The following is a 41,416-nucleotide window of genomic DNA, read 5'->3' on the forward strand; positions in this document are numbered from 1 at the left end:
CATCTTCTCGTCGAGCGGCGGGCTACGGTTCCACGATCTTCAACGGCGCGAAGCGTTCAATAGGAACGCGTGCTGCGGCCGCGCTGACGCGCAAAGGCATAGTGTGGATTGATGCCGCAAGTGGCGAACGTGCCGGAGGCGCTCGCCATACATTGAGCACGGGTATGGAAAGCACAGTTCCCGGGAAAGCCCCAATGTCTTCCCTGCAGACAATATTTGGCGGCGGAGGCGGCATCGGTGCTGACGGCGAAGGCTGTGACAGACAGCATGAAAGCCAGAGCGAGGGGGGCGAGGCGGCGCATGAAAACGATCCTCCTTGAGAAGAGGTGGCATGTACGCGCATCATGCAAGCCGCCAACTTCGAATTTGTTCCTTCGCGAAACATGGATTTGAGAACCCGTGCGATGATGCAGACCTTTGCGGGCGCTCCGGGTCCACATCGCCTCTCTGTGCGAAAGCATGTAAAATTAAACGCTAAATGACGAATGGCAAATATCTTCAAAGGGCGGTCGCCCCGGCGCAAACGCGGGATGTACGGCACGCCCTCGCATGGTACGCCATCAGCATCGTCCCTATCAGGAGTTGATGCCTCATGTCAGTTGCGACCGCCGCCAGCCGGCAGCCTCAGACCGCCGCCGAGACCGATCCGCAAACGCTTGGCTGGATGCAGGGCTTTCCGCCGCCGCAAGACAAGACCATCACCTTCCAGGACGGCTCGTTCCGCAGCTTCCCCGAGCTGCGCTGGGCGTGGAGCAATGTACGGCAGCTGGTGCCGACGGTGAACGTCTGGCGCGGGCCGGGACCTGCGTCGGTGCTGCCGCGCGAAGACCATGATATCGGCGCCTCTGCGTCGGTCACCATGGACGGCCGTCCGATAACCTTTGCGCGCATGCTCGAGGAAACCTATGCTGACGGCATCGCCGTGCTGCACCGTGGCAGGCTGATCTACGAGCGCTATTTCGGCGCGCTGAAGCCGCACAAGCCGCATATCGCGATGTCCGTGACGAAATCCTTCACCGGCACGCTCGCCGGCATTCTGGTCGCGGAAGGCAAGATCGATCCGCAGGCGCCGATCATCGAGTATGTGCCCGAGCTGAAGGCCAGCGCGTTCGGCGATGCGCGCGTGCATGAGGCCATGGATATGACCACGGGTCTCCAATACACCGAGGTCTATACCGACAAGAACTCCGACGTCTGGGGGCTTCGGCGCGCCAACGGCATGGCGCCGATCCCGGAGGGCTACCAGGGCGCCACCACGATTTTCGATTTCCTGTGCGCGCAGAAGAAGCAGGGCGAACACGGCAAGGCCTTCGCCTACAAGACCGTCAATTCCGACGTGCTGGCCTGGATCTGCCGGCGCGCCAGCGGCATGACGTTGTCCGATCTGCTCTCCGAGCGCATCTGGACGCCGATGGGCGCGGAAGAGGATGCGCATTATCACGTTGACCGCGTCGGCACCGAGAGCGGCGGTGGCGGACTGTCGACGACGCTGCGCGATCTGGCGCGCTTCGGCGAGACCATCCGCAATCACGGCCGCTTCAACGGACGCCAGATCGCGCCGGCTGCCGTTGTCGAGGACATCGCGCGCGGCGGCGATGTCGAGAAATTCAAGCCGGCCGGCTACACCACATTGCCCGGCGCCTCCTACCGGAACCAGTGGTGGGTGTCGCACAATGCGCACGGCGCCTATATGGCGCGCGGCGTTCACGGCCAGGGCATCTACATCGATCCGAAGGCCGAGCTGGTGATCGCGCGGTACGCCTCGCACCCGATGGCGGGCAATGCCGCCAACGATCCCGTGACGCTGCCGGCCTACATGGCGCTGGCGAAGGATCTGATCGCGGGTGGCTAGGGCCGTAGGGCAGCTCGCAGCCAAGTGAGTTCCTTGGAGGGCGTCGTGATGTGGGGTGATCTCAAATGGTCTGCGTCTGAAAAGAAGGCCGCGCGTCGTGCTTACGACGCGGCGCTGGATGTTGCGCTCGCCAGCGTGCTGGCCGAATTCAAGCGACTTGCTGCAGCCGCGGCGGCGCCGGAGGACTTGTGGAAGATCGAAGACTACCTCCGTCGGCAACGCCGGGAAATCGACGAGATGTTCGACTATCGCTATTCGCAGCTTCCGCTGGTCTTTGCACGCCTCATTCGAGAGGGTTATCTGGATGAAAGCCTGCTTGCCGGCTTGTCAGACGAAAAGCGCGAAATCATCCGCTCGTTCCTCACACAAGCCGCGAGGAGATAAGGGCGCGGCAACGAGTCGACGAAATGGCGCATCTGCTGTTCGGGCGGGCTCAACCTAGCCGGGTCGAACAGCGTTTGTCGCGTCACGAATTTCGCGACAGCTTCTCGAAGCGCTTGATCAGCCGCTCGCGCTTCAGGCGCGACAGCCGCGTGATCCAGAACATGCCGTCGAGCTGGTCGATCTCGTGTTGGTGGCAGACCGCGCGCAAGCCCTCGGACTCCTCGGTCTGCATGTTGCCGTCGACGTCCTGATAGCGGATGCGGACGCGCGCATGGCGCTCGACCTCGTCGACGACACCGGGCATCGAGACGCTGCCTTCCTTGTGCAGGATCATCTCGGGCGAGGCCCGGATGATCTCCGGGTTGACGTAGGTTCGCGGACCTTCGGCGGCGTCGAGGTCGAGCACCACGACGCGCAATGCGACGCCGATATGCGGCGCGGTGATGCCGATGCCGGGCGCGTCGTGCATGGTCTCGAGCAGGTCGGCTGCCAGCTCGCGCAGTGCGTCGTCGAACACGCTCACCGGTTCAGCGGGCAGCGCCAGCCTGACATCGGGATAGCGGACGATGGGGCGGATGGTCATGCGATCGAATTAGGGTGCGTACTCATGAATTCAGGCCATGTCCGCTTCGCTCCGCTAACCGCGCGTCGCGCACGGCCTGAGCGACCTTCGTCGCCTGCGACACGCGTCCGATTCTCGCGCCGGCAACGATCTTTCTCCGGCGTTCGCTCGGCTTCGGCACCATGCCTTCGCTCGCGGTCACGCCGGCCGGGGGATGAGTCGTGAAGTTCGCGGCCCGATGCAACGCGAGGGCCTTTCGAGCGGCTTCGACATGCGCGGTCCGGGTTGCCAGATTGTGCAGACGCCTGAGCTCCGTGTTCACCCGCTTCAGCGCCGCGGCGAAGACCTGCTTCCGTTCTGAAGCATGCTTGGCGGTTCCCGGGAAGCTTGCCCCGCGCGGCTCGGCCTTTCCGCGTCCCTCGCGCTGCTTTTGTCGGCCCAGTGTTCGCTCCTTGTCTCGCATCTTGCGCAAGCGGGGGCGCATGGCCTCGAGCTCAGCCACCTCGACGTTGTAGATGGCGGGATGATGCGTCAGGCTGATCGTCTCATGCTCTTCGTGGCTGAGAATGCTGCGTTCGAACTTGCAAGCGACCGACATTATCATTCCTCCGTTTGATTTTCTTGAATCCCGCGTCGAAGGAGACGTGCGGCTTATCATAGCTCTGATGCCGCTGGATGGCCAATCGGCCATCGCAGTCGCCGCTCAGAGACGTTTTTCGAAGAACAGATCGGGGTAGGGGTCGTCGTTGAAGCGCGGGATCTCCGTCCAGCCGCTCCGGCGGTAGAGCTGACCAGCTTCCGCCAGCGCGCTGTTGGTGTCGAGCCGCAACACCGCGATGCCGAGTTCGCGCGCGGTGCTCTCGGCGGCCTCCATCAGGCGTCGGCCAAGGCCGAGTCCACGCGCTGATGGCGCGACCCAGAGTCGCTTGATCTCCGCCACTTCACCGCCGCTGCCTTTCAATCCGACGCAGCCGAGCGGCAGGCCGTCCGACATCGCCACGATGAAGGAGCCGCGCGGACGCACCATGTCCTTCGCGTCGGGATCGCGCGACAGCTTGACGTCGAACCCCTGCTTGAATCGTCGCGCGAGCTCGGCGTAGTAAGCGCCGAGGCAGTAGCGCGCCTCGTCGCTGCGCGGGTCCGTGTCTTGCAAGATCGTGCCGTCGCGTCCGAGCGCCGAGGCGATCAGGTCCATCGCCGCCAGCAGTGCCTCGCGTTGGGTGTGGCGGGNCCTCGGCCTGCCGATCGCCGCCCGGCCGCCGTCAGCCGGGCGATGCGACGGCGCGCGTCACTCTCATGCACCGTCGTTTCGATCACCCCTTCGTCTTCGAGGCTGCGCAACAGGCGGCTCATCAGGCCGGAATCGAGGCCGAGATAATCCCTGATGTCGCCGACATCTGTGCGTCCATGCCCTATCGCGTTCAGCACGCGCGCCGCCCCAAGCGGCCGGCCGCGCCCGAGAAACGAGGTGTCGAGCGCGCCGACGGCTGATGTCACCGCGCGGTTGAAGCGACGGACGCGAGAAACCGGATCGAGCATATATCTGACTTTAGTCAGATATTACGTCCTCGTCAATTGGCGGACCCAGACCAAATCGGCACCCGGCTTTCCCCGCGCCATCTGTTCGAGGGAGGGCGGAAAGTGATGCAGAGCTCGGGCGGGTTCGTGTCTCTTAGAATGCAAAGCTCCGTCCCCACCAACATCTGTCATCGCCCGGCTCGCCGCCTCCGCTAAAGCTTCGCCGCGCCAAGGATTCATAGCCTCGTCGAAGCCTTGGCGTAGACGGGACCGGGCGACCCAGTACGCCGCGGCCTCTCGCTCAAGCACAAACGTCTCTGGAATACTGGACCATCCGCGAATCCGCGGGTGATGACACCGAACGGGCTGTTTGACAGTTGGAAGCTCGCGCCGGGCATCGCGAGGGGCATCACTCCCGGAAATATCGGCGTGCCCACCACACCGACGGCGCCGCGATCACGGCGCAGGACACAACTGCAAGGGCTGTTGCCTGAATGCTGAACTGGCACGCCATCACGATGACGGAGAGCAGGGTGACCCAGGCGCGCCAGGCATTGCCGAGCTGCAGCGTGCGGCGCTTCTGCTGCAGCTCGGCCGGCTCGGTGCTGCCGGTATCCCTGATCCAGTTGTAGACGGGCAGGTTGGTGATCTTGGTGATGCTGCTGCCGATCATCCAGAGCACGATGCCCGCGGTGAACCACCAATGATGAAAGCCGTACATCGCGAAGTAGAAGATGACAGCGAGGATCGGAATCGTCCCGATCGTGACGGTGAACGGGTCGCTCGTCGCGGTGCGCAGGAACGTCTGGGCGAAATCCTTGAAGGCGAGCTCGTCCATGCCGTTCATCACCTTCTGGACGACGCCCGACACGAACAACAGGATGCCGGCGCCGAGCGCGTTCATTGCGAGGATGGCGGCTTCAACACCAGTTTGAGTCATGGTGGTTCCTCCTCGAGCTCAGTGGGAGGCTCTCACGCGGCCAGACCTGCGTTCAGAGTTGATATTTACAATACAGTATCGTAAAGTAATGTCAATGAAGCGACCCCGGCGCGTTGCTCGAAGTCCTGGACGGCCACGCAACGTCGACGTCGACGCGGCGATCCTCGGTGCGGCCGTCGACCTGTTGATCGAACGCGGGGTCGAGGGGACGACCATCGAACAGGTCGCCAAGCGCGCCGGCGTCACCAGGCCGACAGTCTATCGGCGGTTTCCCGACAAGAGTCAGATGCTGGTTGCCGCGATCCACATGGCGCATGTCGGGCAGCAAACCCTGCCGGACTTGCCGCAGTGCCGGGACGTGGAGCAGATGCTCGCACTCTGGGCCCAGGCGATCGCCGAGCCGCGCGCGCGCAAGCTCATCCGCCGCCTGATGACCGCGCTGCCGCATTATCCCGATCTGCGCGAGGCGTACTGGAATGCGAGCTTGAAGCATCGCGAAGCGTGGATCGAGGCGGTGCTCGCGCAAGCCCGTGACCGCGGCGACTTCCCGCTCGATGCGGATCTCGGCATCGTCAAGCAGATTCTCACCGGCGCGGTCGCAACGCATGTCACGGCCTGTCCGGACTCGAGCACGAAGGCGGAGGTCGAGGCCTATCTCGTCGCGGTCCTGCGGCAGACCTGCTACGAGAGGGGACCGGCGACGACGCGATCGCGCCGGCGCTAGTTCGCCAGGAACCCGACGATCTCGCGCAGCAGCTGTTCTCGCCCATGCTGCGGCCGATCCAGATGCACAAAATGCGTGGCGCCGGGCAGCGTGACCACGCGCAGCGCCCTGGCTCGCACCGCATCATGCGCGAAAGCCTCTGCATCCTCGGGTCGGCTCCAGAAATCGAGCTCGCCGCGGATCACGAGCGCATTGGCCGTGATCGACGACGCGTCGAACAGGCGTCGTCCGCTCGCCTGGTAGAAGCTGTCTTCGATCGCACCCAGGGGCGCGCGGAATGCCGGCGGTTTTTGCGTACCCGACGCTGGATCGCTGTCCAGCGCGGCCTTTTGGTATGCCGCGACGAGAGCAGGATCGCGCCAGGCCGCCTTGTCGGAAATTGGAATCGACTTGTCCCAGCCCGACACCAGCGAGTTCGCGTCGTTGCGTGCATAGGCGCCGATCGTCGGACTGATGCGGTCGGGATGCACCGGGTCGCTCACTGGCGACCCTGGCCCGAACTGCGCGTGGCGATCCGAGCCGCCGTACAGTGCGTTGAGCGTGACGAGGTGTGCGACCTGCTCGGGATGCTGGGCCGTGTAGTAGGCCGCCCACATCCCGCCGGTGGCCCAGCCGAGCAGGGCGACCTTCGTGCTGTGCGACCGTTGTCGGACTGCCGCGACCACCGCGGCGATGTCGCGCGCGACTTCGTAGGCGTGCACGACCGGACGGTTTGCCTCCGCCGGCTGATCCAGCTCGGGTGGACGTTGCGAGCAACCGTAGCCCCTGGCGTCCATGACGTAGATGGGCCGTGCCGTGCGCAAGGCGAGGTCCGCGGCAAGCGAGCCGTCGGGCACCGTGAGGTCGAAGCTCGCGATGCCGGGTACGCGCGCGCCGTGGATCAGGATCAAGGGCTGGCCGCGCTCGCCACTGCCGGGAGACTGCAACTCGCGGACGCACAGACGCAAGCCGTCATCCGTCGTGACTTGAAAATCTTGTCGCAAAACAGCGCCGCTGATCGCGCCGGCCGCATTGACGGTTCCGGATGCCAGAGCCGCCAGGGTCAGGAAGAAATGTTTCATGAAGTCCGCAACCATCCCGTTCGTATGGGGCGATCGGAGATTAGGGTGGCTACGAGATGCGATCCAATACCGTTTGCCGCAACACGCGATACAAGGGACGTATCGCGGCAGCGTCGCCATGGCGACGCGTCAACGAGCACTGTTCGATGCGAGCAAGGCCGCAAGCGCCGGGGAGCTGTCGTTCCGGCGCCAGGCAAGCGCGACCTCATAAGGCACGGCAGCGTCGCCGATCGTGCGGAAGACGACGTTGTCCCAGCCCGTGGTCCTGAACAACTCCGGCACCAGCGCCACGCCGAGCCCTGCCGCGACCAGTCCGACGATCGTCTCCATCTGCACGGCGCGCTGCGCAACTTGCGGCACAAAGCCGGCGGACGCGCAGGCGCGCATGACGCGGTCGTGAAGCCCGGGTCCTTCGCTTGCAGGAAACAGGATCCACGGTTCGTTCGCCAACGCTGCCAGCTGCAGTGGCGCATCCGGCTCCGCCGCGAGGGCGTGTAGCGATGGCAGTGCCATGACAAGTTCGCTGCGCAGGATCGTGCGCGTCGCGATGTGTTGCTCGGTGCCTTCTGGAAGCGGCAGCGCGACGATGGCGAGATCGAGCCGATCCTCCAGCAGCGCCGTGATCTGGCGCGCGGTCGGTGCTTCCATCAACTCCAGCGCCACGTCCGGATGGGTTTCGTGAAAATCCGCGATCAGCCCCGGGACGATGTGGCGGACGGCGGTGGCGACAAAGCCGATGCGCAGCGAGCCTACGAGACCCGCGCCGGCACGGCGTGTCAGAGTGACGGTCCGCTCCGCCTGGGCGATGGTCCGTCGGGCCTCGTCCCGCAGCACTTCGCCGGCGGCCGTCAGGCGAGTGATCCGGTTGGTGCGCTCGAAGAGACGGACGCCAAGCTGCTCCTCCATCTGCCGGATCGCGGCGGTGAGCGGCGGCTGCGCCATGTTGAGGCGGTCGGCGGCCTGCCGGAAGCTCATGGTATCTGCCACGGCGAGGAATTGCTGAAGCTGGCGCAGGTTGAGCATCGCGATCACATTGGCGGCATCGCGACGCAAGATCAATCGTCTTCGACGGGTCGTGTCGGTGTGGTCGCCGCCGGTATTTGCGATCTAGTGCAAATGCCGCAGCTTGTCGGGGTTCCTTACCACATAGATGGCCGCGACCTTGCCGTCCTCGATGTCGAGCGCCGTGGTCGTCAGCTCGCCATCGGCCTCGCGGGTGATGAAGCCGGGCAATCCATTGACGAAGCAGATGCGAACAAGCTGCGAGCCACCCGTTCGAAATTGCGGGACCAGGGACGCATGGACCTGCATCACGGCGTCGAATCCGAAGATCGGTGCCGCCGCGGCCGGACGCTTGCCGCCGCCGTCGGCATGAACGCTGACATCGGCCGCGAGCATCGCGCCGAGCGCCTTCATGTCGCCGCTGCGCGACGCCGTGAAGAACGCTTCGGCGAGCGCAAGGCCGCGCTGCCTCTCCACCTGGAAACGCGGGCGCGTCTCGCGGACATGGCCACGCGCGCGGCCGGCAAGTTGCCGGCAGGTCGCGGGCGTGCGCTGGATGGTCGCCGCGACTTCCTCGAAGCCGAGACCGAACACATCGTGCAGCAGGAAGGCCGCACGTTCCAGCGGCGAGAGCCGTTCCAGCGCCAGCATCAGCGGCAGGGTGACGTCGTCCTCGGCCTGCTCTTCGACAACAGGATCAGGAAGCCAAGGACCGACATAGGTCTCGCGCTGGCGGCGCGCGGATTTGAGCTGATCGAGGCAGAGTCGCGTGATCATGCGACGCAGGAACGCTTCGGGCTCGCGCACCCCGCTGCGCTCGGCCTTCATCCAGCGGATGAAGGCTTCCTGCACCATGTCCTCGGCATCGGCCACCGAGCCGAGCATGCGATAGGCAACGCGCATCAGCGTCGGGNGCGCAGCGGCGCGAATTCCGCCGCTGCGTCCTCGGATGGTGCGCGCGTCGTCAAGCGGCCGCCATCCTGGCCTTGACGGCCGCCGGATCGATGAACCCGCCGAAACCGACCGCGATCCGGTTCCAGCCGTTGATGATGTTGATCAGCAACGTCACCTTGACCTGCTCCTCAGGCGTGAAATGCGCCTTGAGGGCTTCGTAGGCCGTCACATGCGTGTGCGCTTCGCAAATTCGCGTCAACGCCTCGGTCCAGCCGAGGGCTGCGCGTTCGCGATCGGTGTAGCAGGGCGCCTCTTGCCAGGCCGACAGCAGGTAGATGCGTTGCTCGGTCTCACCCTTTTCACGGGCATACACCGTATGCATGTTGATGCAGTTGGCGCAGCCGTTGATCTGGGAGGCGCGGATCTTCACGAGCTCGGCGAGCTTCGGGTCAAGGCTCGCAGCGATCGCAACCGACGCTTCGAACCAGATCTTCATCATTTGAGGGGCCGCAGCGAGAGGGTCAAGTCTGGCAGTCATGATGGGGTCCTCGGTGGGGGGATATGCCATCAAGACGAACGAGGAACGGCCGGCGTGACATGCAGGCCGAATATTTTTGAGTCGAGGCTGTTATCGCAGGCGTCCCACGACATCACGCGCGGTCGCAGTGTTGGTTCACCGCTGGAATGCGCGCAGTTCGTCGCTTACACGATCGATCACGCTGCCCCAATCGCCAAGGGCCGGCTGCCGGAGCAGCTTCGCCGTCGGATACCAGGGGGTATCCGCGCGATCCCGCATCCAGCGAAAATCTGCCGCATGGGGAAGCAGGATCAGGACCGGCTTGCCCAGCGCGCCCGCCAGATGCGCAACGGCGGTATCGACGGAAATGACGACATCAAGCAGCGAGATGACGGCCGCCGTATCGGTGAAATCGGCGAGCTCGTCGCCAAGGTGAAGCAGGTTCGGGAGATCGCGCAAGACGTCGCGGTCCGCGCCGCGCAATTCGGTCTGAAGACTGACGCATTGCATGGCCGGGCTCTCGAACAGCGGAGCGAGCTGCGCGAGCGCGATCGAGCGGTTGGCGTCGTTCTTGTGGGTCGAAGAGCCGGACCAGACAAAACCCGCGCGCGCTCTTGCGGGTGGCAAGCGGGATCGCCAGCGCTCCAGGCGCTCTGCTGGCGCGGCGAGGTAGGGAGTGGACGCCGGAACGGTTTCGACCTCGGTCTTGAAGGCGAGCGGAAGACTGAGCAATGGACAATGCAGATCGAATTCAGGAAGCGCCTCGCCGGCGGCGATGACCGTGATGTCCTTCAGCTGCGACAGCAGCGGCTGCAACTCCGCCTGAACCTCGCAGATGACGTTGGCACCAACGTCCGCCAGCAGCGGTGCATAGCGGATGAACTGGATGGTGTCGCCGAATCCCTGTTCGGCGTGCAGCCGGATGGTCTTGCCGCCGACCGCTTCATCTCCCAGCCACAAGGGCGCTTGAAATGTCCGGCGCTGCCGCGCGAAGGCGCCCGTCTTCCAGCGCCATTCATAGGCCTTCCAACCGGCTGCGAAATCGCCAAGCGTTAGGCGGGTCATCGCGGCTTCGAAATGAGCCTCGGCGAAGTCAGGGGCGACAGCCACCGCCGCCTTCAAGTTCACGAGGGCTTCCGCGGGCCGGTCAAGCCGGCGAAGGGTGTGACCACGGTTGGTCAGGATCTGCGGATGACCAGGCATCGCGGCCAGCGCAGCATCGTAGCTCGCAAGCGCCTTGAGCGGCTCGTTCAACCTGAGCAAGGAGTTGCCGCGGTTGACTAGCGCGCCGACATGGTCGGGCTTGCCTGCAAGCGCGGCCTCATAGCTCGACACCGCTTCAGTGAAGCGGCCGAGTTCGAGATAGGTATTGCCGAGATTGTAGAGAAATTCCGGATGATCCGGCACCAGTTGCAGTGCGCAGCGATATCTCGAGATCGCCTCGTCGTAATATCCGGCGGTATGCAGCGCGAGCCCGAGATTCGACATCGCATCCGACGAGCCGGGATTGGCCTTGAGAGCGGCAGCCAGAAAGCGCAACGCCTCCGCCATGCGGTGACGCTGGAAATGCAACATTCCAAGCAGATGAAGCGCATCGAAATTGCCGGGCGCGTGTTCGAGAATGCCGGCGCAAAGCCTCTCGGCCTTGTCGAACTCGCCCTTGTGGAAGGAGCCATACGCCTTCCGCTGCATGCGCGACAGATTCAGCATCGGCGGGGCGTGTGTTCCAGTGTGCCGGCAAACGGGGTGGATTCGAATCGAGTTGCCGGCTCAGCGTAGCATTTTCCCCGGCGGCCGGTCGGTTTCACCAGATGTCAGCGCGACAGCACCAGCACGTTGCCGGCCAGGATTGCCCCGGCGCCCGCGAGGACGGGCCAGCCCAGAGTGAGGTGCTCGAACAGCGCCGACAGCACGAGCGCGATGAGCGGGACCACGGCGAGCGTATAGGCCGCGCGGCCCGGGCCGAGCCGGCGCACCAGCTCGAAATACAGCATGAAGGTGACGCAGGACGCGGCGATGGCGAGATAGAGGAAACTCAGCAGATACGAGACCGACGGGTCGATCGCGAATGTCGTACCGGTCGCCAGAGCCCAGAGCGCGCTCGCCGCCGCGCCGGCGAAGGCGCCCCAGCCGAGCACGGCGACAACGGGCAGGCCGGCGTGCTGGTTGCGCGCGCCGATCGTCGTTCCGGCGCCGGTCGCGAGCGCCGCGACGAGCGCCCAGCCGAAACCCGCAAGCGGTGCAACTCGCGACGCGGCAGCGCCAGGCACGAAGATCACCGCGAGGCCGAGGATGCCGCAGAGCGCACCCCATACGAAGCCGGAAGAGATCGCGATGCCGAGTGCCGCGCGTGCCATCAGGGCCGCGAACAGCGAAGATGTGGACAATACGAGCGCTGCAAGCCCGCTCGGCATCCGCGCGGTCGCTTCGTAGAAGGCGATGAAGGCGACGGCGAAGAACAGCAGTCCCTGCAGAGCGACGGCCCATCGGTCCTTCCGGGGGATCGCAAGCGGTACACCGCGGATGAGGCCGTAGCCGAGCAGGATGAGGCCGGCCAGCGCCATGCGCAGTGCCACCGACCAGGGCGCTGACGTCACGCTGGCCTGCATCGCGGTTGCCAGCGCGCCGCCGCCCCAGAGCATTGCGGTCAGGGCGAACAGCACGGCGGTCATGAGCTGGCGGCGTCCTCGACCAGCGAACGCCATCCGCCGGCGTCGATGCGCGCGCTTTCGCCTTCCAGCTTGTCGAGGGCGGTATCGAGCGTCGCACGCTCGGTGTCCGACAGGCGAGCGAGCAGGCGAGCCTCGATCGCGCTCCCCAAGGTGGCGATCCGGTTGAAGGCTGCGCGGCCGCTGCATGTGATGCTCACCGCAGCGAAGCGCCGGTCGGTCTTGCCCGGCCGCCGCACCGCAAAGCCGAGTTCGACGAGTTGGCCGATGCCGCGGCTAACGGCGAACGGATCGAGCGCGCAGGCGCGGCCGATTTCGGAAGCATTGGCGCCGTCGCGCTCAGCGACGACGGCGAGAATGCGCCAGCCGGCCTGGCTCAATCCGAACGTCTCGCTGTAGAAGGCCTCGAGCGGGCGGGCGACCTGCGCTGCGACCAGGAACAGGCGGTACGGCAGCCAGGCGCTAAGCTTCAACGCATCATCGGGAGCTGGGGCAAGCCTTCTCATGCGGCAAGGCAAAGTGCAAGTATATTGCAAATGAATGATCAGCCTCGTGCTGCCTGCCCGAAAAAATCCCGACACACTTGTCACTCCCATCGTCCGCCGCCGCCGCGCCAGACTACGTGCACGAACCATGACGAGAGACGGGGAACAGCGTTCCGTCCCCGGCGTTCGTCCCTTCAGGAGGTAAAGCACCATGAGCAAATCATCCGAAAACGGTCGCGCCGCCATGCAGACGCCACCCGTCGTGTCGCAAGAAGCCTGGGAGGCTGCGCGGCTGCAGATGCTGGCGAAGGAGAAGGCGCAGGTGCGGGCGCGCGATGCGCTGGCCGCAGAGCGGCGGCGGATGCCGTGGATGGCCGTCGAGAAGGCGTATGTCTTCGAGGGGCCGAAGGGCAAGATGAGCCTGCTCGATCTGTTCGAGGGCCGGCGGCAGCTCGTCGTCTACCGTGCCTTCTTCGAGCCCGGCGTGTTCGGCTGGCCGGACCACGCCTGCCGCGGCTGCTCGCTCGGCGCTGACCAGGTCGGCCATCTCTCGCATTTGAACCAGCGCGACACCACGCTGGTCTATGCCTCGCGCGCGCCGCAGGCCGACATCGCGCGGCTGAAGGCGCGGATGGGCTGGGAGATGCCGTGGTACACGATCACGGATAGCTTCGACGCGGATTTCGGCGTGGCTGAATGGCACGGCCACAACGTGTTCTTCCGCGACGGTGACCGGATTTTCCGCACCTATTTCGTCAACAGCCGCGGCGACGAGGCGATGGGGACGGTGTGGAGCTATCTCGACATCACGCCGCTCGGCCGGCAGGAGGTCTGGGAGGACTCGCCGCAAGGATATCCGCAGGGCCCGACCTACAAATGGTGGAACTGGCACGACAATTACGAGGCCGAGGCCGCGCCGAACGCGAAATGGGCTGCGGTCACCGACGCCGGCGAAGCCGCGTTCCGCAAGATCGCCGAGGAAGAACGCAAGGCGCTCTAAAGCGCGATGAGATTAGGTTGAGCTGGAGGGGCGTCGAAGGATCACCTCTCCCCGGCGGGGAGAGGTGATCCGAAACCTTGGCGAGTCGATCCAACCAAAATTCATCCCGGTTTAGGAGCCGGGCAGGAGGGCGCGATCGCGTCCTCCCTATCGATCGTCGTCCTGTGCCGCGATCGCCTTCAGCGCGGACAGGGTCTGTCGCAGTCCGCGATCGAGGCGTTTGTCGCGGCGGATCACCACGGCGAGCCGGCGGTACAGCTTTGGCGATAGCGAGCGGACGGCCAGATCCCGCGGCTTCGCTTTCGCCGAGACGGCCATGCCTGGCAGGATGGCGCAGCCGAGGCCGGCGCGCACCATCTCCTTGATCGCTTCGACGCTGCCGAGCGACATCAACGGCTTCAGCGAGACGCCGCCGCGCGCCAGCCATTCGTCGGCGGTGCGCCGCGTGTTGCCGCCGGGCTCGAACAGCACGATCGGCCTCGTCGCCAGCACCGCCGGCGTGATCCGCGCCGGAAGCGGCATATCGGGCGGGGCGATCAGGACGAACTCATCGTTCAGCACCGGCGTGATCTCGAAACTGCGCCCCGACACCGGCAGCGTGACGAGCCCGATATCGATCGTGTTGTCTTCGACCGCCTTGGCGATCTCTGGCGTGTTTCCCGTGGTGACCGTGAGCTCGAGGCCCGGCAGCGCAGCCCGCAGTTCCCTCAGGATCGGCGGCAGCAGGAAGATGCATGCGGTCGCGCCGGTTCCGAGCCGCACGCGTCCCGCGGTGCCGGTCGTCTGCTGTGCGACGGCGTCGACGGCCGATGTGACGGCCGCGCTGATCTGTTCTGCGTGCGCCAGCAATGCGACCCCGGCCGCCGTCGGACGGGCCTTTCGCCCCACACGCTCGATCAAAGTCGCATTCAGGCTCCGTTCGAGCTGACGCACCTGCAGGCTCACCGCGGGCTGGGTGAGCTGCAGCCGTTCGCCCGCCGCCGAGAAGCTGCCGCTCTCGATCACGACCCGGAAGCTCTCGAGATAGTCGAGGTTGAGGTTCTTCATCAAAGCATCTCTTATGCTTTGCATAAGCCGTCAAAGCTTCCCTTATATAGTGCCAGGACGCATGTTCGGGCAACAAGACAGCGTTGTCCGGAATGGGAGCAGGCATTGTCCGGCCATCGGCGGTGTCTTCGTTGAGCTGGGGCGCTATCTTGTGGCCTCGCCGCATCCGCGCATCCGCTGCTGGCAGGCCCTGCGCGAACTGGACGATCGCCTGCTGGCCGATGTCGGGCTGTCGCGGAGCGACGTTGAGATGAGTCGGTGGAGCCTGCAATATGCGCCGACGCGCCGCCGCAGCACAGGCATGACGGCGCCAGACGAGAGAGGAAGGATGAGCGACGTCAAGGACACAGTGATCCGCGATGCGACGGAGGTCGACATGGCGGAAGTGCAGCGCATCTACGCACACCACGTGCTGAACGGACTGGCGACCTTCGAGGAAGTGCCGCCGACGCTCGACGAGATGCTGAGGCGCCGGGACGCGGTGCTCACTGCCGGGTTGCCGTATCTCGTGGCCGATGTCGACGGATGCGTGGCCGGCTACTCCTACGCGACAGCGTATCGCCCGCGGCCGGCCTACCGCCACACCATCGAGGACTCGGTCTATGTGTCGGAAACCCTGCGCGGCCGCCGCATCGGCGCCACGCTGCTCAAGGCGCTGATCGAACGGTCGGAGGCGGGGCCCTGGCGGCAGATGGTCGCCGTGATCGGCAACAGCGGCAACGCCGGTTCGATCGCACTGCATCGCCGCATGGGCTTCGAGATGGTCGGGACGCTGAGATCAGTCGGCTTCAAGCTCGGGCAATGGGTCGACACCGTGCTGATGCAGCGATCGCTCGGTCGCGGCGATGGCGCACTGCCGTCCGACCTCAAGGAGACCTCGCGGTGATCGCACGCCGGGTCGTGGTCGCCCTCGGACTTGGTCAACTGATCTCCTGGGGCGCTACCTACTATTTGATCGGAGGCTTTGGCGAGCAGATCGGCGCCGACCTCGGCTGGAGCCGCGACATCGTCTACGGCGGCTTTGCCGTCGCGCTACTGGTGATGGGGCTGATGTCGCCGCTTGTCGGCAGATTGGTGGATCGTCGCGGCGGTCGCGACGTCATGGTCGCGGGCGCGATCGTGAACGCGGTCGGATGCACGGGCCTCGCCGGCGCGCACGAGGTCGGGACGTATTTCGCAGCGTGGATCGTGCTCGGCCTCGGGATGCGGCTGACGCTGTATGACGCCGCTTTCGCGGCGCTGGCCCGGATCGGCGGACCGGACGCGCGCCGGGCTATGTCCGGGATCACGCTGCTCGGTGGATTGGCAGCGACCGTGTTCTGGCCGCTCGGACACATCCTCTCGGAAAATTTCGGCTGGCGGATCGCGCTGCTCGTCTATGCAGGCTTCGCGCTTCTGACGATTCCGCTCTCGCTCATGACCCCGAACCGGCGCTACGCCGGCCCGTCGAGCTCCGATGCGACGGCGCCGAGGAAACCGCTTGCATCCAATCCCCGCCAGGTGGTGGTCGGGGGCGGGCTCTATGCGGTGACTACGACGGGTGCGAACTTTCTGAACGCCGGCATGTCGGCGCACATGATTGCTGTTCTGACCGGGCTTGGGCTCACCGCCACGGTTGCCGTGTGGATCGCGACATTGCGGGGGATCGGTCAGTCCGCGGCCCGTCTTTGCGAAGTTCTGTTCGGCGGGCGCATGGATCCGGTCGTGCTCAACCTGCTGGCCTGCCTGGTCATGCCGCTCTCCTTCATCGCCGGATTGTTCAGCGGGACGTCGAAGGAGATGGGGATCGCCTTCGCGTTACTGTACGGCGCCTGCAACGGCATCCTGACCATCACCAGGGGGACGCTGCCGCTCATCCTGTTCGATCATCGCAGCTACGGGACAATTGTCGGCCGGCTGATCGTTCCGAGCTTCATCCTGCCCGCGGCCGCGCCGCTGATCTATGCGATGGTCATCGACCGGGTGGGCAATGCCGGCGCGCTATATCTCTCCATCGGCCTAGCCTTGATGACGCTGCTGGCGGCGATCATGCTGAAGCTGCTGTTTCCGAGACCATCTTGAGATCCGCGCCGAACGATACTGCTTCAAAAACAAAAGCATGGGAGGAAAAAACATGGCGTCGCCGATCAAGGGCCGTCTCGCAGCGCTGTTGCTTGCTGCAGGCTTGCTGACCGCCGGAACCGGATACGCGTCAGCCGAATCCGCCACGCCTTCGCTATCGCCGGGCGACCGAACCGTCGCCCTGCTCAAGAAGCTCATCGCCTTCGACACCTCGAACGCGCCGGGCGACACGCGGGCGCTCGCCGAATATCTGAAATCGCAATTCGCGCCGCTCGGCGCCGAGGTCGACATCTTCGTCGCGCCGAACGGCAAGGCCGCGCATTTCATCGCGCGGCTGCGCGGCGACGGCTCCAAGAAGCCGGTCCTGCTGGCGGCGCATGCCGACGTCGTCCCGGTCGAGCGGGAGAAGTGGACCGTCGAGCCGTTCGCCGGCATCGAGAAAGACGGCCTTATCTACGGGCGCGGCGCGATGGACTTCAAGGGCGGGCTCGCGGTGTTCGCAAGCGCAGTGATGCGGCTCGCGGAAGAGAAGACTCCGCTGGCTCGCGACGTGATCTTCCTGGCCGAGGCCGATGAAGAGCAGGGGCAGTACAGCACGGTGTGGTTGGCGAAGAACCACTGGGACAAGATCGATGCGGAGTTCGCGCTGAACGAGGGCGGCTATGTCCTGCAGCAGCGTGACGGCTCGGTGCGGCAGATCAACATCACCACGGCGGAGAAACTCTCCGTCACCTTCGCGCTGAAGGCCGCCGGTCACTCGGGCCATTCCTCGCGCCCGTTCCCGCCCGGCGAGATGGCCAACACGCGCCTGATCGCGGCGCTGGCAAAGCTCGCAGCGTATGATCCGATGGTCAAGCTCGTACCGGCGACCGAAGCCTATTTCAAGGCGCTCATCCCGATTACCTCCGAGCAGACGGCATCTGATATCAAGCAGCTCCTGAGCGCGAAGGGGCAGGACGATCTCGAAGCGGCGGGCAAGAAGCTGGTGGCCGACAATCCCAAGGACAGCCTCCTGCTGCACGCGTTGCTGCGCGACACCACGGTGATCACCATGATCGACGCCGGCATCAAGCCCAATGTGATCCCCGGCGATGCCAAGGCGGTCGTCAACACGCGGCTGCTGCCGGGAACGACGACCGATCAGATGATCGCGGAGATCAAGCGCGTGATCGACGATCCCGACATCGAGGTCAGCATCGTCACCCCGGCGTCGCAGGCGCAGGCCAGGGACAATTATCTGATGCGCACCAACATCCCGGCGTCGCCGGTCAATACCGCACTCTACGATGCGCTCAACCGCAACGCGAAGCAGATCTGGAAGGACGCGGTGCTCGTGCCCACGATGTTCGAGGCTGGTACCGACGCCACCGCGTGGCGCGAGCGCAACGTGCCGGTCTACGGCATCTATCCCTATCCGCTCGACGACGACATCCTGAGCCGGATGCATGGCAACGACGAGCGGATCGGCGTCGAGGCCATCAAACAGGGCTCGGAGTGGATCTACAACACGGTGCTCGAGGTCGCGAAGAAGTAAGGTCAATCCGGAAGGTAGTTGCCGAGATAGTCGCGTTTGCCGAGCGGAACGCCGCGGTGCCGCAGGATGGCGTAGGCGGTGACGACGTGAAAGAAGAGGCTTGGCAGCGCGAAGCCGTAGAGGTAGCGCCCTGCCGGCATTTGTGATGCGCCGGACGGTAGAGTGATGATACGCTCTGCCGCGTGCTCGAATGCCTCGATGGGCACGGTGTCAATGTAGTCGCGTGTCCTCGATAATCGCGCGTGGGCTTCCGCAAGGGTGCGCTCGTCGTCGGCGAAGGGCGGCGGGTCGTAGCCGGCAAGCCGTGCCGTCGCGCCCTTGGCGTGATCGCTCGCGCGCTGAACCTGCCCGGCCAGCGTCAGCATGTCCGGCGCGAGGCGCGCTGCGAGCATTGCGTCGGGATCGAGGCCGTGTTCGCGGGCATGGGCCTCACCTTTGCGCAGGATATCGGAAAGCGCATCGAGCATCTGCCGAAACACCGGCACGGAGGGCGCGTAGAGGGGGCCGGTCATCGGCTTTCTCCATATGTCATCGGATTTCAAGACGCGGCCTGTTCGCGGGGCAGCCACAGTGACAGCCAGCCGCCGAGTGCGAGCAGGGCGACGTTGCAGCCGAGCGCGATCGTGAAGGTGTACGCATAATCGTCGGCGTCGGGATGCGGCCCGAGCAGGCCAAAGAAGATGCCGCCGATGATTGCGACACCGAGCGCCGCGCCGATCTGGAAGGTCGAGATCATCATCCCCGATGCCAGCCCGGCGTGGCGCGGGTCGATGCTGCCGATGACGGCCTTGATGACGGAGGGCATCACGGTACCGAAACCGAGACCGGCGCACACCAGGCCGATCGTCAGGCTCTGTGGCGGCAGCATGCCGCTGATGGCGAGCATCACGACACCGAAGCCGATCACCTGCAGGGCGAAGCCTAGCGTCAGGGTGCGGACGCCGAGCCACTGCATGACGTAGGCCGACACCAGCGAGGCGAGAAAGAAGCCGATGGCGAAGGGCAGTGTGGCGAGCCCGGCGGCCAACGGAGATTCGTGCAGGCCGTTCTGCAGATAGACGGCGAAGGTCAGGTAGAAGGACGACAGCATGTAGAAGGCCAGCGCCATCACCAGCCCGATCACGAAGTCGCTGTTGCGCAGCAGGTGCAGCGCGACCAGCGGATCGCCGCCCCGGGCAGAGAGGCGCGCTTCGAAGCGGGCGAAGATCGTGAGCATGAGCGGCGAGGCCAGCAGCATCGCGATGATCCACACCGGCCATCCGGTTTCGCGGCCCTGGATGAGCGGATAGACCAGCAGGCCGAGCGTCAGCGACAGCAGGATCACGCCGCCGATGTCGATCCGCTGCGCGTGCTCCGCGCGCGAATCCGTCAGGAACAGCAGCCCGCCGATGAAGGCAATCAGGCCGATCGGCACGTTGATGAGAAAGATCGCCTGCCAGGCCAATCCGAACGGATGGGCCGACACCAGAACGCCGCCAAGCACCTGGCCGCAGATATTGGCAAGGCCAAAGGTCGCGCCGTAGTAGCCGAGGGCGCGGCCTTGCTCGGCCGCCGGAAACAGCACGCGGATCGAGGCGAGCACTTGCGGCGCCATCACGGTCGCTGTGAGGCCTTGGAGGATCCGCCCGGCGACCAGGACGGTAGGTGACCATGCAATGCCGCACAGCACGGAGGCGATCGTGAAGCCGGCCACTCCGGTCAAGAACATGCGCCGGCGCCCGAAGAGATCGCCGAGCCGGCCGCCCGTGATCAGGAACACCGCGTAGGCCGCGGCATAGGCCGAGATGACGAACTGGACCTCGCTCGCGGTTGCGCCGAGATCCCGGCGAATGGCTGGCAATGCGAGGTTGACGACGTTGAAGTCGAGGATCGGCAGGAAGGCGCCGGTGAGCAGGATGGGCAGCGCCAGCCAGCGCCGCGGATCTCCCATCGCATGACCGGTGTGGTCGAAGCGCAGCGTTTCGGCAGTTTCGCTTGTCACCATCCAACTCCTCTGCATCGTCGACGTCCCGGCGCGCCGCAGCGGGTCGATCGAACCATGGAGGGGAAGATGGCCTGTCCATCTGCGATATGGTATTATTCAGTATCGCCAAATGAGTTTGCAAAAATGCGCAGCGCGCTCGACTGGAATGATCTTCGCCTCGTCCTGGCGGTCACGCGCGAGGGCAGCCTTTCGGGAGCCGCGCGCCGGCTGGGCGTCACGCACTCGACGGTATTTCGGCGCCTCGGCGCGATCGAGGCTGCGATCGGAACGCGCCTGTTCGAACGTTACCGCGACGGCTATGCGCCGACCCCGGCGGGCGAGATAGCGGCCGCATCCGCGGCCCGTCTCGAGGACGAGGTGCTCGCACTCGAACGCAAGCTCGCCGGGCAGGATCTCAGGCCATCGGGCCCTGTGCGGATCACGACGACCGACACGCTCGGTGCGATCCTGATGCGGCATTTGCCTGGGTTGCGCGCCGCCTATTCGGAGATCGAACCCGAGATCACCATTTCGAATACGATGGCGAACCTGACGCGTCGCGAGGCCGAGATCGCCATTCGCCCGACGCCGGCGCCGCCGGAACTGCTGGTGGGGCGACGCGTCGCTGATATCGCGCACGCCATCTACGGATCGCGCGCCTATTTCGGCCGGCGCAACGACAAGGACCTGTCGGCGCATGACTGGATCGGGCTGGACGATGCGCTCGCGGGGACCGTGATCGCAGGCTGGCTGCGGGAGAATTTGCGCGCGGCGCGCATCACCTGCCGCGTCGACGCACTTCCTGCGCTACGCGATGCGGCGGTTGCCGGGCTGGGGCTCGCGCTCCTTCCGTGTTACGTCGGCGACCTCGCACCCGGACTGCGCCGGGTCACGCCGAAGACGCCGGCCGAGCCCCGATCGGCGCTGTGGCTGCTGACGCATGACGACCTCAAGCGCACCGCCCGCATCCGCGCCACGCTCGACTTTCTCGCAAAAGCCCTTGCGTCAGAGCGCGCACTGTTCGAGGGGAAGCGCGCCGATACCGCGCGGCGATAGTTCACGGGCGCTCGCCGATCAGGCGCGGGATATGCCGTTCATTACCTCCCGGGTGCGATGACGGGCGTTGCCGGCGGGTGCACGATGTTCGCGAAAGGCGCTGGCGAGGATTTTCAGCGCGGCGCGCGATCGCGGATCCGAGAGCGTCGACAGCAACACGATCTCTGACGGGGGCAGGGCGGGAAGGCCGAACCGCTCGCTCACCTCGATCGTGCCCGACGGGGCGACTCGGCGTGAGAAGACCGAGATGGCGAGGCCCGCCGAGACCGCCTCGGCGACGGCAAACGCCCCGCATCCGAGGAACGTTTCGGTCCACGGCAGTCCTGCCGTGTCGAGCGCGCGCGTCGCGGTGTTGAGGATGCCGCAGGACGGCGAGGACGCGGCCAGCCGGATCGGCTCGCCTTCGCTATGGACGAAGTCCGGCGTGGCGAACCAGCCGAAATGATCGGGGCCAAGGATCTCGCCGTCGCGGCGATCGTCCTCCCGGAAGATGATCACCGCGTCGATGATCCCGCGATCGAATGCATCGAGCAGGTCGCGGGCATCGTCGAGCCGCACCTCGATGGTGAGCGCCGGGTCATGCGCGTTCAGCCGCGCCAGCAATGTGGGAAGCTCGGGCGCGCCGACATGGGTTGCGATCCCGAGCGAGAAGCGGCGGCGTGCCGACGATAGTTCGGCGACGGCGCGGTCGTGCGCGGCGAGGAAGGCCCGCGCGGAGTCGAGGAATACCGCGCCCTGCGCCGACAGCCGCACCAGCCGCGGCGTCCGCTCGACCAGCCTGTGGCCGACCCGCTCTTCCAGCCGCTTCAGCTTGACGCTGATCGCGCCTTGCGTGGTGCCGAGCGCGTCGGCGGCGCGGGTGAAGCTCTGCAGATCGGCAATCGTCACGAACGCCTTGACGGCATCGACATCGAGTGTGGTCACGTCAATCATCCGGGTTTGTTGTCTCTGAAATATCTAGTCATCCAATTCCAAGATGTTCAAGCGCCGCCTAGCTTTGCGACAGGTCAAACGCGGCGCACGGCCAATCCGTCGCCGCTTCAATTGATTGTGTGCCGACGCGCGTGCCGCTGCTGCCAGTACCCTGGCAGCAGCGTGGGCTATGGCGTTGGCGTCGCAATGTCGAAAGGCTGAACCATGCCCAATGAACTGAGCCGTCGAGGCGTCGTCGTCCTAGCAGCCGTATGTCTGTCATGCCTGATGTTCGGACTGGAGATATCAAGCATTCCTTCGATCCTGCCGACACTGGAGCAAGTGCTGCACGCCGACTTCAAGCAGCTGCAGTGGATCATGAACGCCTACACGATCGCGGTCACGACAGTACTGATGGCGGTCGGAACGCTGGCGGACCGGTTTGGCCGCAAGCGCATGTTTGTCATCGCGATCGCAGCGTTCGGCCTGACGTCGTTGATGTGCGGGGTTGCCGACAATGTCGTGACGCTGATCGTTGCTCGCTTCCTGCAGGGGGCGAGCGGCGGCGCGCTGCTGATCTGTCAGATCGCGGTGCTCTCGCATGAGTTCCAGGGAGGGCGGCAGCGCGCAGTCGCCTGGGGCTGGTGGGGCGTCATCTTCGGCATCGGGCTTGGATTTGGACCGATCATCGGCGGTGCGGTTGCCGCGGTGCTGAGCTGGGAATGGGTGTTCCTGGTCCACGTGCTGTTCGCGGCCGTGGCGCTCGTGCTCACCATCGGCGGCGTGCACGAATCGAAGGACCCGAAGGCAAGCAGCCTCGATCTCGCCGGCATCGTGACGTTGTCGCTGTCGGTGTTCTGCCTGGCCTACTACATCACGCAAGGACCGGATCTTGGTTTCGCGAGCCCCGCGGCGCTTGCGATTATCGGCGTCTCCGCGGCGAGCTTCATCGCGTTCCTGGTGGCCGAGAAGGTCACCCGGCGGCCGATGTTCGACTTCTCGGTGTTCCGGATTCCCGCTTTCTCCGGCTCGATCATCGGCTCGGCCGCGATGAACCTGAGCTACTGGCCCTTCATGATCTATCTGCCGATCTGGTTTCACGCCGGTCTCGGCTATGACAGCGTGTCGGCCGGTCTCGCGCTGCTCGCGTACACGCTGCCGACATTGGTGATGCCGCCGTTCGCGGAACGGCTGTCGCTGCGCTACCAGCCGGGCCTGATCATTCCTGCGGGGCTATTCACGATCGGGGTGGGCTTCATGCTGATGAAGTTCGGCAGCGCCGCCGTGCGGCCGGATTGGTCGACGATGCTGCCGGGGTGCCTGATTGCGGGGATCGGTCTTGGCATCACCAACACGCCGGTCACCAATACGACGACAGGCTCGGTCTCAAGCGACCGCGCCGGCATGGCCTCGGGCATCGACATGAGCGCGCGGATGGTCTCGCTCTCGGTCAACATCGCACTGATGGGCTTCATTCTGGCGAGCGGCGTGCTGGCACACCTGAGGTCAGTGCTGCCCGTGCTCGACGCGGCCCAATTGCGCTCGCTCGCCGAGACAATCGCCGCCGGCAACGCCGTGTCCATGCCCGAGCTGACTGATGCGGTCGTGCATCAGGCGCTGGCGAGCGGTTTTGGCTGGGTGATGCTCTATGGCGGGATCGGCGTCTGGATCATGGCCGCGATCAGCTTCGTGATCTTCAACGCGCGGCTGCTTCGGCAGCCCCGGGTGCAGTGCCCGGAATGATATCGCCGATGCAGGGATGGGCGCCCGTTGCCCGCCCAACAGCACGTTTCTTCGCGCCGGGCGTCTGCGCTGCGCGCATGTCGCGCATGACAGGATCCGCACGGCTTGCCGCTGGCGGCGAACAGGGGCAGGCTGCGCCGGTGCAATTCCGATCCGAGGTAAAATCGATGTCGCGTGTGTCCGCCAAGACGAGAGATGATCTGCCGGCCGAACTCAGGCCGCTATGGGACAAGATGACGACCTATGGCGCGTTCGAGAACCAGGCCGGCGTGATGGCGCAGCGGCCGCCGATCTTCAAGCACATGTGGTCCCTGCTGGTCGACCTGGCCGATGAGGCCGTAGTGTCGAAGCGGCACCTCGAGCTTGGGCTGGTGACGGTATCGCTCCTGAACAAGTGCGACTATTGCGTCTCGCATCATGCGCCGAAGCTCGCGATCCAGGGCGTTTCGCAAGCCGGCGCCGAGCGGCTGCTCGATTACAAGGACCATCCCGAGCTCGATGACGTCGACAAGCTCGTGGTCGAATATGCGATCGCCGTCACCAACAACTGGGACAGGACGCGCGACGAGATATTCAATCGCCTTCGCGAGCACTTTTCCGAGGCGCAGATCGTCGAGCTGACCTGGCGGATTGCGCTGTGCGGCGCCTTCAATCGTTTCAACGATATCCTTCAGCTCGAGGTGGAGGACGGCGTTCCGCATCGCGAGGCGGCCGAGTGACGGCGTGATCAGGTGATCGAGATGTTGGCGCCGAGTATCGACAGCACGAATTCAGCGCGGGCCGGTGGCGAGGTCTTCGGCAGGGTGATCACGTCGTAGCCGAGTTTCGGCAGCGCCTTCATCAACCGCTGATACTCCTCGGTCGCAGCCTCGAGGCTGTGCTGTCGCTCCGCATCGGTGACGTAGATCTCCGGCCACGGCGGCGCCAGGAACACCCGCCCATGATAACGATGCTCGGCGCAGAGTGATTGCAGCACCGGCTCTCCGGTCAGCGCCTCCAGTGCTGACGCCGCATCCACCAGGCCGCGGTCGAAGAACACCCATCCGGAATGGGCGTTCGCTGTCGCTCTGTCCTTCAATGCCATCTCGATGGCGCGGCGGAGAAACGCCGCCAGATCGACCCAGGGCAGGGCGCTGCCGCCTGACGCCAACTCCTCGGCAATGATGCGACGGCCAGGCTCCTCAACAACCGGATAGCCGCGCGCACTCAATTGGGCCAGCAGCGTCGACTTCCCGCCGCCTGAACATCCGGTGATCAGAACGAAGCTATTGTCCAAGAGGTGTCCTTTCATGGAGCGTGAAACGGGAAGCGCAGGCAGGCCGCAGATGCGGGTCGCCTGATGTTGCTTGCAGTCTATTGGGGATTTGCTCGGAGCTATCTCGACGAACCCCTGGAAGATAGCGTCTTTGTCCAGGGGAGACAATTCGCCTGCCTGGGTGACGAATTCTCGGCGGCACATACTCTGTTCACCCAGCGGCGCGGCCCATTTGGTTGGATCGATTCGGGGAGAGGGAGCAGATAGTCCGCCAGCCATGCTCGCAAAAAAGTGAGCCGGGGCGACACGGGGCTGTCGGTTCCGGCCTATGCCGTTCGTCTTCCACCCAGAACCGACTGCACTGGGAGATCTGGAATGAGCAATTCGACCTATCGCTGGGTGATCGTCGCCGCCGGCGGCCTGTTGGGCTGTGTCGCGATCGGCGGGATGTTCTCGCTGCCGGTGTTCCTGCGGCCGATGGCGGCCGAGACCGGGTGGTCGGTGACCGGCATTTCCAGCGCGATGACGATCGGCTTTCTCGCGATGGCCTTCACCAGCATGATGTGGGGCGCGCTGTCGGACCGGTTCGGGCCGCGGCCGGTGGTGCTCACCGGCTCGGTGGTGCTGTCCTTGAGCCTGGCGTTGGCGAGCCGGGCGCCGTCGCTGCTGGCGTTTCAGATCCTGTTCGGCGCACTGGTCGGCGGCGCGACCGCTGCGATCTTCGCGCCGATGATGGCCTGCGTCACCGGCTGGTTCGACACCCATCGCAGTCTCGCCGTCTCGCTGGTGTCGGCCGGCATGGGCATGGCGCCGATGACCATGTCGCCGTTCGCGGCATGGCTGATCTCCTCTCACGACTGGCGCACCTCGATGCTGATCGTGGCCGGCGTCGTCGGCGCAATCATGATCCCGGTTTCGCTTCTGGTGCGCCGACCGCCCGGGCTGCAGAACCCGCAAGCGGGCGCAGCATCCGACAATGGCGGGCCCGCGATGTCGCGGTCTGAGGCGCTGCGCTCGCCGCAATTCATCATCCTGATCGCGACCAACTTCTTCTGCTGCGCCACCCATTCGGGGCCGATCATCCACACCGTGAGCTACGCGATCACCTGCGGCATTCCGATGATCGCCGCGGTCACGATCTATAGCGTCGAAGGACTGGCCGGCATGGGCGGCCGCATCGTCTTCGGTCTGCTCGGTGACCGCTTCGGCGCCAAGCGCGTGCTCGTGCTCGGCCTGCTCGCGCAGGCGTTCGGGGCACTCGGCTACGTCTTCGCGCGCGAGCTCGCCGCGTTCTACGCGGTCGCGGCCGTGTTCGGCTTCATCTATGCCGGCACCATGCCGCTTTACTCCGTGCTGGTGCGCGAGAATTTTCCGCTGCGGATGATGGGCACCGTAATCGGCGGCACCGCGATGGCCGGCAGTCTCGGCATGGCCACGGGACCGCTCGCCGGCGGCCTGATCTACGACACCTTTGCGAGCTACACGTGGCTCTATGTCGGGTCGTGGGCGGTGGGCCTCGGCGCCTTCCTGATCATGATGACCTTCAGGCCGTTCCCCGCGGCGAGGAGCGTTGCTCCCGTGCCGGCCTGAACAGTGCGAGGCGTGATCGGTCAGGTGCCGATCACGCCATGCGCGTCATGCCCGGCTTCGCTTCGGCCGCCGGATTGCGCGCACCGAGTTTCTAGTGTGTCCGGCGCCGCAGAAGAAACGGTCGCCGCCATCGGACTCCAGCCCGGAGACGTGCGCGCCCTGCGGCATCTCGAGCCGTTCCAGAACTTCGCCGGTCTGCGGATCGATATGCCTCACCTCGCTGGCATCATCTTCCCATGTGCCATGCCAGAGTTCGCCATCGACCCAGGTGACGCCGGTGACGAAGCGGTTGCTTTCGATGCTGCGCAGGATCGCGCCGGTCTCCGGATCGATCTGGAGGATCTTGCGGTCGCGATATTGTCCGACCCAGAGCGTACCTTCGGCCCAGGCCAGGCCGGAGTCGCGGCCGCTGCCCGGGGCGGGGATGGTGGACACCACGCGGCCGCTCTTCGGCTCGATCTTCAGGATGCGGTCCTCGGAGATCTGATAAAGGTGCTTGCCGTCGAAGGCGGTGCCGGCATGGGCCGCGACCTCGATGGTGCGCGTGGTCTTGCCGCTCTCGGGGTCGAACGCGATCATCCTCTCGCCCGCAGCGAACCAGACCTGCTCGCCGTCGAAGCTGACGCCGCCGACGCTATCGACCCCGTCGAAAGCGTATTCCTTGATGATATGGGCCGGTGACGTCTTCATGCTGCACTCCTGTCGTTCGATTGTGGCCTGATGCTAGCCGCTCGGCAGCGGGGCAGGGAGTAACAAGGTGGTCGTGAATCCCGGGATCGGCGGCGTCATCCAGCGTCGCGCGCGGGCGCGGCCGACCGATTGCACCTTGCCGGTAGCGGCCAGCGTGTCGAGCGCGCGCTGCACGGTGCGCTGGCTCGCGCCGAGCGCAAGCGACAGCGCCGAGCTCGACCACGCCTCGCCGTCGGAGAGGAAGGCGAGCACCGCGGCATGCTCCTCCTCGACCGGTTGCGCCAGCACCACGACCTCGCGCCGGCCGCGCGGCGCCAGCACAAATCCTTCGGGCGTCGCGCGCAGGTCGGCGAGCGGCCGCAGCGCGCGGCGCAGCCGCCCGATCTCGACCCGCAGTCGGGCGCGATGCGATTCATCGGCATGCTTGCCGCGAAACGCGCGCGCGATCAGCGTGCCCCGCGACACATCCTGCGGCCATGCTTCGCCGAGTGCGCGCGCGAGGGAGAACAGCACCGGCCGGCGGGTCAGCGAGATCGTGGTGCTGGAGTTGCGGACGACGTAGCGGCAGGCGTCGACGACCAGAGCCTTCGATCCCATCAAGGCCTCGACGTCGTCGAGCAGCAGCGGTCGCTCGCTGCCGCGCGCGATCAGGCGGGCCGCGGGCGTGGTGAGCAGACGCGCCGTGATGTCGACCTCGGCGGCGAGTGCCGCGATCCCGGCGCGGCGTGCCGCGACGCCGGCGCGTGCGAGCGCTTCGCGTGCCGGCTTGGTCCGCAGCCGACGCATCGCGATGCCGGCCACGACCAGTTCGTGGCCGACCCGGAGCGCGGGCGGGAACGGTGTCGGGTCGAGCTTGGCGAGCATGCGCTCGGCCTCGTCAAGATGCCCGATTAGCAGCAGGCGGCGGATTTCCAGACAGCCCGCATGGGCAGCGTTCAAGGCATCGCCATGCGCGTCGAGCGCCGCGCGCGCCGCGGCAAGCGCCTTTGCGGGAAAAGAGAGGTCGCGTGACACCAGCGCGATCTCAGCCTCGGCAACCACGCAACGCGCCCGCGCAACCGCCTCGCGCGGACCGAACGCGCGCCCGGCTCGCCGCAACAGGTCCTTGGCGCGGGCGAAATCGCCGAGCCGGGCCATCGTAATGCCGCGCAATGCCAGCGCCGGCGCGTCGTCGCGCAGGGCCACCCGTTTCAATGCGCCGAGAAGGTCACCCGCCGCGAGTGCGCGCGCCGCGGCAATTATCAGCGAGTCCATCCGAATCCCGACACACTTGTCACTCTCGCCCTCCGAGGCCTGGGCTTAACCTAGCATATGGCCGCGGAACATCATGTCCAAGGAGACCTATGCGATGACCAGTCACCAAATTGGAACGCGCGAGCAATGGCTTGCAGCTCGGTTGGACCTGCTGCAGGCAGAAAAGGACCTGACGCGGCGCAGTGATGCGTTGGCCCGACAGCGGCAGGCCCTGCCATGGGTCCGGATCGACAAGGACTACCGGTTCGATACCGACAACGGCAGCGCATCGCTGGCGGATCTGTTCCGGGGCCGTTCGCAGCTCCTCATCTATCATTTCATGTTCGGCCCCGATTACGCCGCCGGCTGTCCGTCCTGCTCGATGATCGCCGACGGTTTCAACGGATTTGCGGTCCATCTCGCCCACCACGACGTGATGCTGTCGGCGGTGTCGCGGGCGCCGCTCCCCAAGCTGCAGGCCTACAAACAGCGGATGGGCTGGACGTTTCCATGGGCGTCGTCGTCGCCGAGCGACTTCAACGCCGACTTCAATGTCTGTTTCACCGAAGATCAGCAGGGCACGGGCATCGACTACAATTACCGCCGTGAACCGCCTTTCGTGCGGCGCGATGAGCCGCTCGGCGGCGAGGCCCCGCGGTCCCGGTCGCATTCCGCGATGTGCGGGACCGACCGGGCAACCTTTCTTCGTGAGCGGCCCGGTATGAGCGCTTTCGTCCGCGAGGACGGCGCGATCTATCACACCTATTCAGCCTACGGACGCGGTCTCGACGGTATCTGGGGCATGTATCCCTGGCTCGACCGCGCACCCAAAGGTCGCAACGAGACCGGCGGCGCCTGGTGGCGTCGTCATGACGAATACGACGCGGTCTGATCCGTTCAGGGAGGCGGGCGATGAGCGATAAGATCACATCAATCGTCGGCGCGCGGCCGCGCGGACACGGTGAGGCCGTGGCGCGCATTCTGTCGCTGGCGGCGGCGCCGACCTTCGCGATCATGGCGCTGATCGCCGCGGCCGCGCCGGCCGACATGCTCTGCGCGGCCATGCAGGGACCGTTGTCGCTTCAGGGCATGGTGCCGATGTATGCGCTGATGAGCGCGTTCCATCTGGCGCCGTGGCTGCGGCTGGTCCGATGACCGGCTCACTCCTCCGGCAGCGCGAAGACCGCGCATGGCTGTACGATGCCGCGCAGCTCATGCGTGCCGAGCGCGACCATCGGCATGTCGGTCTCCGCGGCCAGCGCGCCCGAGACCAGCACGGTTTTCTCCAGCGGCTTGCACAACCCNCCGGCTGACCAGGTTGACCGCAGACCCGATCGCCGTGAAGTCGAGCCGGTCAGCCGCGCCGATATTGCCCCAGAGCATCTCGCCGAGATGCAGCGCCGCGCCGAACGGCAAAGGCGGCAGGCCGCGGCCGCGCCGCTCGGCATCGAGATGCGCCATGCCGAGGCGGGCGGCCGAGATCGCGCGCAACGCCGCCTCGCACGCACTGCGCGGGCTCGTCGTCACCGGAAAGATCGCGAGCAGGCCGTCGCCGATGAATTTCAGCACCTCGCCGCCAAAGGCGTGGATGGCGCCGGCGATGCGATCGAACCAGGCGTCGAGTGCGGCGATCACCTCGGCCGGCGGATGGCTTTCGGACAGCGCGGTGAAGCCGCGCAGGTCGGCAAACAACAGCGCTGCCTTGATCGTCTCGCCGGTGTTGCGGCGCAAGGGTGCTGCCAGCACGCGCGCCGCGCTGCGCCGGCCGAGATAGGCCTCCAGCGCCGCCGTCAGCGTGACGCGCGCGGCAAGTGCGGCAAGCGGTGCCGCCGTGAAGCGCGCGGCAAGACGCAGCTGATCCGCGTCGTCGGCCGTGAGGGGGCGAGTCCCGATCCAGCCGAGCGTCGGTCCATCCGGTCGCGGCCCGATCGTGTCTTCGTGGATCGGACCCGGCGTGAGCCCGCTGAGCCAGCGGCGTCCGGCATCCCCGGCCGCCGCCGTATCGAACATGGCAAAGGCTTGCTGTGGTGCGAAGCCGAGCGCCTCGATCACGTCGCCGCTATCAGCGCGCCACAGCCAGGTGCGCCTGGCGATCAGCGGGTGTGGAACCTCGAGTGTGAGCGCGCCGCCGGCAAGCGGCAGGCCATCCGCAACGAGATGTGCACCGAGTTCCGCGAGCAACCGGTCGGCGCCGGCGCTCTCGGCCGCGATGTCGACCAGCCAACTCAACGTCGAAGACAACTGCATCGGCGCATCATGAGGTTGGCACCGTACCCTTGTCACGCGTTATCCCCTAAACTCGGCGGCCATGGGAGGACCGATCATGAGTGAACCCTTCGTCATCAGGCGAGAAATCCAGATCGCGGCTCCACCTGCCTCGGTGTTCGCGTTCCTGACCGACCCGCAGAAGATCGTGAGCTGGATGGGGCTCGAGGCATCGACCGAGCTGCATCCGGGCGGACTCTATTTCCTCAAGGGCGTCGGCGGCGATCACGCACGTGCGGCTCGCGGTGCGTTTCGTGAGGTCGTGCCGGTGCATCGTCTCGCCTACAGCTTCGGCTGGGAGGGGCGCGAGGAAGTGCCGCCGGGATCAAGCCTGATCGAGATCGACCTGATCGACAAGGACAGCGGCACGCTGTTGCGCATGACCCATAGCGGACTCCCGAACGCCGAGCAGTGCGCCAGCCACGAGAAGGGATGGGCGCACTATCTGGGGCGGCTCACGCTGGTGGCCGCCGGTCAGGATCCCGGTCCCGACCACGGACCGGCGCGCTAGGAGCGCTCATGGGAGGACGCCGCCGCAGCCGGACTCGCTGCAGCGGACCGACAACACCTTTAGGTAGATATAGCGATATACACGTTGTTGTGATTGTGTGACCTTGTGCGCGCTCCAATAGGATCGACGCCGTCTGCGATATTTCCAAGCACCAGGATTTTTCCCGCGAGGTCGATATGGACGCACTCACACTTTTCATCATCCGTCACGCCGAGAAGCCCGGCGACGCCTGGCCGGGCCCAGGTTTCATGGCCAATGGCGTGTCCGACACCGAGTCGCTCGTGATCCGCGGCTGGCAGCGCGTCGGCGCGTGGACAGCCTTGTTTGGCACCGCTCTCACCGCGGGCGACTATGCCAAGCCGGATGCGATTTTCGCCGCCACGCCCGGCAGCGACACCGATCCCAATCAAGGGCCGAGCCGCCGGCCTGCCGAGACGATCTCGGCGCTCGCCGCGCGTCTCGCCATCACGCCGAACGAGGGCTTCGGCAAGGGCGACGAGAAGGCCCTGGTGAACGCCGTGCTGGCGTTGAAAGGCGTCGCGCTGGTGTGCTGGGAGCACAAGGCGATCATCTCCGACATCATTCCACGGATTCCCGTCAGCAAGGGCAAGCCGCCGACCAAATGGGACGGCAGCCGTTTCGATGTCGTGCTGCGCTTCGACCGTGCCAAGGGCGACGACAAGTTCGCGTTCAAGGAACTGTTTCCAAAACTGCTGTCTGGCGATTCCGACAAGCCGCTGGATGGCTGAGGCGAGCGTTACTCGAGCCCGAGCGCCTTGCGCGACTTTCGCGTCAGCTTCCCCGCGACGAGCGCATGCGCCTGGTTGAGATAGGCCTTCAGTTCGGCGTCGGGCAGGGCGTCGTTGCCGACAAGCTGCACCCATTTGGCGCGCGCCAGATAGGGCGCCGGCCGTGCGAGCTCCTGCTCGATCATGAGCTGGTAGGCCATGTTCGACACCTTGAACATGAAGCCACCGCCGAGCCGTTCGACGAAGCCGCCGCCCAGCGCGAACATTTTTCCGCCGACCTTGAAGACCGACGTGCCTTCCCATTGCACCACCTTGGTAGCAGCGGGGAGGCGCAGGCAGTGAGCTTCGAACGTCTTGAGGCGCATGCGTGGCCAGAGGTTGTGAGGAATCGCCCAGCATTAGTCCGGGCGCGCCAATGCCGACAAGTCTCTGACGCCGGAGAGCAATAGGACCGGCTCACCCGGCCACTGTCGCCAGCGCTCCGGGGGCTGCCGAGGCTCTTCACGAAGACGTGCCTTGCGGATTTCGCATCTCAAAACATATCGTAAGATATGTTTTACGGAATAAAGCACAGAGGAGCATCTATGTACCGTTACCGAGACGACGACGGCTTCCGGTTTGGAATTTTCGCCATGGGCCGGCACGGCGGGCGGCATCGCTTTGGCCGCGGTGGGCACGGCTTTTTCGGGCGCGGCGGCGACCGCGACTTTCCGGGTTCGCGACGGCTCTCGTCGCAGGACCTGCAACTTGTCATTCTGGCGCTGCTCTGCGAGCGGCCCGCGCATGGCTACGAGCTGATCAAGTCGATCGAGGAACGTTCGGATGGTTTCTACAGTCCGAGCCCGGGCGTGATCTATCCGGCGCTGACTTTTTTGGAAGAGATTGGCCATGCCAGCCTTACCCAGGACGCGGCACGCAAGCTCTACAGCATCACCGAGCAGGGCAAGGCGCATCTCGCCGAGAACCGCGCCACCGCGGACGCGATCCTCGCGGCGCTGTCGCGGATCGGCAGTCGCATGGAGGAGGTGCGCGAGGCCTTCGCCGGCGTCAGCGATATTGACGGCGATGCCTCCGACGAATTGCACCGCGCGCGCCGGGCGCTGAAGCGCGCGTTGCGCCTCAAGCACGGCGCCGATGTCACCGAGGCACGGCGGATCGCGAAGATCCTGGAGCGCGCCGCGGCGGAGATCCTGCAGCAGTGACGCAGTCTGGAAGGGGGCATGACATGTCGACCGATCGTCCGCACGGTCCGATCCAGGATCCGCGTATCAATGCCGTCATCGATCGCCTGCAGGCGCCGCCCCGGCGGCCGCCTGCGGGGGGCGGCCCACGCGGCAGTCCGATGCGCAGCGGCAGCCGTGATCCGCACGACTATGCCGAGCAGGGGTTCTCGATCAACCCTGACCAAGGCGAGTTGATCTATCTGTTGTGCCGTGGCCTGCGCGCCACGCGCGTCGTCGAGTTCGCAACCTCGGTCGGCATGTCGACGTTGTATTTCGCGGCTGCCATGCGCGACAATGGCGGCGGCAAGGTGATCGGATCGGAGATCGTGCCTGCGAAGGTTGCGACCGCAAAGCGCAATCTCGCCGATGCAGGCCTCGCGGACTATGCCGAGATCCGCGAAGGCGATGCGCGCAAGACGCTGCGCGATCTCGGCGGTCCCGTGGATTTCATCCTGATCGATGGCTGGCCGGACGGAAACGGTCCGACGCTGGCGCGGCAGGTGATCGAGATCGTCGCTCCGCAGCTTCAGGTCGGCGGCTATGTCATGAACGACAATGCCGAGCCCGATTTCCTGGCGTTCGTGCGCGATCCCCGGAACGGTTTCGTGTCCATCACGCTGCCGCTCAAGGGCGGCACGGAGCTGTGCCTGAAGGTGGCGTGAAGGCCGCGCCGGTTCGGCAGAGCGAACCGTCCGACCCGGTTGCTGGCGCGATTGTGAATCGCGCCGACGGCACGCTCGGCTGGATTTTGTGGACGCTTGCTGCTCTGCTCCGGTCCAACCGGGAGTGAAGCGCCGCATGTCCATCTCAGACCCATCGACCCATCCGCTGGATCGCCCGATCTGGCATGCGCTGACGACGCGGCAACAGGCGTTGGCGGAAGGCGGCACAGACGCGCGGCGCTTTCCAGTCGCGATCGCGCCCTTTGCCGACATGGTCGACATGTCGGAGAGCAGCTTTGCGGCGCTCGGTGCGTTGCTGTCGGGACCAGAGATCGCGGTGCTGTTCACGCCGGATCCGGTGACTGCACCGCCGGCCTTCAAGGTGCTGCTGGCCGAGACCGGCGAGCAGATGGTCGGGACGCCCGCGGCGTGTTCTTTGCCCGGTGTCGACATCGTCACGCTCGGCGCGGCCGATGTTCCCGCGATGACGGCGCTGATCGAACTGACAAAGCCCGGACCGTTCAGCACGCGGACGCATGAGCTCGGCACCTTTCTCGGCATCCGCGTCGATGGCGAACTGGTTGCGATGACCGGTGAACGGATGAAGCCGGGCAACTACACCGAGATGACCGCCGTCTGCGTGCATCCCGCGCATCGCGGCCGCGGCTATGCCCAGGTGCTGCTGTCGGCGGTCTCGCGCCAGATCGTGGCGCGGGGCGAGATTCCCTTCCTGCATGTCTTCACCAACAACATTTCGGCGATCGCGCTCTACCGGCGCCAGGGCATGGAGATCCGCCGCCGTCTGCACGTCACGGTGCTGCAGAAGCAGGGGTGAGGCGGGAATGTAGGCGGATCGCGCGTAAGCGTCTTTGCGAAGACGGTGACAAGCAAGCCCAGCCTCACCGGGGCGAGCACGTATAAGCCGTAAACCATCGCGCAGGGAAAGCCGGAGCCTCCGGTTACACCTGTGGTCCTACCTCCCGCGTTTTTTTGTTGCGCGGGACCCATGGGTGCGATCGGCACCCGGCTTTCCCTGCGCCTCTGTTCGAGAGAGTGGCGAAACGAAATGCAAAGCTCGGACAGATCGTGTCGCGAGAATGCGAATGTATGACTCTCCGAATGGACGACTCTCCGGCAGTTCAACACGCTCGCTGTCGTCCCTGCGAACGCAGGGACCCATAACCACCAATGATGATTGTTGAGCCACGCTGGAACGACGAGTCCTGTTCACAACATCCGCTGCGGCGTATGGGTCCCTGCGTCCGCAGGGACGACAGTTGGAGAGGCTTGGGCCTGATCCGTTCGCTTCGTTTCAGCCTCGCTACCAGTTCCGCCTTTCAATACGCGGCGTTGGATGCAAACATGACACTGCTGTCGATGGCCGGGAAATGCTCTCCTCGATCCGCGACCGGCGCAGGAACGGGGAAAACACATGACAGTCGAAACGGCCGCGGCGGAGCAGGGCGAGGCCAACCGATGGACGACCGTGGCTGTCGTTGTCGGCTGCGGCGTCGCCGCCGCGCTCCAGGTCGGCAAGGTGCCGATTGCCGCGACCATGCTGCGGACCGATCTCGGCATCGACCTCGCTGCGATCGGGACCATCGCGGGTATCTTCGCGGTGCTGGGGCTTGTCGGCAGCATTCCGGCAGGCCTTGTCATCGCGGCCACCGGCGAGCGCCGGATGCTGCTGTTGGGGCTCGGCGCAATCGCGCTCGGCTCCGCTTCGGGAGCGCTGGCGCCGTCGCTCTGGGTGCTGCTGGGGTCGCGTCTGCTGGAAGGCCTCGGCGTCTTGCTGGTGGCCGTGGCAGCGCCGGCCTTGCTTGGACGCCTGGTGGAGCCCCGCGCGCGCGCAATGACGATGGCGCTGTGGAGTTGCTACATGCCGTTCGGCATCGCGACCGCGATGCTCGCCGGCCCCTATTTCCCAAGCTGGCGCGCGATGTGGTGGACGAGTGCGGCGATCGTGATCCTGTTGCTCGCGCTGGTTTACGTCATGGTGCCGGACGCCGCGCCGAAGTCCGGTCAGGCGCGAACCGGCCTGTTCGCGCAAGCCGTCGCGCTGGTGCGGCGATCGACGCCCGCGCTGCTGACGGCGTGCTTTGCGCTCTACAGCCTGATGTTCTTTGCCGTGTTCAGCTTCCTGCCCATCCTGCTGACCCAGCATCTCGACCTGTCGGGTCGCGGTGTCGGCGTGCTCAGCGCCGTGGCTGCGCTGGCAAACGTCATCGGCAATCTCGCTGCCGGCCGTCTGCTTGCGCGCGGCGTCGGCCGCGACGCGCTGATCGGAGCGGCTGCGCTCGTCATGGGCGTGTCGGCACTCGGGATCTTCATGCCTGTCCTCGGTGGCTGGGGCGCATTCTGGCTCTGCCTCGTATTCGCCGTCAGCGGTGGCCTGATCCCCGCGACCCTGCTGTCGTCAGCGCCCGCCGCCGCATCATCGCCGGCCACGGTGCCCGTCATGATGGGGTTGCTGATGATGGGCAGCAATCTCGGTCAGGTGGTCGGACCGATCGCCGTCGGTATGACGGTGTCGGCATGGGGCTGGAGTGCCGCCGGCATCATGGTGCTTGCCGCCGCAATCTTCGCCGGTGTCGCTGCATGGCGGCTGGCTGCGGCCCGGCAGACGACGGGCTGATATGAGGAGCTGCCGGCTTGACGTCGCGGATGCGGCAGTCGAAGGAGGGGATGTCTCTTGCCCCAACGACAACAGGAAATCGTCATGACACGTGTGCGCTGTATCACCGAAATGGGCATGGGCGTCGACGTCCATGGCCGCGACGCCACCAAGGCCGCGAAGCGCGCGGTCTCGGATGCGATCCGCCACTCCAGCCTCGGTTTCTTCCGCATGCTCGGCAAGACCGCAAACGACATGTTCGTCGACGTCACGATCGCCGTGCCAAATCCGCAGGACGTCGACACCGCGGCGGTTGCCAAGGAACTGCCCTACGGCACCAAGACGGTGAAGGCGATCGCGGGCGGGCTCGAGATCCCGTCAGATCAGGGCAATGATCCGATCCTGATCGCCAACGCCGCCGTGATCGTGAGCTTCGACGACGGCAAGACCGGCTAGGCACTCCAATCTGGTTCGCGGACAAGCCGAAACGAAGAAGGGGGGAAACCATCGTGACACAGGATAGCAGCGAGTATTGGAAGCGGGCCCGCGTCGAGTTGCGGGCGGCAGGCTTCGAGCCCGACCGTGCGATCGCGTCCACCGCCGTCGTCACGATCGCCAGCGCCTACACCAATGCGCATCGCTGCAACAACCGGGTGCGGACGATCACGGACTTGCTCGTCGAACTGCTTGCGGAGCGCGGCGGCCAGGGGCTGATCGTCGGCGCGCCGGCGGTGTCGGACGCGCTGACCCAGGGATCGCCGACCGCGGGCTACAGCCTTACGTCGCGCGATGTCGTCGCCGATTGCTTCGAGATCGGCCACTACGCCCATCACGGCGATGCGATGATCGTGATCTCCGGCTGCGACAAGACCGGCGCGGCGGCGCTGATGCCGCTGGCGCGGACCAACGCGTTCGGCCTCGTGCTGTATCCCGGCACGAGTTCGCCGGGCCGGGTGTCGTTCGGCACCTGGGCCGCAAAGGGCGAGAACCTCACGATCATGGATTATGCCGAGGGACGCGCGGCACATGAGGCCGGCCGGATCTCGGCGGAGGAAATGCTCGAGCTCGAACGCAATGTGATGCCGGGCAGCGGCACCTGCGGCGCGATGTTCACCGCCAACACCATGAGCACGATCGCCGAGGCCATCGGCATGATGCTGCCGCACGGCGCCTCGCATCCGGCCGATTACGGCGCCGGCAAGGATATCCACGCCGACGTCCGCGCCCAAGCGCGCGCTTCGGTCGATGCACTGTACCGGCTGATGGCGGCGGGCATCCGCCCGCGTGACATCATGACCGAGCGCGCCTTCGAGAATGCGATCGCGACCGTCTATGCGATGGGCGGCTCGACCAATATGTACCTGCACCTGCTCGCGGTGGCGCGCGAAGCGCAGGTGCCTGTGACGATCGAGCGGATCCAGGCGGTGGGTGAACGGATTCCGCTGCTCGCCAATTTGCAGCCGCATGGTCCGTTCGCGATGGGCAGCCTGCACGCGATCGGCGGCGTGCCCATCGTGATGAATGAATTGCTTCGCAACGGCCTGCTGCATGGCGACGTCATGACGGTGACCGGCAAGACGCTGGCGGAGAATCTCGCGGCGGTGCCGACGCTCGAGCAGATCGCGCGCCAGGAGATCGTCTCGCCCGTGTCGAACCCGGTCGCGCCGCCCAACCGGCATATCAGCGTGCTCAAGGGCAATATCGCGCCGGAGAGCTGCCTGTTGAAGCTGTCGGGCAAGACGCTGGAGAAGGGCGTCTTCCGCGGCACGGCGCGGGTGTTCGATTCCGAGGCCGACACGATGGCGGCGATCCGCGCCGGTACGATCGAGCGCGGCACCGTGATCGTGGTTCGCAATGTCGGTCCGGTCGGCGGTCCCGGCATGCCGGAAATGGTCATGCTGACGATCCAGCTTCAGGGCCGGGGCCTCGGCGAGGATGTTGCGCTGATCACCGACGGCCGCTTCTCCGGCGTCTCGCACGGCATCCTGATCGGCCACATCTCGCCCGAAGCGGCGCGCGGTGGCCCGATCGCCGCGGTGCGCGATGGCGATGTCATCGTGATCGACCCTGCCGCGCGGACGCTCAATGTCGAACTATCCGCGGACGAGATCGCAAGGCGCATGGCCGAATGGCGCGCGCCGGAGCGTTCGGCGCGGCCCGGATCGGTGCACGACAAGTACACCCGGCTGGTGTCGTCAGCCCATTATGGATGTGTGCTCTGACGGATCGACGCCACGAGGATCGGGCAGGGCGGGCGCTAGTCGCCGTCCCTGAAATAGTCCGGTTTGCCGGTGGTCCAGGTCTCGCCCCAATGCTGGCCGCCGCCGTCGACGGTCAGTATCTCGCCGGTGATGAACTTTCCGGAGGGACCGGCGAGATAGACGCTCGCCTCCGCGATGTCCCAAGGCGAGCCCGGGCGCATCATCGGGTTGGAGCGCGGATAGGCGGCGCGCGCCTGCTCGCTGTAGACGTTCCAGCCTTCGGTCTCGATCGCGCCGGGCGCAATGCAGTTGATGCGGACATTCAACGGCGCCCATTCGACCGCAAGTGCGCGCGACAGCCCGATCACGCCGGACCGCGCGGCAATCGTGTGCGCGATGCCGTAGAGGCCGTGCGTGGTGACCACGACGATGTTGACGATGCTGCCGGGATGTTTGCGGTCGCGCCAGCGTCGCGCCGCCGATTGCATCATGTACCAGGTGCCGTTGAGATTGGTATTGATGACCGCGTTCCAACCCTTGACGGAGAAGTCGATCGCGGCTTGCGGAAACTGACCGCCGGCGCTGTTGACCAGGATGTCGACGCGGCCATGCGTAGCCCAGATCGCATCGAACATCGCGTTGACGGCGTCGGGGTCCTTGATGTCGGCGACATGCGCGGATGCCTTGAGGCCACGGCGCCCGAGATTGTCGACGAGCGCATCGAGCTTATTTCCATCGCGCCCGACCACGACGACGTCAGCGCCGAGCCGCGCAAACAGCCAGGCGATCGCGCGGCCGATGCCGCCAGCTCCGCCCGAGACGATCACCACTTGACCGGCCTGCGCATTTGTTGCGAACACGGTCGGATGGATCGCCAGTTCGTCGTCGGAGAGGCCGAGCTTCTCCGGCTGCGGTTGATCGTTCATGGTCGGTCCGGCCCTTGCGGCTTGTATCGAGGTCCGTACATTAGCTACTTTCCGGCGCAAAATTCGCCGTTCTCGAATTGAAGTGATTTGGAATGCGTGCTGAAAAGACGACACCCCGCCGGCGATAGCGGCGGGGTGTTGGTAAAGCGTTGGTGATCTTCGGCGCGTTTCTAGTTTGACGATTTCTCATTGATGGCGCGGCCGATGTTGATGAGATTATCGGAGATCACGCCGAGTCCGACCCAACGCTTCATTCCATCTTCGCCCTTGTAGCGACAGCGGCTGAGCCCGTGTCGCCGCTTCGACACGCTGATGCGGCCCTCACATCCGGTACGCCATTTCTGACCGTTGCGGAACCAGCGCTTCTTCTGTTCGCGTCGGCGCTCAGCGCTCTTGGTGGAGCGGTTGGGAATGCACACACGCTTGACACCCTTGGCTTTGGCAGCGGCCTCGTTCTTACCGGAATAGAAGGCCGCGTCGGCAGCAACCAAGTGCGGCACGCGTCCGATCGCCGCCTGGTGGAGTTCGAGCGCGGGAATGAGCAGGTCGGAATCGTTGGGCCGCTTGTCATAGACCTCGAAGTCGATCACGATCTGGTTCTCGGCCTCCTGCAACTTCACCATTTTGCCGAACTCGTTGGGCTTGCCCGCCTTGCCTTTGCGGATGACCTCCGTCGAAGGCTCGAACACGCTCAAAAGCTTACCTTCCGAGCGCGTATCGCCGCGATAGATCCGGGCCCTGGTCTGTTTCATGACCTGGTTTACTCGCGGCACCATCTCGTCGATCTGATGGCGCAAGCGATCGAGCTTCAATTGCCCCATCGCATTGGGGGCCTGCTTCACTCCCGCGGCGATCTGCGCCGAGAACTGCTTTGCCTGTCCGACCACGCGGCTGGCCGAATTGAGCAACCGCCCGTAGGCACCCTTGAGCTTCTCGGAGCTCTGCTTCACCCTGGAGCGTGCGGCCCGCGCAATGTCGAGCACCCGCAGCTTCACGCTGCGACTGCGATCGCGCAACTTGGTACCGGTCTCTCCAGCGATCTTGGTGACCTCCTTCATGGTGCGGATGAGCACGCGCACGCCGTCGCCCAGCAGGCTCGAGTCGGTCGGATAGTGGACATTGGTCTCCACCACCGTGGTATCCACGCGCATCCGCCGGCCTTCCACAACTCCTTGATCCTGCGCGATCTTCACCATCCGTCCGTGGACCTGCTTGATCACCTTTGGGCCCACCGCCAGGCCCCACCGGCCGATGGTCTTGGCATCTGGCATCTTGCCACCGCCGATCCGAGCGAAGTCGCGGTAGACGAGATTGGCGCGTACTTCGCGCTCGAGCACCTCGTAGCTCCAGTTGCGAACGTGCTTGAGAACGAGCAGTCGCAGCACCATCTCCGCCGGCGCACCACGCCGCCCGCGGCTGCGGCTCTTGGGATGTCGCTGGCCGAGCGCTTCGTACACCGCCGTGACAATGGCATCGTCATCCAGGATCCGGTCCGCGTGGTCCATCCAGTCCTCACGCAGGCCGGCCACTTCCTCAGCGACCCAGTGATCCCCAAACCTCAGCTGTGCCCGCC

At 65.6% G+C, this 41,416-nt stretch carries 43 protein-coding genes and 4 pseudogenes; 22 read left to right on the forward strand and 25 right to left on the reverse strand.

Annotated features, from left to right (window positions below; translation table 11 throughout):
- Window positions 1–56: 56 nt before the first annotated feature.
- A complete protein-coding gene (locus AS156_RS45950; protein WP_430641792.1) occupies window positions 57–461 on the reverse strand; it encodes a DUF3551 domain-containing protein in 405 nt (134 codons plus the stop codon).
- 131 nt (window positions 462–592) lie between these two features.
- Between AS156_RS45950 and AS156_RS10800 the strand changes: the two genes are divergently transcribed.
- The gene (locus AS156_RS10800) at window positions 593–1,852 is read left to right on the forward strand and encodes a serine hydrolase domain-containing protein (protein ID WP_066503584.1); all 1,260 of its coding nucleotides are present in this window, start codon (window positions 593–595) and stop codon (window positions 1,850–1,852) included.
- 48 nt (window positions 1,853–1,900) lie between these two features.
- Window positions 1,901–2,236, forward strand: coding sequence for a hypothetical protein (locus AS156_RS10805; protein ID WP_066503638.1), 336 nt, complete (start codon window positions 1,901–1,903; stop codon window positions 2,234–2,236).
- A gap of 82 nt (window positions 2,237–2,318) precedes the next feature.
- Here AS156_RS10805 and AS156_RS10810 read toward each other — a convergent pair whose 3' ends face one another.
- From AS156_RS10810 to AS156_RS10825, 5 genes and pseudogenes are all read right to left on the reverse strand, one after another.
- A complete protein-coding gene (locus AS156_RS10810; RefSeq protein ID WP_066503585.1) occupies window positions 2,319–2,819 on the reverse strand; it encodes a peptide deformylase in 501 nt (166 codons plus the stop codon).
- 22 nt (window positions 2,820–2,841) lie between these two features.
- A complete protein-coding gene (locus AS156_RS10815; RefSeq protein ID WP_066503587.1) occupies window positions 2,842–3,396 on the reverse strand; it encodes a hypothetical protein in 555 nt (184 codons plus the stop codon).
- Between the two features lie 105 nt (window positions 3,397–3,501).
- Window positions 3,502–4,028: GNAT family N-acetyltransferase (locus AS156_RS44195; RefSeq protein WP_245312702.1), on the reverse strand; the 527-nt coding region annotated here is incomplete at its 5' end.
- A gap of 1 nt (window position 4,029) precedes the next feature.
- Window positions 4,030–4,337, reverse strand: a pseudogene (locus tag AS156_RS44200) (MarR family winged helix-turn-helix transcriptional regulator); the annotation flags it as partial.
- A 388-nt stretch (window positions 4,338–4,725) separates the two neighbouring features.
- The gene (locus tag AS156_RS10825; protein WP_136626135.1) at window positions 4,726–5,256 is read right to left on the reverse strand and encodes a hypothetical protein; all 531 of its coding nucleotides are present in this window, start codon (window positions 5,254–5,256) and stop codon (window positions 4,726–4,728) included.
- A 94-nt stretch (window positions 5,257–5,350) separates the two neighbouring features.
- Between AS156_RS10825 and AS156_RS10830 the strand changes: the two genes are divergently transcribed.
- Window positions 5,351–5,980, forward strand: coding sequence for a TetR/AcrR family transcriptional regulator (locus AS156_RS10830; RefSeq protein ID WP_160331073.1), 630 nt, complete (start codon window positions 5,351–5,353; stop codon window positions 5,978–5,980).
- On the opposite strand, the gene AS156_RS10835 is transcribed toward AS156_RS10830, so the two are convergent.
- The 7 genes from AS156_RS10835 to AS156_RS10865 all read right to left on the reverse strand — a co-directional run bounded on the left by AS156_RS10835 (window position 5,977) and on the right by AS156_RS10865 (window position 12,596).
- Complete coding sequence (locus AS156_RS10835) at window positions 5,977–7,041, reverse strand: alpha/beta fold hydrolase (RefSeq protein WP_066503640.1); 1,065 nt, start codon at window positions 7,039–7,041, stop codon at window positions 5,977–5,979. The genes AS156_RS10830 and AS156_RS10835 overlap by 4 nt on opposite strands.
- Before the next feature lie 129 nt (window positions 7,042–7,170).
- A complete protein-coding gene (locus AS156_RS10840; protein ID WP_245312704.1) occupies window positions 7,171–8,100 on the reverse strand; it encodes a LysR family transcriptional regulator in 930 nt (309 codons plus the stop codon).
- Between the two features lie 48 nt (window positions 8,101–8,148).
- A partial coding sequence (locus AS156_RS10845; RefSeq protein WP_245312706.1) for a sigma-70 family RNA polymerase sigma factor occupies window positions 8,149–8,956 on the reverse strand: 808 nt, incomplete at its 5' end.
- Between the two features lie 51 nt (window positions 8,957–9,007).
- The gene (locus AS156_RS10850) at window positions 9,008–9,475 is read right to left on the reverse strand and encodes a carboxymuconolactone decarboxylase family protein (RefSeq protein WP_066503645.1); all 468 of its coding nucleotides are present in this window, start codon (window positions 9,473–9,475) and stop codon (window positions 9,008–9,010) included.
- Window positions 9,476–9,610: 135 nt separating this feature from the next.
- The gene (locus tag AS156_RS10855) at window positions 9,611–11,146 is read right to left on the reverse strand and encodes a tetratricopeptide repeat protein (RefSeq protein WP_160331074.1); all 1,536 of its coding nucleotides are present in this window, start codon (window positions 11,144–11,146) and stop codon (window positions 9,611–9,613) included.
- 122 nt (window positions 11,147–11,268) lie between these two features.
- The gene (locus AS156_RS10860; RefSeq protein WP_066503592.1) at window positions 11,269–12,126 is read right to left on the reverse strand and encodes a DMT family transporter; all 858 of its coding nucleotides are present in this window, start codon (window positions 12,124–12,126) and stop codon (window positions 11,269–11,271) included.
- Entirely contained in the window at window positions 12,123–12,596 is a 474-nt protein-coding gene (locus AS156_RS10865; RefSeq protein ID WP_245312707.1) for a MarR family winged helix-turn-helix transcriptional regulator, read from the reverse strand. The genes AS156_RS10860 and AS156_RS10865 overlap by 4 nt, the downstream gene beginning before the upstream one ends.
- Before the next feature lie 223 nt (window positions 12,597–12,819).
- On the opposite strand from AS156_RS10865, the gene AS156_RS10870 reads away from it, so the two are divergent.
- On the forward strand, window positions 12,820–13,608 hold the full coding sequence (locus AS156_RS10870) for a DUF899 domain-containing protein (RefSeq protein WP_066503598.1): 789 nt from the start codon (window positions 12,820–12,822) through the stop codon (window positions 13,606–13,608).
- Between the two features lie 147 nt (window positions 13,609–13,755).
- Here AS156_RS10870 and AS156_RS10875 read toward each other — a convergent pair whose 3' ends face one another.
- Window positions 13,756–14,655, reverse strand: a complete 900-nt coding sequence (locus tag AS156_RS10875; RefSeq protein WP_066503600.1) for a LysR family transcriptional regulator — start codon at window positions 14,653–14,655, stop codon at window positions 13,756–13,758.
- Between the two features lie 61 nt (window positions 14,656–14,716).
- Between AS156_RS10875 and AS156_RS44205 the strand changes: the two are divergent.
- The 4 genes and pseudogenes from AS156_RS44205 to AS156_RS10890 form a co-directional block, all read left to right on the forward strand.
- A pseudogene (locus tag AS156_RS44205) lies at window positions 14,717–14,893 on the forward strand (DUF1127 domain-containing protein); the annotation flags it as partial.
- Window positions 14,894–14,983: 90 nt separating this feature from the next.
- On the forward strand, window positions 14,984–15,541 hold the full coding sequence (locus AS156_RS10880) for a GNAT family N-acetyltransferase (protein WP_245312713.1): 558 nt from the start codon (window positions 14,984–14,986) through the stop codon (window positions 15,539–15,541).
- The gene (locus tag AS156_RS10885) at window positions 15,538–16,716 is read left to right on the forward strand and encodes an MFS transporter (RefSeq protein ID WP_066503602.1); all 1,179 of its coding nucleotides are present in this window, start codon (window positions 15,538–15,540) and stop codon (window positions 16,714–16,716) included. The genes AS156_RS10880 and AS156_RS10885 overlap by 4 nt, the downstream gene beginning before the upstream one ends.
- A 52-nt stretch (window positions 16,717–16,768) precedes the next feature.
- Entirely contained in the window at window positions 16,769–18,250 is a 1,482-nt protein-coding gene (locus AS156_RS10890; RefSeq protein ID WP_066503603.1) for a M20/M25/M40 family metallo-hydrolase, read from the forward strand.
- A 2-nt stretch (window positions 18,251–18,252) separates the two neighbouring features.
- Here the strand turns inward: AS156_RS10890 and AS156_RS10895 are convergent, their stop codons facing one another.
- The gene (locus AS156_RS10895; protein WP_066503605.1) at window positions 18,253–18,762 is read right to left on the reverse strand and encodes a DUF1993 domain-containing protein; all 510 of its coding nucleotides are present in this window, start codon (window positions 18,760–18,762) and stop codon (window positions 18,253–18,255) included.
- Window positions 18,763–18,788: 26 nt separating this feature from the next.
- On the reverse strand, window positions 18,789–20,234 hold the full coding sequence (locus tag AS156_RS10900; RefSeq protein ID WP_066503649.1) for an MFS transporter: 1,446 nt from the start codon (window positions 20,232–20,234) through the stop codon (window positions 18,789–18,791).
- A 123-nt stretch (window positions 20,235–20,357) separates the two neighbouring features.
- Here AS156_RS10900 and AS156_RS10905 point away from each other — a divergent pair, with 123 nt between their 5' ends.
- A complete protein-coding gene (locus AS156_RS10905) occupies window positions 20,358–21,269 on the forward strand; it encodes a LysR family transcriptional regulator (protein WP_066503607.1) in 912 nt (303 codons plus the stop codon).
- 18 nt (window positions 21,270–21,287) lie between these two features.
- Here the strand turns inward: AS156_RS10905 and AS156_RS10910 are convergent, their stop codons facing one another.
- The gene (locus AS156_RS10910) at window positions 21,288–22,202 is read right to left on the reverse strand and encodes a LysR family transcriptional regulator (RefSeq protein ID WP_066503612.1); all 915 of its coding nucleotides are present in this window, start codon (window positions 22,200–22,202) and stop codon (window positions 21,288–21,290) included.
- A gap of 204 nt (window positions 22,203–22,406) precedes the next feature.
- On the opposite strand from AS156_RS10910, the gene AS156_RS10915 reads away from it, so the two are divergent.
- Both AS156_RS10915 and AS156_RS10920 read left to right on the forward strand, forming a co-directional pair.
- Complete coding sequence (locus AS156_RS10915) at window positions 22,407–23,924, forward strand: MFS transporter (RefSeq protein ID WP_066503613.1); 1,518 nt, start codon at window positions 22,407–22,409, stop codon at window positions 23,922–23,924.
- Window positions 23,925–24,010: 86 nt separating this feature from the next.
- A complete protein-coding gene (locus tag AS156_RS10920; RefSeq protein ID WP_245312711.1) occupies window positions 24,011–24,643 on the forward strand; it encodes a carboxymuconolactone decarboxylase family protein in 633 nt (210 codons plus the stop codon).
- A gap of 8 nt (window positions 24,644–24,651) precedes the next feature.
- Here AS156_RS10920 and AS156_RS10925 read toward each other — a convergent pair whose 3' ends face one another.
- Window positions 24,652–25,215 (reverse strand): AAA family ATPase, encoded by a 564-nt coding sequence (locus AS156_RS10925; RefSeq protein ID WP_066503615.1) that lies wholly within the window; start codon window positions 25,213–25,215, stop codon window positions 24,652–24,654.
- Window positions 25,216–25,554: 339 nt separating this feature from the next.
- On the opposite strand from AS156_RS10925, the gene AS156_RS10930 reads away from it, so the two are divergent.
- A complete protein-coding gene (locus tag AS156_RS10930) occupies window positions 25,555–26,769 on the forward strand; it encodes an MFS transporter (RefSeq protein WP_066503617.1) in 1,215 nt (404 codons plus the stop codon).
- Between the two features lie 45 nt (window positions 26,770–26,814).
- Here the strand turns inward: AS156_RS10930 and AS156_RS10935 are convergent, their stop codons facing one another.
- Both AS156_RS10935 and AS156_RS10940 read right to left on the reverse strand, forming a co-directional pair.
- Window positions 26,815–27,459 (reverse strand): Vgb family protein, encoded by a 645-nt coding sequence (locus tag AS156_RS10935; RefSeq protein ID WP_066503619.1) that lies wholly within the window; start codon window positions 27,457–27,459, stop codon window positions 26,815–26,817.
- A 33-nt stretch (window positions 27,460–27,492) separates the two neighbouring features.
- On the reverse strand, window positions 27,493–28,713 hold the full coding sequence (locus AS156_RS10940) for a DNA-binding protein (protein ID WP_066503621.1): 1,221 nt from the start codon (window positions 28,711–28,713) through the stop codon (window positions 27,493–27,495).
- A gap of 94 nt (window positions 28,714–28,807) precedes the next feature.
- On the opposite strand from AS156_RS10940, the gene AS156_RS10945 reads away from it, so the two are divergent.
- On the forward strand, window positions 28,808–29,584 hold the full coding sequence (locus AS156_RS10945) for a DUF899 domain-containing protein (RefSeq protein WP_066503651.1): 777 nt from the start codon (window positions 28,808–28,810) through the stop codon (window positions 29,582–29,584).
- Between the two features lie 20 nt (window positions 29,585–29,604).
- Window positions 29,605–29,847: a hypothetical protein gene (locus AS156_RS10950; protein WP_066503623.1), complete on the forward strand. Its 243-nt coding sequence runs from the start codon at window positions 29,605–29,607 to the stop codon at window positions 29,845–29,847.
- A 5-nt stretch (window positions 29,848–29,852) separates the two neighbouring features.
- Here the strand turns inward: AS156_RS10950 and AS156_RS44210 are convergent.
- Together AS156_RS44210 and AS156_RS10955 are read right to left on the reverse strand one after the other, a co-directional pair.
- Window positions 29,853–29,996, reverse strand: a pseudogene (locus AS156_RS44210) (adenylate/guanylate cyclase domain-containing protein); the annotation flags it as partial.
- 1 nt (window position 29,997) lies between these two features.
- Window positions 29,998–30,939, reverse strand: a pseudogene (locus AS156_RS10955) (adenylate/guanylate cyclase domain-containing protein); the annotation flags it as partial.
- A 76-nt stretch (window positions 30,940–31,015) separates the two neighbouring features.
- Between AS156_RS10955 and AS156_RS10960 the strand changes: the two are divergent.
- Both AS156_RS10960 and AS156_RS10965 read left to right on the forward strand, forming a co-directional pair.
- The gene (locus AS156_RS10960) at window positions 31,016–31,468 is read left to right on the forward strand and encodes an SRPBCC family protein (protein WP_066503652.1); all 453 of its coding nucleotides are present in this window, start codon (window positions 31,016–31,018) and stop codon (window positions 31,466–31,468) included.
- Window positions 31,469–31,644: 176 nt separating this feature from the next.
- The gene (locus tag AS156_RS10965) at window positions 31,645–32,217 is read left to right on the forward strand and encodes a histidine phosphatase family protein (RefSeq protein ID WP_066503625.1); all 573 of its coding nucleotides are present in this window, start codon (window positions 31,645–31,647) and stop codon (window positions 32,215–32,217) included.
- 8 nt (window positions 32,218–32,225) lie between these two features.
- Here the strand turns inward: AS156_RS10965 and AS156_RS10970 are convergent, their stop codons facing one another.
- Entirely contained in the window at window positions 32,226–32,582 is a 357-nt protein-coding gene (locus tag AS156_RS10970) for an MmcQ/YjbR family DNA-binding protein (protein WP_066503627.1), read from the reverse strand.
- Window positions 32,583–32,801: 219 nt separating this feature from the next.
- Between AS156_RS10970 and AS156_RS10975 the strand changes: the two genes are divergently transcribed.
- The 6 genes from AS156_RS10975 to ilvD all read left to right on the forward strand — a co-directional run bounded on the left by AS156_RS10975 (window position 32,802) and on the right by ilvD (window position 38,938).
- On the forward strand, window positions 32,802–33,419 hold the full coding sequence (locus AS156_RS10975) for a PadR family transcriptional regulator (protein ID WP_066503629.1): 618 nt from the start codon (window positions 32,802–32,804) through the stop codon (window positions 33,417–33,419).
- Between the two features lie 23 nt (window positions 33,420–33,442).
- The gene (locus tag AS156_RS10980) at window positions 33,443–34,102 is read left to right on the forward strand and encodes an O-methyltransferase (RefSeq protein ID WP_066503630.1); all 660 of its coding nucleotides are present in this window, start codon (window positions 33,443–33,445) and stop codon (window positions 34,100–34,102) included.
- A gap of 136 nt (window positions 34,103–34,238) precedes the next feature.
- The gene (locus AS156_RS10985; RefSeq protein WP_066503653.1) at window positions 34,239–34,937 is read left to right on the forward strand and encodes a GNAT family N-acetyltransferase; all 699 of its coding nucleotides are present in this window, start codon (window positions 34,239–34,241) and stop codon (window positions 34,935–34,937) included.
- A 597-nt stretch (window positions 34,938–35,534) separates the two neighbouring features.
- Entirely contained in the window at window positions 35,535–36,737 is a 1,203-nt protein-coding gene (locus tag AS156_RS10990) for an MFS transporter (RefSeq protein ID WP_066503631.1), read from the forward strand.
- 84 nt (window positions 36,738–36,821) lie between these two features.
- A complete protein-coding gene (locus tag AS156_RS10995) occupies window positions 36,822–37,172 on the forward strand; it encodes a Lin0512 family protein (protein WP_066503632.1) in 351 nt (116 codons plus the stop codon).
- Window positions 37,173–37,225: 53 nt separating this feature from the next.
- On the forward strand, window positions 37,226–38,938 hold the full coding sequence (gene ilvD / locus AS156_RS11000) for a dihydroxy-acid dehydratase (RefSeq protein WP_160331075.1): 1,713 nt from the start codon (window positions 37,226–37,228) through the stop codon (window positions 38,936–38,938).
- Window positions 38,939–38,973: 35 nt separating this feature from the next.
- Here the strand turns inward: ilvD and AS156_RS11005 are convergent, their stop codons facing one another.
- Window positions 38,974–39,843: an SDR family oxidoreductase gene (locus AS156_RS11005; RefSeq protein ID WP_066503635.1), complete on the reverse strand. Its 870-nt coding sequence runs from the start codon at window positions 39,841–39,843 to the stop codon at window positions 38,974–38,976.
- Between the two features lie 170 nt (window positions 39,844–40,013).
- Window positions 40,014–41,416 (reverse strand): ISNCY family transposase (locus AS156_RS11010; protein ID WP_082747396.1); only part of this gene is annotated, 1,403 nt, incomplete at its 5' end.

The organism is Bradyrhizobium macuxiense, assembly GCF_001542415.1.
Taxonomy (GTDB): domain Bacteria; phylum Pseudomonadota; class Alphaproteobacteria; order Rhizobiales; family Xanthobacteraceae; genus Bradyrhizobium; species Bradyrhizobium macuxiense.

What these genes read in the sequence shown, in the direction of transcription:
- AS156_RS45950 (WP_430641792.1), bottom strand. Translation starts at nt 461, where the DNA reads ATGCTTTCGCACAGAGAGGCGATGTGGACCCGGAGCGCCCGCAAAGGT.
- AS156_RS10800 (WP_066503584.1), top strand. Translation starts at nt 593, where the DNA reads ATGTCAGTTGCGACCGCCGCCAGCCGGCAGCCTCAGACCGCCGCCGAG.
- AS156_RS10805 (WP_066503638.1), top strand. Translation starts at nt 1,901, where the DNA reads ATGTGGGGTGATCTCAAATGGTCTGCGTCTGAAAAGAAGGCCGCGCGT.
- AS156_RS10810 (WP_066503585.1), bottom strand. Translation starts at nt 2,819, where the DNA reads ATGACCATCCGCCCCATCGTCCGCTATCCCGATGTCAGGCTGGCGCTG.
- AS156_RS10815 (WP_066503587.1), bottom strand. Translation starts at nt 3,396, where the DNA reads ATGTCGGTCGCTTGCAAGTTCGAACGCAGCATTCTCAGCCACGAAGAG.
- AS156_RS10825 (WP_136626135.1), bottom strand. Translation starts at nt 5,256, where the DNA reads ATGACTCAAACTGGTGTTGAAGCCGCCATCCTCGCAATGAACGCGCTC.
- AS156_RS10830 (WP_160331073.1), top strand. Translation starts at nt 5,351, where the DNA reads ATGAAGCGACCCCGGCGCGTTGCTCGAAGTCCTGGACGGCCACGCAAC.
- AS156_RS10835 (WP_066503640.1), bottom strand. Translation starts at nt 7,041, where the DNA reads ATGAAACATTTCTTCCTGACCCTGGCGGCTCTGGCATCCGGAACCGTC.
- AS156_RS10850 (WP_066503645.1), bottom strand. Translation starts at nt 9,475, where the DNA reads ATGACTGCCAGACTTGACCCTCTCGCTGCGGCCCCTCAAATGATGAAG.
- AS156_RS10855 (WP_160331074.1), bottom strand. Translation starts at nt 11,146, where the DNA reads ATGCAGCGGAAGGCGTATGGCTCCTTCCACAAGGGCGAGTTCGACAAG.
- AS156_RS10860 (WP_066503592.1), bottom strand. Translation starts at nt 12,126, where the DNA reads ATGACCGCCGTGCTGTTCGCCCTGACCGCAATGCTCTGGGGCGGCGGC.
- AS156_RS10870 (WP_066503598.1), top strand. Translation starts at nt 12,820, where the DNA reads ATGAGCAAATCATCCGAAAACGGTCGCGCCGCCATGCAGACGCCACCC.
- AS156_RS10875 (WP_066503600.1), bottom strand. Translation starts at nt 14,655, where the DNA reads ATGAAGAACCTCAACCTCGACTATCTCGAGAGCTTCCGGGTCGTGATC.
- AS156_RS10880 (WP_245312713.1), top strand. Translation starts at nt 14,984, where the DNA reads ATGAGCGACGTCAAGGACACAGTGATCCGCGATGCGACGGAGGTCGAC.
- AS156_RS10890 (WP_066503603.1), top strand. Translation starts at nt 16,769, where the DNA reads ATGGCGTCGCCGATCAAGGGCCGTCTCGCAGCGCTGTTGCTTGCTGCA.
- AS156_RS10895 (WP_066503605.1), bottom strand. Translation starts at nt 18,762, where the DNA reads ATGACCGGCCCCCTCTACGCGCCCTCCGTGCCGGTGTTTCGGCAGATG.
- AS156_RS10900 (WP_066503649.1), bottom strand. Translation starts at nt 20,234, where the DNA reads ATGGTGACAAGCGAAACTGCCGAAACGCTGCGCTTCGACCACACCGGT.
- AS156_RS10905 (WP_066503607.1), top strand. Translation starts at nt 20,358, where the DNA reads ATGCGCAGCGCGCTCGACTGGAATGATCTTCGCCTCGTCCTGGCGGTC.
- AS156_RS10910 (WP_066503612.1), bottom strand. Translation starts at nt 22,202, where the DNA reads ATGATTGACGTGACCACACTCGATGTCGATGCCGTCAAGGCGTTCGTG.
- AS156_RS10915 (WP_066503613.1), top strand. Translation starts at nt 22,407, where the DNA reads ATGCCCAATGAACTGAGCCGTCGAGGCGTCGTCGTCCTAGCAGCCGTA.
- AS156_RS10920 (WP_245312711.1), top strand. Translation starts at nt 24,011, where the DNA reads ATGACAGGATCCGCACGGCTTGCCGCTGGCGGCGAACAGGGGCAGGCT.
- AS156_RS10925 (WP_066503615.1), bottom strand. Translation starts at nt 25,215, where the DNA reads ATGAAAGGACACCTCTTGGACAATAGCTTCGTTCTGATCACCGGATGT.
- AS156_RS10930 (WP_066503617.1), top strand. Translation starts at nt 25,555, where the DNA reads ATGAGCAATTCGACCTATCGCTGGGTGATCGTCGCCGCCGGCGGCCTG.
- AS156_RS10935 (WP_066503619.1), bottom strand. Translation starts at nt 27,459, where the DNA reads ATGAAGACGTCACCGGCCCATATCATCAAGGAATACGCTTTCGACGGG.
- AS156_RS10940 (WP_066503621.1), bottom strand. Translation starts at nt 28,713, where the DNA reads ATGGACTCGCTGATAATTGCCGCGGCGCGCGCACTCGCGGCGGGTGAC.
- AS156_RS10945 (WP_066503651.1), top strand. Translation starts at nt 28,808, where the DNA reads ATGACCAGTCACCAAATTGGAACGCGCGAGCAATGGCTTGCAGCTCGG.
- AS156_RS10950 (WP_066503623.1), top strand. Translation starts at nt 29,605, where the DNA reads ATGAGCGATAAGATCACATCAATCGTCGGCGCGCGGCCGCGCGGACAC.
- AS156_RS10960 (WP_066503652.1), top strand. Translation starts at nt 31,016, where the DNA reads ATGAGTGAACCCTTCGTCATCAGGCGAGAAATCCAGATCGCGGCTCCA.
- AS156_RS10965 (WP_066503625.1), top strand. Translation starts at nt 31,645, where the DNA reads ATGGACGCACTCACACTTTTCATCATCCGTCACGCCGAGAAGCCCGGC.
- AS156_RS10970 (WP_066503627.1), bottom strand. Translation starts at nt 32,582, where the DNA reads ATGCGCCTCAAGACGTTCGAAGCTCACTGCCTGCGCCTCCCCGCTGCT.
- AS156_RS10975 (WP_066503629.1), top strand. Translation starts at nt 32,802, where the DNA reads ATGTACCGTTACCGAGACGACGACGGCTTCCGGTTTGGAATTTTCGCC.
- AS156_RS10980 (WP_066503630.1), top strand. Translation starts at nt 33,443, where the DNA reads ATGTCGACCGATCGTCCGCACGGTCCGATCCAGGATCCGCGTATCAAT.
- AS156_RS10985 (WP_066503653.1), top strand. Translation starts at nt 34,239, where the DNA reads ATGTCCATCTCAGACCCATCGACCCATCCGCTGGATCGCCCGATCTGG.
- AS156_RS10990 (WP_066503631.1), top strand. Translation starts at nt 35,535, where the DNA reads ATGACAGTCGAAACGGCCGCGGCGGAGCAGGGCGAGGCCAACCGATGG.
- AS156_RS10995 (WP_066503632.1), top strand. Translation starts at nt 36,822, where the DNA reads ATGACACGTGTGCGCTGTATCACCGAAATGGGCATGGGCGTCGACGTC.
- AS156_RS11005 (WP_066503635.1), bottom strand. Translation starts at nt 39,843, where the DNA reads ATGAACGATCAACCGCAGCCGGAGAAGCTCGGCCTCTCCGACGACGAA.